This window comes from Kitasatospora sp. NPDC056446 (assembly GCF_042796115.1).
Taxonomy (GTDB): domain Bacteria; phylum Actinomycetota; class Actinomycetes; order Streptomycetales; family Streptomycetaceae; genus Kitasatospora.
Genome location: NZ_JBHTRF010000021.1, coordinates 56,007 through 111,377 on the forward strand (window position 1 = coordinate 56,007; position 55,371 = coordinate 111,377).

Below are 55,371 nucleotides of genomic sequence, written 5' to 3' on the forward strand. Positions count from 1 at the left end.
GGCCTGCTCGACCTCGGGTACGTCGCCTTCCTCGGCGTCGGCGCCTACGCCGCCGCCCTGGTCTCCGGCTCCCCCGCCTCGCCGATCCACGTCCAGTTCCCGTTCTGGGCCGCGATGCTCACCGGCGCCGCCGTCTCCATGGTCTTCGGCGTCCTGATCGGCGCCCCCACCCTGCGGCTGCGCGGCGACTACCTCGCCATCGTCACCCTGGGCTTCGGCGAGATCTTCCGCATCACCATGCTCAACCTCAACGGCACCACCGGCCCCAAGATCACCAACGGCTCCAACGGCATCCCCCGGATCCCCGACCTGGAGATCCTCGGCTTCGACCTCGGCAAGCCCCACACCGTCGCCGGCATCGAACTCGGCCGCTTCTCCAACTACTACCTGCTGATGCTCCTCGTCACCGCCCTGGTCGTGCTGATCTTCGCCCGGGTCGGCAACTCCCGCATCGGCCGCGCCTGGGTCGCCATCCGCGAGGACGAGACCGCCGCCGAGGCCATGGGCATCAACGGCTTCCGCCTCAAGCTCCTCGCCTTCGCCCTCGGCGCCTGCCTCGCCGGCCTCGCCGGCACCGTCCAGGCCCACGTCAGCTACACCGTCACCCCCGACCAGTACACCTTCGCCGAGGCCCTCCCGCCCAACTCCGCGTTCCTCCTGGCCGCCGTCATCCTCGGCGGCATGGGCACCATCAGCGGCCCACTGGCCGGCGCCACCCTGCTCTTCCTCATCCCGAAGAAGCTCGAGTTCCTCGCCGACTACCAGCTGCTCGCCTTCGGCGCCGCCCTCATCATCCTGATGCGCGTCCGCCCCGAAGGCCTCATCCCCAACCGCCGCCGGCAGCTGGAGTTCCACGAGGCCGCCATCCCGGCGCAGCCCACCGGCGGGCCGACCGCACTCACCAAGGCAGGGGCGTGACCGACCAGATGACCACCACCGCCGCACCCCTGCTCGAAGTCACCGGCGTCACCATGCGCTTCGGCGGCCTCGTCGCCGTCAACGACGTCTCCCTCACCGTCGGCGAGGGCGAGATCATCGGGCTCATCGGCCCCAACGGCGCCGGCAAGACCACCTTCTTCAACTGCCTCACCGGCCTGTACGTCCCCACCGAGGGCACCGTCCGCTTCCGTGACGTCCAACTGCCGCCGAAGCCGCACCTGGTCACCCAGGCCGGCATCGCCCGCACCTTCCAGAACATCCGGCTCTTCGCCAACATGACCGTCCTGGAGAACGTCCTCGTCGGCCGGCACACCCGCACCAAGGAAGGCATCTTCTCCGCCATCCTCCGCGGCCCCTCCTACCACCGCGCCGAAGCCGAGAGCCGGGCCAGGGCCATGGAACTCCTGGAGTTCACCGGCCTCGCCGACAAGGCCGACCACCTCGCCCGCAACCTCCCGTACGGCGAACAGCGCAAACTGGAGATCGCCCGCGCCCTCGCCTCCGACCCCGGCCTGCTCCTGCTCGACGAACCCACCGCCGGCATGAACCCCCAGGAGACCCGCGCCGCCGAGGAACTCGTCTTCGCCATCCGCGACCGGGGCGTCTCCATCCTCGTCATCGAGCACGACATGCGCTTCATCTTCAACCTCTGCGACCGCACCGCCGTGCTCGTCCAGGGCCAGAAGATCGTCGAAGGCGACCGCGAGACCGTCCAGAACGACGAACGCGTCATCACCGCCTACCTCGGCGCCCCGCTCGAGGACAGCACCCCGGCAGCGCCGGAGACCGTTACGGAGACCGACCAGTGACCGCACTCCTCGAGGTCGAGGACCTCCGCGTCGCCTACGGCAAGATCGAAGCCGTCAAGGGCATCAGCTTCACCGTCGAACAGGGCGAGGTCACCACCCTCATCGGCACCAACGGCGCCGGCAAGACCACCACCCTGCGCACCCTGTCCGGCCTGCTCAAGCCCACCTCCGGACGCGTCACCTTCGAAGGCCGGGACCTCTCCACCGTCCCCGCCCACAAGATCGTCGCACTCGGCCTCGCGCACTCCCCCGAAGGCCGGCACATCTTCCCCCGCATGACCATCGAGGAGAACCTCCTCCTCGGCGCCTTCCTGCGCAGCGACACGGCCGGCATCGCCGCGGACGTCGAGCGGGCCTACGGCCTGTTCCCGATCCTCGGCGAACGCCGCAAGCAGGCCGCCGGCACCCTCTCCGGCGGCGAACAGCAGATGCTCGCCATGGGCCGGGCCCTGATGTCGCAGCCCAAACTGCTCATGCTGGACGAGCCCTCGATGGGGCTCTCCCCCCTGATGATGCAGAAGATCATGTCGACCATCGTCGAGCTGAAGGCGTCCGGTACGACCATCCTCCTGGTCGAGCAGAACGCCCAGGCCGCGCTCTCCCTGTCCGACCGCGGCTACGTCATGGAAACCGGCCGCATCGTCCTCTCCGGCACCGGCGAACACCTCCTCCACGACGAGTCCGTCCGCAAGGCCTACCTCGGCGAGGACTGAACCCGCACACGCGAAGGGGCCCGGCAGAAACGATCTGCCGGGCCCCTCGCCATACGTCCGCTCCGCACGCGCCTACTCGGACGTGCCCTCTTCCGCCTTCTTGCGGTCCTGGGCCTCGCCCTCCTCGATGACCGCCTCGGCCACCGCCGCCATCGTCATCCGACGGTCCATCGACGTCTTCTGGATCCACCGGAAGGCGGCCGGCTCGTTCAGCCCGAACTTGGTCTGCAGCACGCCCTTCGCCCGGTCCACCAGCTTCCGGGTCTCCAGCCGCTGGCTGAGGTCCCCGATCTCCTTCTCCAGCGCCCGCATCTCGGCGTACCGGGAGACCGCCATCTCGATCGCCGGCACCAGGTCCGCCTTCGAGAACGGCTTGACGATGTACGCCATCGCCCCCGCGTCCCGCGCCCGGTCCACCAGCTCCCGCTGCGAGAACGCCGTCAGCATCAGCACCGGCGCCAGGTGCTTGTCATGGATCTGCTCGGCCGCGGAGAGCCCGTCCAGCACCGGCATCTTCACGTCGAAGATCGCCAGGTCCGGCTTCAGCTCCTCCACCAGCTTCACCGCCGTCGCCCCGTCCCCCGCCTCACCGACGACGGTGTACCCCTCCTCCTCCAGCATCTCCTTCAGGTCGAGACGGATCAGCGCCTCGTCCTCGGCGATCACGATCCGGGTGATCTGGGGCATATCGGTCTCAAGCGGCTGTGCCTGCTCGTCGGCGGTGCTCACGGGGCTCCTAGTTCCGGCGGGGTACTGCATGCACGAGGGTACCGAGACACGGTATGTTTGAGACACGACGCCAAGGCAGTCGCCTTCAAATCGTAGGCCCCGATAGCCCAATTGGCATGAGGCAATGGTCTCAAACACCATACAGTGTGGGTTCGAATCCCACTCGGGGCACTTTTCCTTCGAATCGAAGGAATTGAACAACCAGGCAACCGTTGGCGATCTTCACCGCTTCGAGTGAAGGTTCGACCGTTCGCCGGACTTCCCTCTGGAGTTCGCACACGCTCGACCACATGCACGAGCTCTCTGTACGTGAACGGGCGGTCGACCTCCTGCGCAACGGCACCGGCACCGCCGAGACTGCCCGCAGGCTCGGCCTTCCCCTCGGCACGGTCTCCTGGTGGAAGCACCGCGACCTTGCCAAGCGGGGCGAACTCCCCGGCCGCAAGCACTCCACCTGTATGCACTGCGACGGCGGCGACCTGAATCGCCCCGCCTACTCGTACCTGCTCGGCCTCTACCTGGGCGACGGCCACATCAGCCACCCGAAGCAGCACCGAGTCCCCAGCCTCTTCATAACGTGTGACGACAAGTGGCCAGGGATCATGGATGCCGTCGAAGCGACCATGAGGCAGGTCTTTCCCGTTCTCACGCCTTGCCGCGTGCGGCGCCCTGGCTCCCACAACGTCAAGGTGTACTCGAAGCATCTGCCGTGTTATTTCCCTCAGCACGGCCCCGGCAAGAAGCACGAGCGCGCCATCGCCCTGGAGCCCTGGCAGCAGGAGATCGTCGAACGCCCACCCGTGGGAGTTCCTGCGCGGCCTGATCCACTCCGACGGTTGCCGCATCACCAACTGGGCAACCAAGACCGTCAATGGCGAGGTCCGCCGCTACGAGTACCCGCGGTACTTCTTCACCAACACGTCCACCGACATCATCGGCCTCTTCACCGCCACCCTCGACGCCGTCGGCGTGGAGTGGAAGGCCTCGATCCCCCGCCCTACCGGCCAAGTCAACATCTCCGTCGCCCGCAAGGGCTCCGTCGCCCTCATGGACGCCCACATCGGCCCCAAGTCCTGACAGCGCCATGTACGACATGGCCACGCGGCGGCACGCACTCGACCTGCACGCGTCCGGCCTGAGCTTCAGCCAGGTCAGCCGTGCGACCGGAATATCCCGGTTCGCGATCCGCGCGTGGGCCTCCGGCGCGGTGCCCAGTCCGCGCATGACGGCCGAGTGCCCGGTCCGCGACGGCCGGCTCGATCCGTCCCGCCCGAGCGCCGACTACGCCTACCTGCTCGGGCTCTACCTCGGTGACGGCTGCATCAGCGAGGGCCGCCGCAAGGTCCACGCCCTCCGTATCGCCTGCTGTGACGACTGGCCCGGCCTCATCGAGGAATGCGTACGGGCCGTCGCCGCCGTGATGCCGCACAACAGGGTCAACCGCGTCCGCGCGCCCGGCTGCACGAGTGTCGTCAGCACCAGCAAGCACTGGCCCTGCCTGTTCCCCCAGCACGGCCCCGGCAAGAAGCACGAGCGCGCCATAGCCCTGGAGCCCTGGCAGCAGGAGATCGTCGACGCCCACCCGTGGCGGTTCCTGCGCGGTCTGGTCCACTCCGACGGCTGTCGCATCACCAACTGGACGACCCGCACGGTCGGTGGCGTCAAGAAGCGCTACGAGTACCCGCGTTACTTCTTCACCAACACGTCGGCCGACATCATCGGCCTCTTCACCGCCGCGCTCGACGCCGTCGGCGTCCGGTGGAGGCCCGCCTCCCGGTCAAACGACGCCATGAACATCTCGGTCGCCCGCAAGGACTCCGTCGCCCTCATGGACGCCCGCATCGGCCCCAAGTACTGACCGCGGCGCGACCCCCGGAGAGGTCACGCCGCCTGAGGTTCGTCAGTCGTCCAGGGTTCCCACGTGGTGGACGCGGACGAGGTTGGTGGAGCCGGCCAGGCCGGGGGGTGAGCCGGCGGTGATGACGACGATGTCGCCCTTCTGGCAGCGGCCGAGGGAGAGCAGGGCCGCGTCGACCTGTTCGACCATCTGGTCGGTGGTCGGGGCGAACGGGCCGAGGAAGGTCTCCACGCCCCAGGTGAGGGCGAGTTGGCTGCGGACGGCGGGTTCGTAGGTGAAGGCGAGGACGGGGATGGGCGAGCGGTAGCGGGTGAGCCGGCGGGCGGTGTCGCCGGACTGGGTGAAGGCGATCAGGTACTTGGCGTGCAGGAAGTCGCCGATCTCGGCGGCCGCGCGGGCGACGGCGCCGCCCTGGGTGCGCGGCTTGCTGCCCGCGGTGAGCGGGGGCAGTCCGGCGGCGAGGATGTCGTTCTCGGCGGCTTCGATGATCCGGGCCATGGTCTTGACGGTCTCGACCGGGTACTTGCCGACGGAGGTCTCGCCGGAGAGCATCACCGCGTCGGTGCCGTCCAGGACGGCGTTGGCGACGTCGGAGGCTTCGGCGCGGGTGGGCCGGGAGGCGTTGATCATCGAGTCGAGCATCTGGGTGGCGACGATGACCGGCTTGGCGTTGCGGCGGGCCAGTTTGATGGCGCGCTTCTGGACCAGCGGGACCTGTTCGAGGGGCATCTCCACGCCCAGGTCGCCGCGGGCCACCATGATGCCATCGAAGGCGTCGACGACGGATTCGAGGTCCTCGACCGCCTGCGGCTTCTCGATCTTGGCGATGACCGGGACGTAGCGTCCCTCCTCCGCCATGATCCGGTGGACGTCCTCGATGTCGCGCCCGCTGCGGACGAAGGAGAGCGCGATCAGGTCGGCCCCGGTGCGCAGCGCCCACCGCAGGTCGGCGACGTCCTTGTCGCTGAGTGCGGGGACGGAGACGGCGACGCCGGGGAGGTTGAGGCCCTTGTGGTCGGAGACGAGGCCGCCTTCGATGACGAGGCAGCGCACCCGGGGTCCGTCGACGGCGACGACCTCCAGGGTGACGCGGCCGTCGTCGACGAGGATGCGTTCGCCGCGGCTGACGTCGGCCGCGAGTCCGCCGTAGGTGGTTCCGCAGATGTCCTTGTCCCCCACGACGCCGTTGTCGGTGGAGATGGTGAACTCGTCGCCGCGTTCGAGAAGTACGGGTCCGTGGGCGAAGGTGTCGAGCCGGATCTTCGGGCCTTGAAGGTCGGCGAGGACGCCGACGCTTCGGCCGGTCTCGTCGGAGGCTTTGCGGACGCGGCGGTAGCGTTCCTCGTGTTCGGCGTGCGTGCCGTGGCTGAGGTTGAATCGGGCGATGTCCATTCCGGCGTCGACCAGGGATTTGATCTGGTCGTACGAGTCGGTGGCGGGCCCGAGAGTGCAGACGATTTTTGCTCGGCGCATAGTGCTGAGACTAGGCATTACCGGCGCGTAACCACGAGGCGGGTCCGGACTGCGGGATGACCGTTGCCGTAAGGAGAGTTGAACAATCCGACACGTCCTCGGACCGGTGTGCGAGGCCGTCCCGCGGGCCTCTCCCGTCCCGGTCGCCGCGCGCCCCGTCCACGCCCCGTCCGCACCCCTCCGCGCGCCCCGCGCGCCCGTCCCGGTCGCTCTTCGATGCGATTCCGTGAAGGGGTGTTCACCTCTGGTTCACCGTCACTTCCGTTGCCGCTCCACGCCCGGCGGGACGCTCGTCACCCCCGGGTGACGCCCCGTGGGTTCCGGGTGACCACCCGGATGACGTAGACGACGCGGACGAAGTCGCGTACGAGGGGGAGGCGTTCGGCATGAAACGCACTCTGGGGGTGGTGGTGACCCTGGTCCTGTTGGGCGGGGTGGCCTTTGCGCTGATCCCCGATGACAAGCCGGCCGCGGTGGAGACGGTGACCGGTGAGATCGGGTCCGAGAAGGACGCCTTCTTCCAGGACCCGGAGGTCGTGGCGGAGTTGAAGGCCAAGGGGCTGCAGGTGCAGTCCACCCCGATCGGTTCCTGGTCGATGAACGACGTGGACGTGTCCAAGTTCGACTTCGCCTTCCCGGCCAGCAAGTCGGCGGCGAACACCCTGCTCGACCGGCTGAAGATCAAGTCGACGGCGATCGCCCCGTTCACGTCCCCGCTGGTGGTGCTGGCGCACCGGCCGGTGGCCGAACTGCTGCAGAAGAACGACATGGCGGCGCAGGATCCGAACACCAACGTGTGGACGCTGAAGATGGCGCCCTACCTGGACGCCCTGGACAAGGGCCGCCGCTGGTCGGACCTGAAGGGGGCCGAGGACCACAAGGAGTTGGGCAACGGCGCCATCTTCGTACGGACCACCGACCCGACCCGGTCGTCCTCGGGTTCGCTGTACATCGCGCTGCTGTCCTACTTGCAGAACAACACCCAGGTCGTCTCCGACGAGGACGGCGTGCAGGCCACCAAGGGCCTGCTGCGCAAGGCCACGGTGCAGCAGGGCGACCAGCAGACCAGTACGGGCGCCCAGTTCACCGACTTCATCACCAACCGGGGCCCGCTGGCCTTCGTCTACGAGTCGCAGGCGGCGGACGTGGCGGTCCAGGGCACCGCGCCGGAGGACATGGTGGTCCTCTACCCCGACATCACCTACGTCTCGGACCACACAGTCGTCCCGATGAACCCCAAGGGCGAGAAGCTCGCCGCGCTGCTGCGGGACGACCCCAAGCTGGTCGAGTTGGAGACCAAGCACGGCTTCCGGGTGAACGGCCAGCCGGCCTTCCTCGACCGTCTGAAGGGCAAGAAGGGTCCCGTGTTCGCACAGAACATCCAGTCCCAGGTGCAGCTGATGCCGGCCGTGCCGGAGACCGACCTGCTGAAGCGGATGTCCGACCTCGCCAAGGGGGTGGTGACCAAGTGAGCACCACCCAGACCGGAAGGACCGGAAGGACTGGAATGGCCGGACGAGCCGGACGGACCGGACGGCGCACCTGGCTGACGGCGGTGCTGGCGGCCGCGCTGGCGACGGCCACGGCGTGCACGTCCACCGCCGACAAGGGCCCGAAGGTGTCCGACCCGCCGGCGGAGACGGCCCGTCCGGGGGTGCTGCGGGTCCTGGCGGGCAGCGAACTCCAGGACCTGGCGCCGATCCTGGAGGACGCCCGCAAGGAGACCCATGTGACCGTGCAGTTCTCCTGGACGGGCACGCTGGACGGCGCGGACGCGGTGACCTCGGGCCAGGCGGACGGCAAGTACGACGCGCTGTGGTTCCCGTCCAACCAGTACCTGCACCTGGACGAGAGCTCCCGGACGAAGGTCCTGTCGGAGTCGCCGGTGATGGTCTCGCCGGTGTCCGTCGGCGTGCGCTCCTCGGTGCTCGGCGACCTGGGCTGGGGCGACGGTTCGAAGGTCTCCTGGGCGCAGGTCGGCGAGGCGGCCGCGGCGGGGAAGCTCCAGTTCGGGATGGCGGACCCGTCGCGCTCCAACTCGGGCTTCTCCACCCTGGTCGCGGTGGCCTCGGCCTACTCGGGGGCGGGGGCGGCACTGACCGACGCGGACGTGCAGAAGGCGACGCCGCAGCTGAAGCAGTTCTTCACCGGGCAGAAGCTGACCTCGGGCTCCTCGGGCTGGCTGGCGCAGGCGTACACCCGGGCCGAGCCCGGCCAGGTCGGCGCGCTGGTGAACTACGAGTCGGTGCTGCTCTCGCTGAACCGGACGCTGCCGCCGCAGCAGCAGCTGACGGTGGTGCGCCCGGTGGACGGGGTGGTGTCGGCGACGTATCCGCTGTCGCTGCTGGCCTCGACCGCGCCGAGCGAGCGGGACTCCTACCAGCGGCTGATGGCCTACCTGTTGAAGCCGGAGGTGCAGAAGCGAATATCGGAGGTGACGCTGCGCCGCCCGGTGGCGGCGGGGGTGGCACCGGCGGCGGGGCTGCCGACGGACGCCCGCCGGGAGCTGCCGTTCCCGGGCACCCGGGCGGTGGCGGACGGCCTGCTGGCCGCGTACCAGAACGACCTGCGCCGGCCGTCCCGGACGGTGTACGTGCTGGACACCTCGGGTTCGATGGAGGGTTCGCGGATCGCCTCGCTGAAGGCGGCGCTGGGGCGGCTGACCGGGGCGGACGACACCCGGGGGGTGCGCCGGTTCCGCAACCGGGAGGAGGTCACCCTGCTCTCTTTCGCGTCGACGGTGAAGTGGGCGAGGACCCATGTGGTGCCGCCGACGGGCGGTCAGCCGGGCCCGCAGGCCGAGCTGGCCTCGATCAACGAGGACGTGCAGTCGCTGTCGGCGACGGGCGGGACGGCGCTGTACGACTCGCTGGAGGAGGCCTACCGGGTGATCGAGCGCCAGCAGGCGGCGGCGAAGGACGACCGGTTCACCTCGATCGTGCTGATGACGGACGGGGAGAGCAACGCGGGCGCGACGGACGCCGACTTCAAGCGGTTCCACGACTCCCTGCCGGCGTCGGAGAAGCGGATACCGGTGTTCCCGATCAAGTTCGGGGAGGCCGCGGTGTCCCAGCTCCAGGGGATCGCGGACGTGAGCGGCGGCAAGCTGTTCGACGGGACGGGTTCGCTGGACGGGGCGTTCGAGGAGATCCGTGGCTACCAGTGACGGGTTCGGCCGGGGGCTGCTGCGGTACCTGGAGTCGGCCAGGAACCTGGTCGGCTGCGTGGGCGGCGCGATCGGCCTGGGGCTGCACTTCGCCGGGCTGAACCAGCCCTGGTGGCCGGGCGTGGTGGCGGGCCTGTACGGGGTGGGCGCGCTGCTGACGCCCGCCCCGGACCCCGGCCCGCCGGTCCTGCCGCCGGGGCACGGGGAGCAGTCGGGGGCGGCCGCGATGCCGCCCCCGGCGGCGGGTCCGAACGGCGTGACCGGCGCGACCGGTGCGACCGGCGCGGGGGTCTCGGCGGGCGCGGCCGTGCCGACCCTGCCGACCGCACCCGAACCCGGGCCCGGACGGCAGCCGGGGCAACAGCCGGGGCAACAGCCCGGGCAGCAGACCGGGGCGCCGCCCCGGCCCGACCCCGAGCTGGAGGCCCTGACCGCCTACCTGGCCGCCGCGCCGCTGCCGCCCTCGGCCGGGGTGGACGGTCTGCTGACGGCGCTGCGCGGGGCCGGTCCCGGCCCGGTGGCGGAGGAGATCGTCCGGCACCGGCTGCCGGTCGCGGTGGCCGGCTACCTGCGGGCGCTGACCTGGCAGCCGTGGGCGGGCCCGGACGCGCCGGACCCTGCGGCCGAGCTGGGCCGGGAGGTGGGCCGGCTCGCCGCCGAGCTGGCCTGACCGCCCGTCGGGCGCCGGGACGGGGGCCGGGGCCAGGACGGGGGCCGGGGGTCAGGACGGGACAGGGCCGGGGCCAGGACCGCCCGTCCGGGCCGCAGCCGGCGCCCTACCACGCCGCCGCGGCTCGCCTTCGTCACGAACGAGTCGCCAAGATCTCACCTCTTGGACAGGTCCGGGGGCTGTTCAGCGGCCCGGCCGCACGGCACACTTCTACGCGCGTCCCTCTACGCGCGTCGACGCATCGGTACCCCGACCCGTCGGCGCGTCGTCACACCGGCGCACACCCACTCATGCAACCGAATTGACGGTCCATCTGCCGTCGTCCCCACCCGGGAGAGTCGTCCATGCCCCTGAACCGCCGTGACTTCGTCACCCGGTCCGCCGCCACCGCCGCCGGTGCCGCCCTGGCCGGCGGAGCCGCCGTGGCCGCCGCCCCCTCCGCCGCGGCCGCCGAGCCGGACACGGCGGCCGCCAAGGGCCCGCAGCGCAAGCCGCGCAAGCAGGCCTTCACCGTCATGGGCACCACCGACCTCCACGGCCGGGTGCTCAACTGGGACTACTTCACCGACGCCGAGTACGTCGACAAGGCGCACAACGCGGTCGGCCTCGCCAAGATCTCCACCCTGGCCAACCAGGTGCGCGAGGAGAAGGGCTGGGACCGCTGCCTGCTCATCGACTCCGGTGACATCATCCAGGGCACCCAGCTGACCTACTACTACGCCCGGATCGAGCCGATCGCCACCGACGGCGACACCGTGCCGGACCACCCGATGGCCGTCGCCATGAACCTCATGGAGTACGACGCCGCCGCGCTCGGCAACCACGAGTTCAACTACGGCATCCCGACCGTGAAGGCCTTCGAGGAGCAGCTGGAGTTCCCGCTGCTGGGCGCCAACGCGCTGCACGCGAAGAACGAGAAGCCGGCCTTCCCGCCCTTCGTGATCAAGGAACTGCACCTCGGCGAGGGCAAGTCGCTGAAGGTCGGCATCCTCGGCCTCACCAACCCGGGCATCGCGATCTGGGACAAGGCCAACGTCAGCGGCAAGATGGTCTTCCCGGGCATCGTGGAGACCGCCGCCAAGTACGTGCCGCGGATGAAGGCGGCCGGCGCCGACGTCATCGTGGTGTCGGCGCACTCCGGCATCGACGAGCCGACCACCTACGGCGACCAGCTGCCCTGGCCCGAGGACGCCTCCGGCGAGATGGCGGCCACCGTCCCGGACATCGACGCGGTGCTGGTGGGCCACACCCACAAGGAGGTCGCGCAGCGCCTCATCGTCAACAAGAAGACCGGAAAGACGGTCGTGCTCTCCGAGCCGCTCTGCTGGGGCCAGCGGCTGAGCTGCTTCGACTTCGAGGTCGAGTTCGCCAACGGCGCCTGGAAGGTCACCTCGGTCTCCTCGCGGGTGCTGAACTCCAACACCGTGCCGGAGAACCCGGAGATCACCAACGCGCTCACCGAGCAGCACAAGAAGGTCGTCGCGTACGTCAACCAGAACATCGGCACCAGCAAGATCGAGCTGTCGATCGCCGACGCGCGCTTCAAGGCCACCCCGATCATCGACCTGATCGGCAAGGTCCAGGCCGACGCCGTCAAGACGGCGCTTGCGGGCGGCCAGTACGCCAACCTGCCGGTCCTGGCCCAGGCCGCCCCGTTCAACCGCACCGCCCTGATCCCGTCCGGCCAGGTCAAGCTGCGCGACGCCGCGGGCCTGTACATCTACGAGAACACCCTGGAGGCCCGGATCCTGACGGGCGCCCAGCTCAAGGACTACCTGGAGTTCTCGGCGAAGTACTACAACCAGCTCGCCCCGGGGGCCCCGGTCGACAAGGACGCCCTGACCGGCGCCGAGACCACCCCGGACTACAACTACGACTCGCTCTACGGCCTGCGCTACGACATCGACATCTCCCAGCCGAAGGGGCAGCGGATCGTCAACCTGTCCTTCCAGGGCAAGCCGATCGACCCCGCCGCCCAGTTCGTCCTGGCGGTCAACAACTACCGTGCCAACGGCGGCGGCAACTTCCCGCACGTGGCCGGCGCCAAGCTGGTCTGGTCGAACTCCGACGAGATCCGCAACACCATGATCGCCTGGGTGAAGGCCAAGGGTGTCATCGACCCCGCCGACTTCTTCACCGACTCCTGGCGCCTGGTCCGCGCCGGCCAGCCGGTCTTCTGACCGCCTGCCCCACCACCGAGGCGCCGCCGGGCCCGTCCGCCCGGCGGCGCCTCGCCGCATCCGGGGCGGGTGACATCATGCCCTCATGATCGAGTCAGGCCACCGCGTTCTCGCGTACGCACGCACGCTGGCCCGGCCACCGGGCTGGAAGGTCGAGGCCTCCGGCGACACGATCGTGATCACGGCGAGCCCTTCCGTCCTCCAGTCGTACAACCTCCTGCTCGTCCGCCGCCAGTTCGACGCACACGAACCCGCCGACATGATGGCGAGCGAGAACACCGACCTCGCCTCACCGAACGTCGGGAAGCTGCGCAACCCCGACCTCACCTACATCCCCCTCTCCGCGGTCGAGACCGGCGGCAACGAGGTGCCCGCCGAACAGGCGGCGATCGCCGTGGAGATCGTCTCCCCGTCGAACCCGGAGAACGACCTGGTCGGCAAGGTCCGCGACTACCCGTTGATGGACATCCCGCTGTACCTGCTGATCGACCCGCGCAACGGCGACATCACGCTCTACTCCGAGCCCTCCCCGACCGGCTACCACCAGCGGTGGGTCGGTACCTTCGGCGACCGCGTGCCGATCCCGGCGCCCTTCGACTTCGGGCTCCGCACGGACGGCCTGGTCCGCTATCCCGACTGACCGGCTCGTCCGGCGAGACGATCGGACATCTGGTGGAGACTGAAGGATATTCATCCGCTCTCCCGCCCTCCCTATCGTTGAGGCATCACGAACGGCCCCACGGGGGCCGGTGTCGACCGGACTGGGAGTGAGTGCGATGCGTGCGGTGGTGCAGCGGGAGGTCGGCGGGCCGGAGGTCCTGGAGGTCGCCGAGGTGGAGCGCCCGGAGCTGCTGAGCGGCGAGGTGCTGGTGCGGGTCAGGGCCGCCGGGGTGAACCCGGTGGACGTGGCGGTGCGGGCGGGCTGGTTCCCGCTGCTGGGCGAGCCGCCGTTCACGGTCGGCTGGGACGTCTCCGGGGTGGTCGAGGAGGCCGCGCCCGGCGCCCGCTACCGGGTGGGCGAGGAGGTGTACGGGATGCCGTTCTTCCCGCGCGCCGCGAACGCCTACGCCGAGTACGTGGCCGCGCCCTCGCGCCAGCTGGCCCGCAAGCCCGCCTCGATCGACCACGCGCAGGCCGCCGCCCTGCCGCTGGCCGCGCTGACCGCCTGGCAGGGCCTGGTGGACCTGGCGGGGGTCTCCGAGGGGCAGCGGGTGCTGGTCCACCGGGCGGCGGGCGGTGTCGGCCACTTCGCCGTGCAGATCGCCAAGGCCCGCGGCGCGTACGTGATCGCGCTCGCGAGCGAGCCCAAGCACGCCTTCCTCCGGGAGATCGGCGCGGACGAGGTCGTCGACTACCGCACCACCGACTACACCACGGTGGTCGAGGACGTCGACATCGTCTTCGACTCCTCCTCGGAGAATGTCCGCGCGCTGGAGGTGCTGAAGCCCGGCGGCTTCCTGGTGAGCATCATGGAGCACCGCGACCGGGAGCTCGCCGCCGCGGTCGAGGCCGCCGGACGGCACTTCGCGGGCGTCTCTGTCGAGCCGGACTACGCGGGGTTGGAGGCGATCGCCGCCCTGGTGGACGAGGGCCGGATCCGCCCGCACGTCACGCGGGCCTTCCCGCTGGCCGAGGCCGGCCGGGCGCACGAGCTGGTGGCCTCGGGTACCGTCCAGGGCAAGGTCGTCCTGACCGTCGACTGAGGACCACCGGGAAAGCACCGAAGGAGGACGGGCGTTGGACATCCTGACCGAGGCACTGGGCTCGATGCGGACGGCGTACCCGTCCTCCGTCCGCACCGAGGGCCGCGCCCCCTGGGCCCTGCGGCTGCCTCCGGTGCTCGGCGCCGGCTTCCACGTGGTGCTGTACGGCACCTGCTGGCTGCTCCCCCTGAGCACCGGCACCGGCACCGGCACCGACGGCGACACCGGGAACGACCCCGCGAACGGGAACGGCCCCGGGCGGCCCGCGCCGGTGCCGCTGAGCCCCGGCGACGTCGTCTTCCTGCGCGACGGCGGCGGCCACGTGCTGGCCGACCACCCGGACTCCCCGCCGGTGGACGCCCACGCCTGCCGGGTGGACGGCGGCTCGCCGATCGGCACGCTCACCCTGGGCGGCGACGGCGCCCGCACCAGCCTGCTGTGCGGCAACTACCACCTGGACCAGGGCCGCCCGCACCCGATGGTCCGCCAGCTGCCGGCCCTGATCCACCTGCCGACCCGGCACGGCCGGCACCCCGAACTGGCCGCCGCGGTGCAGCTGTTGGGCACCGAGCTGGAGCGTCCGAGGATCGGTTCGGCCGGTATCGTCCCGGCCCTGATCGACTCCCTGCTGCTGTACATCCTGCGGGCCTGGTTCGAGGACCAGCCCGCCGCCACGGCGGCCGGCTGGGCGGCGGCGCTGCGGGACGCCGCCGTCGCCCCTGCCCTGGCGGCGATCCACGAGACGCCGGCCACCGCGTGGACGGTGGAGTCGCTGGCGGACCGGGCGGGCCTGTCCCGGGCGGCGTTCGCCCGCCGTTTCACCACGATGGTCGGCGAGCCGCCGATGGCCTACCTGACCCGCTGGCGGATGACCACGGCGGCCCGGCTGCTGCGCGAGTCGGAGGCGCCGCTGACCTCGGTCGCGGCGCAGACCGGCTACGGCTCGGAGTACGCCTTCGCGAAGGCGTTCAAGCGGGAGTTCGGCCAGGCCCCCGGCGGCTACCGCCGGGAGGCCCGCGCCGCCTGAAGCCGCACCGCGCGGAGCCCGGGCCCGCACCGCCCAGGCCCGCGCCGCCTAAAGCCCGGGCCCGCACCGCCCAGGCCCGCGCCGCCTAAAGCCCGGGCCCGCGCCGCCCGCCCCGCCCGGGCCCGCCCCAGGGCGCCACGGTCAGAACGGGAACGCCGCCCGCCCGTGCTGCACCGAGATCCACTTCAGCGTGGTGAAGGCGTCCACCGTGGATTCCCCGTTGAGCCGTCCGACGCCGGAGTTCTTCTCGCCGCCGAAGGGCACGCCCGGCTCGTCCGCGATGGTCCCGCCGTTGACGTGGATCATGCCGGTCTCGATGCGCTGGGCGACCCGCACCCCGCGCTCGACGTCCGCGGTGTGCACCGCGCCGCTGAGCCCGAACGGCGTGTCGTTGGCGATCCGTACGGCCTCGTCCTCGCCGTCGAAGGGCACCACGAGCACCACCGGGCCGAACAGCTCGCGCCGCAGGATCGGCGCGTCCTCGGCGAGGCCGGAGAGCACGGTCGGCGCCATCAGGGCGCCGGTGACGCTGCCGCGCAGCAGTGCGGTGGCTCCGGCGGCGACGGCCTGGTCGATCTGGGCGGAGAGCGCGTCGGCCTGGACGGGGTTGATCAGCGGGCCGATGTGGGTGCCCGGTTCCTTGGGGTCGCCGACGGTGAGCGTGGCGATCTTGGCGACGAACTTCTCGGTGAACTCGGCTTCGACGGCGCGGTCGACCAGGACGCGGTTGGCGGACATGCAGACCTGGCCCTGGTGGACGAAGCGGCTGAACACGGCCGCGTCCACGGCGTAGTCGAGGTCGGCGTCGTCCAGCACGATCAGCGCGCTGTTGCCGCCGAGTTCCAGGACGGTCCGCTTGAAGTGCGCGGCGGCGACGGTGCCGACGTGCCGGCCGACCTTGTCGGAGCCGGTGAAGGAGATCACCTTGGGCACGGGGTGCTCGATGAAGCTGTCGCCGATCTCGGCGATGTCGGTGACGACGACGTTCAGCAGGCCGGGCGGCAGGCCCGCGTCCTCGAAGATCTTCGCGATCAGGCCGCCGCCGACCACCGGGGTCTCCTGGTGCGGCTTGAGCACCACGCCGTTGCCGAGCGCGAGGGCCGGGGCGACGGCCTTGAGCGCCAGGTAGAGCGGGAAGTTGAACGGGCTGATCACGCCGACGACGCCGACCGGCAGCCGGTAGAGCCGGTTCTCCTTGCCCGGGGCGGGCGAGGGCAGCAGCCGGCCCTCGGCGGCGACGGACAGGTGCAGGCACTCCCGGAGCATGTCCTTGACGAGCGAGAGCTCGAAGCCGGCCTTGAGCGCGGTGCCGCCGAGCTCGACCATGATCGCCTGGACGATCTCCGGCTCGCGCTCCTCGAACAGGCGCAGCGCGCGTTCGAAGACCAGTCGCCGCTGGTACGGGTTGGTGGCGGCCCAGCCCTTCTGGGCGCGTTCGGCGGCGCGGTAGGCGCGGTCGACCTCGGCGACGGTGGCGACGGTGATGGTGGCGAGCTTGTCGCCGGTGTAGGGATCGACGTCGACGATGTCCCAGGAGCCGCTGCCGCTGCACCACTCGCCGTCGATGTACTGCAGCGCCAACTCGGAGAAGTACGACATCTGATCCCTCTCATGCACCGACCTGATGGGACATCATCGTACTGATGTATTACAGCTCCTGGCGTACCGCGTACAGCAAGTCGCGGGTCCGGGCCGGGTCCAGGCTGTCGGCGACCAGGTCGTCCATGGCCTGCCGGTACTCGGCGACCTCGGCGGGCTTGTCGAGGTAGAGCGCGGTGGTGAACTGCTCCAGGTAGACGACCTCGGAGAGTTCCCGCTCGGCGAAGCCCAGCACGGTGAACGCGCCGCTCTCGGCGGACAGTCCGGCGTTGCCGAGCGGCAGCACCTGGAGCCGGACGTTGGGCAGTTCGCCGAGCTCCAGCAGCCGGTCCAGCTGGCCGCGCATCTGCCCGGGCCCGCCCCAGGGGCGGCGCAGCGCCGCCTCGTCCAGTACGGCGACCAGCTGCGGCGCGTGTTCGCCGGTGAGGACCTCCTGCCGCCTGATCCGTACGTCGACGCGGCGTTCGATCTCCTCGGCGGCGTGGTCGTGGCAGCCGGCGGTGACGACGGCGCGGGCGTAGTCGGCGGTCTGGAGCAGCCCGTGGACGAACTGGACCTCGTAGCTGCGGATCCGGGCGGCGGCCTCCTCCAGCCCGAGGTAGTGCTGGAACCAGCCGGGCAGCACGTCGCCGTACTCGTGCCACCAGGAGTTGGCGTTGGCGTCCCGCACCAGGCCGAGGACGGTGGCGCGTTCCTGTTCGGCCTCGACGCCGTAGAGGGTGAGCAGGTCGGCGACGTCGCGTTCCTTGAAGCCGACCCGGCCGAGTTCCATCCGGCTGATCTTGGATTCGGAGGCGCGGATCGAGTACCCGGCCTCCTCCCGGCTGACGCCTCTGGCCTCGCGGAGTTTGCGCAGCTGGGTGCCGAGCAGCAGGCGCCGTACAGTCGCGCCCCCGCCTGCCTGAGTCGTGCCCATCGAAGTCACCCTCCGCACTCGCGCAGCCCCCCGGCCGTCGGCCGCAGTCTGCCACCTGGCACCGACGAACAACAGCCCGTCCCGGGGCACTTTCCGGACGCTGTGAGAAGCCTGTGGTTCCGCTGTGAAGGAGTGCTCGGCACACGAACCGGTACCCGGATCCGGTACCGGAACCGGGGCGCCCGGCTCCGCCCGGTTTCCGGGAACGCGACGGCGCCCGCCCTCCAACTGGTCGGGGAAGAGGGCAGGCGCCAGGAGACCGCGTTGGCCCGGCGACTCTGGCGGGGGCAGCGGGTTGAGCTCCCGGCGATGCGGCGCCGGGGGTTCGGGGTGCCGGTCGGACCGTCAGACCACCAGGGGGCGGTCGGTGGGTCGGATCGGGGCGGGAAGCGGGGTCTTGCCGCCCAGGTGCCGGTCCACCGCGGCAGCGGCCGAGCGGCCCTCCGCGATGGCCCAGACGATCAGCGACTGGCCTCGGCCGGCGTCTCCGCAGACGTACACGCCATCGACATTGGTGGCGAACCGGCCGTCGCGGGCAATGTTACCCCGCGCGTCGAGGTCGACTCCCAGCTGCTCCACCAGGCCGTTCCTGACGTCCGTGCCGGTGAAGCCCATGGCCAGGGTGACGAGCTGGGCCGGGATGGCCCGCTCGGTGCCGGGGACGGGCTCGAACCGGCCGTCCTTGAATTCCACCTCGACGAGGTGCAGTTCCTGGACGTCGCCGTTCTCGTCGCCGGTGAAGTGGGTGGTGTTGACGGAGTAGATCCGCTCGCCGCCCTCCTCGTGGGCGGAGGTGACCTTGTACGTCATCGGCATGGTCGGCCAGGGCTGGTGCCCGGGCCGCTCCTCGCCCGGCCGGGGCATGATCTCCAGCTGGGTGACCGAGGCGGCCCCCTGCCGGTGGGCGGTGCCGACGCAGTCGGCGCCGGTGTCGCCGCCGCCGATGACCACGACGTGCTTGCCCTTGGCGCTGACCGGCGACTCGACGTAGTCGCCCTCCTGCACCTTGTTGGCCAGCGGCAGGTACTCCATGGCCTGGTAGACGCCCTTGAGTTCGCGCCCGGGCACCGGCAGGTCGCGGGCCGTGGTGGCGCCGGCCGCGACGACGACGGCGTCGAAGCGCTCGCGCAGCTGCTGCCCGGTGATGTCCTCGCCGACGTGCACGCCGGTGCGGAACCGGGTGCCCTCCGCCCGCATCTGCTCGATGCGGCGGTTGATGTGGCGCTTCTCCATCTTGAACTCGGGGATGCCGTACCGCAGGAGTCCGCCGACCCGGTCGGCCCGCTCGTAGACGACGACGGTGTGCCCGGCGCGGGTGAGCTGCTGGGCGGCGGCCAGGCCGGCCGGGCCGGAGCCGACGACGGCGACGGTCTTGCCGGAGAGCCGCTCCGGGACCTGCGCGGCGACGCCGCCGCGGTCCCAGGCCTTGTCGATGATGGTGACCTCGACGTTCTTGATGGTCACCGCGTCCTGGTTGATGCCGAGCACGCAGGCCGACTCGCAGGGCGCCGGGCAGAGCCGCCCGGTGAACTCCGGGAAGTTGTTGGTGGCGTGCAGCCGCTCGATCGCGCCGCCCCAGTCGTCCCGGTAGGCGAGGTCGTTCCACTCGGGGATGAGGTTCCCGAGCGGGCAGCCGTTGTGGCAGAACGGGATGCCGCAGTCCATGCAGCGGCCGGCCTGCTTGGTGATGATCGGCAGGAGGCTGCGCTCGACGTAGACCTCGTTCCAGTCCCGCAGACGGACGTCCACGGGACGGCGCTCGGCCAACTGCTTGGGCGTGGTCAGGAAGCCCTTGGGGTCAGCCATGTGCCGCCTCCATCATCTTGCGAGTGGTCTCGGCCTCGGAGAGGCCATCGCGCTCAGCGGCGTCCTTGGCGGCGAGCACTGCCTTGTAGTCGGTCGGCATGATCTTGGAGAAGCGGGAGACGCCGCTGCCCCAGTCGGCCAGGAGTTCGGCGGCCACGGTGGAGCCGGTCTCCTCGTAGTGCTGCTGCACGGTCTCGCGCAGCCAGTCGCGGTCGGCGGCGGTCGGGGCCTCGATGCCCACCATGCCGTCGTTGACGTTGGCGGGGCGCAGGTCCAGGACGTACGCGACGCCGCCGGACATGCCGGCCGCGAGGTTGCGCCCGGTCTCGCCGAGGACGACGACGCGGCCGCCGGTCATGTACTCCAGGCCGTGGTCGCCGACGCCTTCGACGACCAGGGTGGCGCCGGAGTTGCGGACGGCGAAGCGTTCGCCGGCCTTGCCGCGCAGGTGGATCCGGCCGCTGGTGGCGCCGTAGCCGATGGTGTTGCCGGCGATGACGTGGTTCTGGGCGTCGTTGCCGATGGCCGCGGCCTCGCGGGCCGGGCGGACGATCACGACGCCGCCGGAGAGGCCCTTGCCGACGTAGTCGTTGGCGTCGCCCTCCAGGCGCAGGGTCACGCCGCGGGGCACGAACGCCCCGAAGGACTGCCCGGCGGAGCCGGTGAAGGTGACGTCGATGGTCCCCTCCGGCAGGCCCTCGCCGCGGTACCGCTTGGTCACCTCGTGGCCGAGCATGGTGCCGACGGTGCGGTTGACGTTGCGGATCGGCAGCTGGATGCGGACGGCGTCGCCGCGCTCCAGGGCGTCCTCGGCGAGCGTGATCAGCTGGTTGTCCAGGGCCTTGTCGAGCGCGTGGTCCTGGGCGGTGGTGCAGTGGCGGGCCGCGCCCTCGGGCAGCGCCGGCACGTGGAGCAGCGGGGCCAGGTCGAGCCCGGCGGCCTTCCAGTGGTCGATCGCGGCCCGGGCGTTGATGTGCTCGGCGTGGCCGACCGCCTCCTCGATCGAGCGGAAGCCCAGCGAGGCCAGGATCTCCCGGACCTCCTCGGCGATGAACTCGAAGAAGTTGACGACGAATTCGGGCTTGCCGGAGAAGCGCTCGCGCAGCACCGGGTTCTGGGTGGCGACGCCGACCGGGCAGGTGTCCAGGTGGCAGACGCGCATCATGATGCAGCCGGAGACGACGAGCGGGGCGGTGGCGAAGCCGAATTCCTCGGCGCCGAGGAGCGCGGCGATGACGACGTCGCGGCCGGTCTTCAGCTGGCCGTCGGTCTGGACGACGATGCGGTCGCGCAGCCCGTTCAGCAGCAGGGTCTGCTGGGTCTCGGCGAGGCCGAGCTCCCAGGGGCCGCCGGCGTGCTTGAGCGAGGTGAGCGGCGAGGCGCCGGTGCCGCCGTCGTGTCCGGAGACCAGCACCACGTCCGCGTGCGCCTTGGAGACGCCGGCGGCGACCGTCCCGACGCCGACCTCGGAGACCAGCTTCACGTGGATGCGGGCCGCCGGGTTGGCGTTCTTGAGGTCGTGGATCAGCTGCGCCAGGTCCTCGATCGAGTAGATGTCGTGGTGCGGCGGCGGCGAGATCAGGCCGACACCGGGGGTGGAGTGCCGGGTCTTGGCGACCCACGGGTACACCTTGTGGCCGGGCAGTTGGCCGCCCTCGCCGGGCTTGGCGCCCTGGGCCATCTTGATCTGGATGTCGTCCGCGTTGACCAGGTACTCGGAGGTGACGCCGAAGCGGCCGGAGGCGACCTGCTTGATCGCCGAGCGGCGCTCCGGGTCGTACAGGCGCTCCGGGTCCTCGCCGCCTTCGCCGGTGTTGGACTTGCCGCCGAGGCGGTTCATCGCGATGGCGAGGGTCTGGTGGGCTTCGAGGGAGATCGAGCCGTAGGACATGGCGCCGGTGGAGAAGCGCTTGACGATCTCGGAGACCGGCTCGACCTCCTCGACCGGGACGGGCTCGCGGTCGAGGCCGTCCAGCCGGAACAGGCCGCGCAGCGTCATCAGGCGGGTGGACTGCTCGTTCACCCGGTCGGTGTACTGCTTGAAGATGTCGTACCGGCGGTTGCGGGTGGAGTGCTGGAGCCGGAAGACGGTGTCCGGGTCGAACAGGTGCGGTTCGCCCTCGCGGCGCCACTGGTACTCGCCGCCGATGTCCAGCGCGCGGTGCGCGGCGGGGATGCCGGAGGCCGGGTAGGCCTTGGCGTGCCGGGCGGCGGTCTCCTTGGCGAGCTCGTCCAGGCCGATGCCGCCGAGCTTGGTGGTGGTGCCGGCGAAGTAGCCGTCCACCAGGTCCTGGGAGAGGCCGATGGCCTCGAAGACCTGGGCGCCGCGGTAGGAGGCGACGGTGGAGATGCCCATCTTGGACATGACCTTGAGCACGCCCTTGCCGAGCGCCTTGATCAGGTTCCTGATGGCCTTCTCGGGCTCGATGCCCTCGCTGCCGTGCCCGTCGAAGAACGTCCCCTGGGCGACCAGGTCCTCGACCGACTCCATCGCCAGGTACGGGTTGACGGCGCCGGCGCCGTAGCCGATCAGCAGGGCGACGTGGTGCACCTCGCGGACGTCGCCGGCCTCGACCAGCAGCGACACCTGGGTGCGCTGCTTGGTGCGGATGAGGTGGTGGTGGACGGCCGAGGTGAGCAGCAGCGAGGGGATCGGGGCGTGCTCGGCGTCCGAGTGGCGGTCGGAGAGCACGATGATCCGGGCGCCGTCGGCGATCGCGGCGTCCGCCTCGGCGGCGATCTCCGCCAGCCGCGAGGCCAGCCCCTCTCCCCCACTCGCGACCTTGTACAGGCCGGACAGCGTGACGGCCTTGAGCCCGGGCTGGTCGCCGTCGTGGTTGACGTGGACGAGCTTGGCCAGCTCGTCGTTGTCGATCACCGGGAAGGTGATGCCGACCGAGCGGCAGGCGGCGGCCTCGGCGGCCAGCAGGTTGCCCTCGGGGCCGAGGTTGGACAGCAGCGAGGTGACGAGCTCCTCGCGGATGGCGTCCAGCGGCGGGTTGGTGACCTGCGCGAAGAGCTGCACGAAGTAGTCGAACAGCAGGCGCGGCTTCTCGCTCAGTGCGGCGATCGGCGAGTCGGTGCCCATCGAGCCGAGGGCCTCGCCGCCGGTGCGGGCCATCGGCGCGAGGATGACGCGCAGTTCCTCCTCGGTGTAGCCGAAGGTCTGCTGGCGGCGGGTGACGGAGGCGTGGGTGTGCGCGATGTGCTCGCGCTCGGGCAGCTTGGCGAGCTGGATCTGTCCGGCGCCGATCCACTCCTGGTAGGGGTGCTCGGCGGCGAGGGCGGACTTGATCTCCTCGTCCTCGACGATGCGGCCCTCGGCGGTGTCGATCAGGAACATCCGGCCGGGCTGCAGGCGGCCCTTGCGGGTGATCTTCTCCTGGTCGAGGTCGAGCACGCCGACCTCGGAGGAGAGGACGACCAGGCCGTCCTCGGTGATCCAGTAGCGGGCGGGGCGCAGGCCGTTGCGGTCGAGCACGGCGCCGATCTGGGTGCCGTCGGTGAAGGTGACGCAGGCCGGGCCGTCCCAGGGCTCCATCAGGTTGGAGTGGTACTGGTAGAACGCGCGGCGGGCCGGGTCCATGGTGGCGTGGTTCTCCCAGGCCTCCGGGATCATCATCAGCACCGAGTGCGGCAGCGAGCGGCCGCCGAGGTGGAGCAGCTCCAGGACCTCGTCGAAGGACGCGGAGTCGGAGTGGTCGGGGGTGCAGACCGGGAAGATCCGGCTGAGGCCCTGCCCGTTCCTGTTGGCGGGGATCAGGTCGGTGGCGAGCTGCGATTCCCGGGCGCTCATCCAGTTGCGGTTGCCCTTGACCGTGTTGATCTCGCCGTTGTGGGCGACGAAGCGGTACGGGTGGGCGAGCGGCCAGCTCGGGAAGGTGTTGGTGGAGAACCGCGAGTGCACCAGGCCGATCGCGGACGCGTAGCTGCGGTCCGACAGGTCGGGGAAGAAGGGCTCCAGCTGTCCGGTGGTCAGCATGCCCTTGTAGACGATGGTGCGCGCGGACAGCGAGGGGAAGTAGACCCCGGCCTCGCGCTCGGCGCGCTTGCGGAGCACGAAGGCGATCCGGTCCAGCTCGATGCCGGCCCGCTCGGGGTGCGACACGAAGACCTGGCGGAAGCGGGGCATCACGCTGCGCGCGGTGGTGCCGAGCAGGTCGGGGGTGACCGGGACGTCGCGCCAGCCGAGGACGGTCAGGCCCTCCTCGGCGGCGATGCCCTCGATCCGGGTGACGGCGGCGGCGTCCTCGTCGTCGTTGTCGGGCAGGAAGGCGATGCCGACGGCGTAGGAGCCGGCCGCCGGGAGCTCGAAGTCGACCTTGCCGCGCAGGAAGGCGTCCGGGACCTGGGTGAGGATGCCCGCGCCGTCGCCGGAGTCCGGCTCGGCGCCGGTGGCGCCGCGGTGCTCCAGGTTGCGCAGGACGTTCAGCGCCTGGTCGACGATGGTGTGGTCGGCGATGCCGGTCAGCGTGGCGACGAAACCGACGCCACAGGCATCGTGCTCGTTTCGCGGGTCGTACAGGCCCTGAGCAGCAGGTCGCGCATCCGGCACGAGCGCGTACGGGCGGCGGGAGGCGCCGTCCTGGGGCTCGTTGGCGGAGTGCATGGATGCAGACAGCATCGGCTCTCCCGTCGTCGTCTTTCGGCAGGTTGGTGCAAGTAGGGACGACGTTGGCCCTGATGCGATGGTGCGGTGTCGTGCAAGTTACATGATGCCCAGGATCCCGAGAAGCGGAATATCCCGTCCACATGGCGGGACGAGTCGCGGGTCAGGGGATGGGGGGAGATGGACGCGCCACAGTGCGCGTCCCGACGATTGTGCCCAACGGTCGGCCGCCTGAAACAGGGGCGAAACCGGATCGCCACAGAAGCCGATCATGGCCGCCTGCGATTCCATTCCGGGAGTCCGTCCGCGGATGCGAATCCGCGGCCCGGGGGCCCGGATGGTGAGACTACGCCAGGCGCTACGCGACGCTCATGTGTGAAACGTCACGCACTGCCCAGCATAGTCATGCACCCGGTGGGGCCATCCGGGCACCGCCCCCGGTCATCCCACATGGCCGCCGATCAGCAGGCCGAGCAGGTAGGTCACCCCGGCCGCCGCCCCGCCCAGCACCAGCTGGCGCAGTCCGCTGAACCACCAGCTGCGCGCCGTCACCCGGGCCACCACCGCACCGCACAGGAACAGCCCGGCCGCCGCGAGCAGCAGGGCGGGCAGCAGCGAGGTGGCGCCCAGCAGGTACGGCAGCAGCGGCAGCAGCGCGCCGAGCGCGAAGCACAGGAACGACGACCCGGCCGCGACCAGCGGCGAGGGCAGGTCGGTCGGGTCGATCCCCAGCTCCTCCCGGGCGTGCACCTCCAGGGCCAGCTCCGGGTCCGCCGACAGCTGCCGGGCCACCTCGTGGGCGAGGTCCGGGTCCACCCCGCGCGAGACGTACAGCTGGGCCAGCTCGGCCAGCTCCCCGTGCGGGTTGCGGCTCAGCTCCAGCCGCTCGGCCTCGATCTCGGCCTGCACCAGCTCGCGCTGCGAGGCCACCGAGGTGTACTCCCCCGCCGCCATCGAGCAGGCGCCGGCCGCCAGGCCCGCCAGGCCGGTGAGGATCACCGTGCCGTTGGACACCGCGCCGCCCACCACACCGGTCATCAGCGCGAAGTTGGACACCAGCCCGTCCACCGCGCCGAACACGGCCGGCCGCAGCCAGCCGCCGTTGACGTCCCGGTGGTGGCCGGCCGCGGGTATCCGCGGCGGGTGTGCGGCCTCGGGCTCCAGGATGGTCGCGCTCACGGTCTCTTCCCCTCCGTCTACGTTCCTCGTCGTCCCTGAACGTAGCCCGTCTGACCTGCGCATTTCCAGCAAAGTAAGGCTGTCCGAACAGCACTGAGGCCACCCTTCGCACTGCTCGCGAAGGGTGGCCTCAGTCGGGGGAACCCCCAGGTCAGATCGGGTTCTCGACGTCCTTGCCGGTCTTCTCGGCCGCGACGACGGCCGGTTCCGGGGCCGGCTTCCCGTCCACGGACCGAGACGGCACGCCCGCCTTCCTGTCCGCCCCGGCGTCCTTGGCGTCCTTCTCCCCTGCCTTGGCACCGCCCTCGGCACCGCCCTCGGCGCCGTCCTCCGAAAGGTGCGCGGCCGGGTCGATGCTCGCCGGGTCCTCCCGGCCGGGCCGCTTGCGGCCGACGACCACCAGGTACGCCACCGCGCCCAGGAACACCACGATCGACGTCCAGTCGTTCAGGCGCAGGCCGAAGTAGACGTGCGCCTCGTCGATCCGCAGCCACTCGGTCCAGAACCGGCCGACCGTGTACGCGGCGACGTACAGCGCGAAGGCCCGGCCGTGGCCCAGCTTGAAGCGGCGGTCCGCCCAGATCACCAGCACGGCGACCAGCACGCACCACACCGACTCGTAGAGGAAGGTCGGGTGGTAGACGCCCTTCACGACCTCGCCGTCGGGCAGCGTCTTGTCGATCTCCAGGCCCCAGGGCAGCGTGGTCGCCCGCCCGTACAGCTCCTGGTTGAAGTAGTTGCCCCAGCGGCCCATCGCCTGCGCGAGCGCGATGCCCGGCGCGATGGCGTCGGCGTACGCGGGCAGCGGCACGCCCCGGCGGCGGGCGCCGATCCAGGCGCCGACCGCGCCCAGCGCGATCGCGCCCCAGATCCCGAGGCCGCCCTCCCAGATCTTGAAGGCGTTCCAGGGGTTCTTGCCGTCACCGAAGTACAGCTGGTGGTCGGTGATCACGTGGTACAGGCGGCCGCCGACCAGGCCGAACGGCACGGCCCACACGGCGATGTCACCGACCGTGTGCTTGGCACCGCCCCGGGCGACCCAGCGCTTGCTGCCGAGCCAGACGGCGACGACGACACCGAGAATGATGCAGAAGGCGTAGGCGCGCAGCGGGACCGGTCCCAGGTACAGGACGCCCCGCGACGGGCTGGGAATGTAGGCGATATCCATGGCGGTTCCGACGCTACAGGGTGAGTGGCCCCGGTCGGGAACCCCCGGGGTCACAGAAACCGAACAACAGCGGCCGCGGGCCGGTCGCCGCTCGCTCCGGACGGGGAGGGCGCGGCGGCCGGCCCGCGGCCGGGTACGGGGCTCAGCCGGCGTTCGGCGACGGGTTGTTGGCCTCCGAGGCGGCGCTGGTCGGCGCCGGGGTCTGGCCGTGCGAGCCCGCCGTGCCCAGCTGCTTGCCCTGGTTGGCGGCGTCCACCCACTTCACCAGGTTCTCCGGGGTGATCTCGTCGTTGCCGTTCTTCGGGTAGATCGGCTGGCCGTTGAGCAGCACGGTCGGGGTCGACTTGTAGCTGGACTTGTCGAAGTCCTGCTGCACGGAGGACACCCATCCGCCGTACTTGTTGTCGTTGACGCAGGCCTGGAACTCGGGCGTGTCCAGGCCGTTGACCTGCTTGGCCAGGTTGAGGAGGACCGCCTTGTTCCCGAAGGCGTCGTTGGTCTCCTCCGGCTGGTTGCGGTAGAGCACGTCGTGGAAGTCCCGGAAGTGCCCGGCGTCCTGGGCGCAGGCCAGCGCGTTGGCACCGGTCTTGGAGCCCTTGCCCGGTACGGCCCGGTCGATGAACGACACGATGTGGTAATTGGTGTAGATCTTCCCGGCGTCTTCCAACTGGTCGACGGTCGAGGAGAACTCCCGCTCGAAGATGCCGCAGGCGGGGCAGCGCGGGTCCTCGTAGACGGTGAGGACGGACGGCGCGTTGCCCGCGCCGACCGGGACGACCAGGTTCTTGTCGCCGATCGTCCCGGCCGGGACGGCGGCCGGGGTCTCCGGCTTGGAGCGCTGGTTCTGCACGACGACGCCGACGACCACGGCGGCGGCGATCACCGCGAGCACGGCGCCGCCCACGACCAGCTTCTTCCTGCGCCTGCCGGCGGACTCCTCGGCTTCCCGCTGCTCCAGCATCCGCTCGCGGGCGGTGCGCTTGCCTTCTCGGTTCTTCTCGCTCATTGCCTTGACATCCACGGTCGGGGGCCTTCGTCGGGTGCGGGGGTGGGGGTGCGGCGGGGCCGGGAGGGTCAGCTCGCCAACCAGCCGTCCGCCGAGAGCCGGGTCCGGGGCCGCCACAGCAGCCACCCGGCGAGCAGCAGGAACCCGGTGTCGCGCAGGATCTCCTGGAGGTACGTCGTCTGGGACTCGTCGACGTGCCCGCCGCCGCCGAAGCAGCCGCAGTCGATCGAGATGCCGCGCGCCCAGGCGGAGGCGATCCCGGCGATGAAGGCGAGCAGCAGCAGCGCGGAGACCCCGGCGACCAGCCGCACGCCCAGACCGATCACCAGCAGCAGCGCGAGCGCCAGCTCCAGGAAGGGCAGGCCGTAGCCGATCGGCTTGACCAGGCTCTCGGGCAGGATCTCGTAGGCGCGGACGGCCTGGGCGGCCTCCGCCGGGTCGGCGATCTTGGCCAGTCCGGCCCAGCCCCACACCACGGCGAGGCCGAGCCGCGCGGCGGTGCCGATCCACTCGCTCCAGGCGGGCGCCGGCCGCCGCGCCGACGGCGTGGGCGCCGGGGCACCGGGCTGCGCTGCCGGGCCGGCCATCAGGGAACCCCCCTCGGGAAACTCGTTCACTTCCTGATGAACCGTAAGGGACGGGGGGTGGTTCCTCCGTATTCAGGAATTAAGCCGGATGGGTGACGTTCTGTCCGAATCCGTCGAACACCCGTACCTCAGTGACAGCCCGGCATCCGGCCCGGGTCGAACAGCTCCGGACGCGCCTCGTGCTGTCCCCGCCCGGCCCGCTCGGCCGCGTCCCACCGGGCCGCCTCCGCACAGGCCACCGCCTCCCGCTCGGCCCGCTCAGCTCCCCGCCTGGCCAGCGCGTGCCCCACCTCCGCGTGCGCCCCGACCGCGGCGCCCAGGGCCAAGGCGGCGGCCGCCGCCCGCAGCAGAACGGCTCGATGGAGACCACGCACCGGCTCACCCCTTCGCTCGCCCCGCTACCCCGACGCACCTCGTCCGTGCAGTCGTCCCTCCACTCAACGCCCGTCAACCCCGCCTGATGCGTGTCCCCACCACTGTTCACCCGTTCGGGGCCACCCCCGGGTCGACGCCCCGTCACCCGCGCCGGGAAAGCCGACGGCCCGCCGCTCCCCGGGGGGAACGGCGGGCCGTCGGACACACCTTCAGGACCGCGCGTCAGCGCCTGCGCACGCCCGCCGCCAGCTCGCCGGCGACGGCCCGCACGGCGTCCAGCGCCGCCGCCTCGTCGTCGCCCGCTTCCAGGATCCGCTTCACGAAGGCGGAGCCGACGATCACGCCGTCGGCGAACCGGGCGACCTCGGCCGCCTGCTCGGCGTTGGAGACGCCGAGCCCGACGCAGACCGGCAGGTCGGTGGTGGCACGGGTGCGCGCGACCAGGTCCTCGGCCATGGACCCGACGGCCGACCGGGTGCCGGTGACGCCCATCACGGCGGCCGCGTACACGAATCCGCTGCCTGCCGCCGTGACCTCGGCGAGCCTCGCGTCCTTGCTGCTGGGGGCGACCACGAACACGGTGTCCAGACCGTGCGCCTCCGCCGCCTTGCGCCACTCCTCGGACTCCTCGACCGGCAGGTCGGGCAGGATGCAGCCGGCTCCGCCCGCCGCGGCGAGGTCGGCCGCGAAGCGGGCCACCCCGTAGCGGTCGACCGGGTTCCAGTAGGTCATCACCAGCACGGCCGCGCCGGGGTGCGCGGCGGCGGCCTCCTGGACGGTCCGCAGCACGTCCTTGATCCGTACCCCGCCGCGCAGCGCGATGTCGTCGGCGGTCTGGATGACGGCGCCGTCGAGGACCGGGTCGGAGTGCGGCAGGCCGACCTCGACGATGTCGCAGCCGCCTTCGAGGAGCGCGTTGACCGCCCGGATGCCGCCGTCGACGGTGGGGAAGCCGGCCGGCAGGTAGCCGATCAGCGCGGCCCGGTCCTCCGCCTTGGCGGCGGCCAGGATGTCACTGAGCTTCGATGCCATGGTCACTTACCCCCCTGGGCGGAACCCGCGGAACCCGCGGTGCCCGCGCCCGGCTCGTCGTACAGCCCGAAGTACTCGGCGGCCGTGTGCATGTCCTTGTCCCCGCGCCCCGACAGCGAGACCAGGATGGTGGCCTCCGGGCCGAGTTCGCGGCCGAGGTCGAGGGCCCCGGCGAGCGCGTGGGCGCTCTCGATGGCCGGGATGATGCCCTCGGTGCGGGACAGCAGCCGCAGCGCCTGCATGGCGGCGTCGTCGGTGACCGGGCGGTACTCGGCCCGGCCGGTGTCCTTGAGCCAGGCGTGCTCGGGGCCGACGCCGGGGTAGTCGAGCCCGGCCGAGATCGAGTGCGACTCGATGGTCTGGCCGTCCTCGTCCTGCAGCACGTAGGTGCGGGAGCCGTGCAGCACGCCGGGGTCGCCCTTGGTGAGGGTGGCGGCGTGCCGGGGGGTCTCGGCGCCCTCGCCGGCCGCCTCGCAGCCGATCAGGCGCACACCGGCGTCGGGGATGAACTCGTGGAAGATCCCCATCGCGTTGGAGCCGCCGCCGACGCAGGCGACGACCGCGTCGGGCAGCCGCCCGGTCCGGTCGAGCACCTGCTGCCGGGCCTCGACACCGATGATCCGGTGGAAGTCGCGGACCATCATCGGGAAGGGGTGGGGCCCGGCGACGGTGCCGAACAGGTAGTGGGTGGAATCCACGTTGGCGACCCAGTCGCGGAACGCCTCGTTGATGGCGTCCTTCAGGGTGCGGCTGCCGGAGGTGACGGCCACGACCTCGGCGCCGAGCATCCGCATCCGGGCGACGTTGAGGGCCTGGCGCTGGGTGTCGACCTCGCCCATGTAGATGGTGCAGTCGAAGCCGAACAGCGCGCAGGCGGTGGCGGTGGCCACGCCGTGCTGGCCGGCGCCGGTCTCGGCGATGATCCGGGTCTTGCCCATCCGCCTGGTGAGCAGGGCCTGGCCCAGCACGTTGTTGATCTTGTGCGAGCCGGTGTGGTTGAGGTCCTCGCGCTTGAGCAGGACGCGCGCGCCGCCCGCCTCGGCGGAGAAGCGGTGGACGTCGGTCAGCGGGCTGGGGCGCCCGGTGTAGTCCTTGAGCAGCCCGTCGAGTTCGGCGGCGAAGGCCGGGTCGGCCTTGGCCTTCTCGTACTCCTCGGCGACCTGCTCGACCGCGGCGACCAGCGCCTCGGGGATGAAGCGGCCGCCGTACGCGCCGAAGTATCCGCGCGCGTCCGGCACCTGGGCACCGGGCAGGTAGTCCTTCTCGGACATGTGGTTTCCCTTGGGGAGTGGGACGACAGTGACGTCTGGTCGGCTGGGGCTCAGCCGTGCGTCACGCGCCATCGCCGTCCCGGCACCTGCCCGGGTTCACAGCCGATCACGTACCGCACCCGACGCCCCAGCACCCGGCGCGCGGGTGCGCGGCAGCCGCGCGGGCGGCAGCCGGGGGCGAGTCGGGCGGCGATCTTCATCGGGCGGTGTCAGTCCTTGTGCCGGACGGCGGGGTGGGCCCCGGCGGCGACCAGGTCGGCGACCGCGGCGCGCGGGTCCTTGCCGGTCACCAGGGACTCGCCGACCAGCACCGCGTCGGCGCCGAGGTTGGCGTAGTTGATCACGTCCAGCGGGCCGCGCACCCCGGACTCGGCGATCTTGACGATGCCGTCCGGAATGGCGTGGACCACGTTCCCGAAGGTGTTGCGGTCCACTTCGAGGGTCTTGAGGTTGCGGGCGTTGACGCCGATGATCCGCGCCCCGGCGTCCGCCGCGCGCTTGATCTCCTCCTCGTCGTGCACCTCGACCAGCGGGGTGAGGCCGATCGACTCGGCGCGCTCGATCAGCGACACCAGGGCCGACTGGTCGAGGGCCGCGACGATCAGCAGCGCGAGGTCGGCGCCGTGCGCGCGGGCCTCCCACAGCTGGTACGCGGTGACGATGAAGTCCTTGCGCAGCAGCGGGGTGTCCACCGCGGCGCGGACGGAGTCCAGGTCGGCCAGCGACCCGCCGAAGCGGCGCTGTTCGGTCAGCACGCTGATCGCGGCGGCGCCGCCGGCCGCGTAGTCGCGTGCCAGGGCGGCCGGATCGGCGATCGAGGCCAGGGCGCCCTTGGAGGGGCTGGAGCGCTTCACCTCGCAGATCACCCGGACCCCGTCGCCCTTGAGCGCGGCGACGCCGTCCTTGGCCTCCGGGGCCTTGGCGGCGCGCTCCTTGAGCTCGTCCAGGGAGACCCGGGCCTGCCGCTCGGCGAGGTCCTCGCGGACCCCTTCGATGATCGAGTCGAGCACACTCACTCGGGAGCCCCCATCTTTTTCTGCCAGTCGGCCAGCGGGTGCCGGACGGGCAGGAGCCCGCCGACTCTTCGATGGTATCGGCACCCGGGGGCGCGGGGCGCATCAGTCCGGCGCGCGTCTCGCGGGCCGGACGCCCCTCCGGCGGCCCTCAGCTGGGACTTCACCGGTTCTCCGGCGGGATCCGGCCGGATCCCGCCGCTCAGACCAGCGGGGGCGCCAGACCCGCTCCGACCGGCGAATTTCGCACCACGGTGAAGACGACGACCAGCAGCACGATCAGCGCCCAGCGGCGGCTGCCGACGGCGATCCGGGGCGGCGGCCCGCCGGTCAGCGCGGCCCAGCCCCAGCGCAGCCAGAGCACCGCCAGCACGCCGAGCAGCAGGACGGCGGCGGCGTTGTCGTGCAGGGCGCCGGTGAGGTCCGCGTGGGACAGCGCGTGGACGCAGCGCAGCCCCCCGCAGCCGGGGCACCACCAGCCGGTGGCGGTCAGGAACGGGCAGTCCGGGTAGTGCCCGGGACTGTTGGGGTCCACCACGGCGACGTACGCGGCGGGGACGGCGACCGCCGCCAGCGCGGCCAGCGGCGGGCCCAGCCGGCGCAGCACGGGTGGCGGGGCGGAGGCGGTGGGGACGGCGTTCACGCCCCGATTGTGCCCGGGCCGGACCCCGGGGACGACGAAACGGCGGGCGCGACGCGCCCGCCGTTCGGTAGTGCGAAAGTCAGGCGGTGACGGCGGCGACGCCGCGGGCCTCGCGGGCCGCGGCCTGCTCCTCGACCGACTTGTAGACGTTGGTGCTCGGCTGCTGGCCCATGCCGGCCATCGACATGGCCTTGCCGACCACGCCGCCGGCCAGGATGACCGCCAGCCCCGCCCAGACGAGCAGCACCGACGGCAGGATCATCGCGACGCCCGCGATGCCGAAGCCGACGAAGGAGATGACGACGCCGGTCCAGGCGGCGGTGGTGTGGCCGTGTGCTGCTGCTGCCATCTGAGTGGTGCTCCTTGGCTCTCGGGGCCCGGCCGGGCCTGCGGGGCCGCCGGCGGGTTGACGGTTCCATTGTGCCGGGCCACACACCGGCCCCCCAAAGCGGGTGGCGGGTCTATCGCGTCACATCACGGCGCGGGGCCCTCGGGCGGGGCCGCACGGGGCTGCACGGGCCTCCTCGGGTCCGGCCGGGTGCAGCCGGTTACGGGCGCCGGGTGTCAGCCGGCGGTGGGGTCCTCGCCCCGGTCCAGCGCCTTCCACAGGTCGCCGGGCGTGTCCGTCTTGGCCGGGGCCTTGCGGGTCGGCGCCTCGTAGCGGCTGCCCATGGCCGGCCAGCCCCGGCCGTAGCGCAGGGTGAGCAGCCCGGCGAGGGCCAGCAGCACGCCGCCGACCAGCGCGATCCAGGGCCAGCCGGTGTGCGACACCTCGGTCGCGGCGGAGCCGCTCAGCGCGAGCTTGCGGGCGGCCTCGGCGTCCAGCGCGGCGGTGTCGCCCGCTCCGGCGACCGAGGCGGCGGCCGCACCGAGTCCGGCCAGCAGGGTCAGCGCGCCGACCGCGAGCCGGCCGGCGCCGCGTACGGCGAACACCGCGACGGCCGCGGCGAGGCCCACCAGGGCCAGCCCGCCGGGCAGTTCGGAGATGTTGCCGCCGGTGACGGACACGTCCAGGGTGCCCGCCCGGCCCTCGGCCCAGGTCCGCCCGGCCGCGGTCAGCACCAGGACGGCGCTCAGCACGGTCAGCAGCAGCATCACGCCGAGGGTGCGGCGGCCGGGGGCGGCGGGGGCGGGGGTCTGGTCAGCGCTCACCGGTCCACTATCCCCCGGCCGACACCTCAGCCCGTACCCGGGGTGGGGAACGGGGTGGGGAACACGTCGGTCCGCAGCACCACGGTGCGCCCGCCCAGCGGCAGGAACAGGTCGTTGCCGAACGGCACCCGCTCGGCCTCCCGGTACACCCCCTCGGGGGACGGCGCGGTGTGCACGGTGCAGACCGCCGCCGCCGGGTCGACCACCACGTACAGCGGCACGCCGCCGCGGGCGTACCCCCGCGCGGCCTCCGCCAGGCCCGGCCGGGCCACCTCCAGCACCGCCTCGACCCCGGCCGCGGCGAACCTGCCCCGCTCCCCCCGCACCGCGTCCGGGGCGAGCACCGCGAGGTCCGGGGCGGGGTCGGCGGCCGGGTCCGGTCCACCGCCGCCGGGCGCCGCCGGGACCTCGATGGCCACCCCGGACAGCACCCGGCCGTGGCCCGCCGGCTGCTCGCCGAACTGCCCGGCCGCGCCGAGCACGACCTCCCAGCGCAGTTCGTCGTACGGCACCTCGGGCATCCCGGCCGCCTCCCTCACGCCTCAGGACAGTTCCGGCCTCCGCAGCGTATTGGCGGTGGCGACGGCCCGCAGCACGGCGGCGGCCTTGTTGCGGCACTCGGTGTCCTCGCCGTGCGGGTCCGAGTCGGCGACCACGCCCGCGCCGGCCTGCACGTACGCGGTGCCGTCGCGCAGCACCGCCGTGCGGATCGCGATCGCGGTGTCGGAGTCCCCGGCGAAGTCCAGGTAGCCGACGCAGCCGCCGTACAGGCCGCGGCGGGTCGGTTCCAGCTCCTCGATGATCCGCATCGCCCGCGGCTTGGGCGCGCCGGACAGGGTGCCGGCCGGGAAGCAGGCGGTCAGCACGTCGAAGGCGGTCCGCCCGGGGGCGACCGTGCCGGTGACGGTGGAGACGATGTGCATCACGTGGCTGTAGCGCTCGATCTGCATGAAGTCGACCACCTCGACGCTGCCCGGCTCGCAGACCCGTCCGAGGTCGTTGCGGCCGAGGTCCACCAGCATCAGGTGCTCGGCCCGCTCCTTGGGGTCGGCGAGCAGCTCGGCGGCCAGGGCCGCGTCCTCGTGCGGGGTGGCGCCGCGGTGCCGGGTGCCGGCGATCGGGTGCAGCATCGCCGCGCCGTCGGTGACCTTGACCAGCGCCTCCGGGCTGGAGCCGACCACGTCGAAGCCGCCCTCGGCGGTGCCGTCCGGCCCGGGGAAGCGGAACAGGTACATGTACGGGCTGGGGTTGGTGGTGCGCAGCACGCGGTAGACGTCCAGCGCGGAGGCCGGGCAGGGCGCCTCGAAGCGCTGCGAGGGCACCACCTGGAAGGCCTCGCCGGCCCGGATCCGCTCCTTGACCTCCTCCACCGCCGCCCGGTACGGGGCGCCGCCGAACGGCGAGCGCGCCTCGGCGGGGGCGGTGGGGGTGAAGCTCGCCAAGCCCGGGTCGACCGGCTTGAGCAGGTCGGCCTCCATCGCGTCCAGGCGGCCCACGGCGTCCGCGTAGGCCTCGTCCACGCCGCTGGCGAGGTCGTTGTGGTTGACCGCGTTGGCGATCAGCAGCACGGTGCCGTCGGCGTGGTCGAGCACGGCGAGGTCGGTGGCCAGCATCATGGTCAGCTCGGGGAGCCCGAGGTCGTCCGGGTTGAGGTCGGGCAGCTTCTCCAGCCGGCGGACGATGTCGTAGCCGAGGTAGCCGACCAGGCCGCCGGTGAGCGGGGGCAGGCCGTCGTCGGGGCGCCGCGGGGTGTGCAGCGCCTCCAGGGCGGCGCGCAGCACCTCCAGGGGGTCGCCGCCGGCCGGGACGCCGACCGGCGGGGTGCCGAGCCAGCGGGCCCCGCCGTCCGGGCCGACGGTGAGCGTGGCGGCGCTGCGCACGCCGACGAAGGAGTAGCGCGACCAGCTGCGGCCCTGCTCGGCGGACTCCAGCAGGAAGGTGCCGGGCCGCTCCTCGGCGAGGCTGCGGTAGAGGCCGATCGGGGTGAGGCCGTCCGCGAGGAGCCTGCGGGTGACCGGGATGACCCGGGTGTCGACGGCGAGCTTGCGGAAGGCTTCGAGGTCCATGCGGGGCGGCACCTTCTGGGTTCTGGGGTTGACTGGGGTCAGGAGAGCGGGAGCACGTCGGCGTCGAAGCAGGTGCGGTCGCCGGTGTGGCAGGCCGCGCCGCTCTGGTCGACCTTGACCAGCAGGGTGTCGCCGTCGCAGTCCAGTGCCACCGACTTGACCGCCTGGGCGTGGCCGGAGGTGTCCCCCTTGACCCAGTACTCGCGGCGGCTGCGGCTCCAGTAGGTGCAGCGGCCGGTGGTCAGCGTGCGGTGCAGCGCCTCGTCGTCCATCCAGCCGAGCATCAGCACCTCGCCGGTGTCGTACTGCTGCGCGATGGCCGGGAGCAGGCCGTCCTCGGTGCGCTTGAGGCGGGCGGCGATCGCGGGGGCCAGGGCGGTGGTGCCGGGAGTGGCGGGTGTGGTGGACATGGGGTCATTGTGTCAGCCCGGCCGGCCGCGCCCGAGGGGGTCCGGCGGACCGGTGCTCCCGGGCGGCCGCCCGTCCGGGGCGAGTTCGGCCAACCGCCTGCCGGGCGGGGTCCGCGTGGGCCATCCTCATGGCCATGACCTCCGAGCAGCCGCCCGCAGCCGCCGCCTCCCGCCCGTCCCGCGGCCTGGTCCTCACCGTCGCCGCCGTGCTGGTCGTCCTGCTCGCGGTGGTGGCCACCGCGGTGCTGTGGCCGGACGACCGGAAGCCGGCCGCCGCGCCGCCCCCGCCCACCCCCTCGGCCACCCCGACGCCGACCCCCACGCCCACGCCGACCCCGACCAAGCCGGCGCCGCCGTACGCCTTCTTCCCGGTCGGCACCTGCTTCGACCACCCGCAGCTGAGCCCGGTGATCACCAAGGCGGAGGAGCGCCCCTGCGCCGGCGACCACGACGGCGAGGTGATCGCGAACCTCACCCTCGCCGACAACCTCACCGGCGAGATCCCCGTCGCCCTGGCCATGCGGGACGGCTGCAAGGAGGCCGAGGCCGCCGCCAAGGCCCGGCAGACCGACGGGAAGGCCTACTACGGGCGGCAGTTCGGCCCCGCCCTGGTCAACTACCAGCAGGGCTGGCGGGACTACACCTGCACCCTGACCGGCAGCAACAAGCAGGGCGGCGCCAAGCTCACCGGCCACCTCCACCCGTAGGGCCGGTCCTCGCCCCGGCCATAGGTCCTCGCCCCGGCCCTAGGCTGACGCCATGTCGAACCACGCCCTCGCCGAACGCCACCGCCTCACCGAGCTCCTGGCCGCCGCCGGTCCGGACGCCCCCACCCTCTGCGCCGGATGGACCACCCGGGACCTCGCCGCCCACCTGGTGATCCGCGAGCACCGTCCGGACGCGGCGGCCGGGATCCGGATCGGCGCGCTGGCCGCCCGCACGCGCCGGGTGCAGGACGAGTACGCCGGGCGCCCGTACGAGGAACTGCTCCGGCTGTTCCGCTCCGGTCCGCCCGTGTACTCCCCGTTCGCCCTGCCCGGCGCGGACGAGGCGGCGAACACCGTCGAGTACTTCGTCCACGCCGAGGACGTCCTGCGGGCCGTCGAGGACTCGGCCGCGCGGCCCCTCCCGCCGGGCCGCGCCGAGGCCCTCTGGCGCCGGCTGCCGATGATCGCCCGTCTGGAGGCCGGCCGCCGCTCCCCCGTGCGCCTGACCCTCGCCCACCCCGACGGCCGCTCCCTCACCGTCGGCCCGGCCGGTGCCGCCACCGTCCGCCTCACCGGCGAGCCGGGCGAGCTGGTCCTGTTCGCCTACGGCCGGGGCGCCCGCACCGTCCTGGACGTGGACGGCGCCCCGGACGCCCTCGAAGCCCTCCGCCACGTCCTGCCGCTGCCGTAGGCAAAAGAGAGAAGAGGCACCGCGCGCCCGGGGTCGGCCGGTCAGCCTGTGGGGCGGCCCTTGGAGACGAACAGTTGGACGGTCGTGTTCGCCGCCGCGGGTCGCCCGGCCCGCGGTTCGGAGTTGATGACCGACCCGGCGGACACCTTCCAGTCGGTGAACTCGTGGACCTCGTAGCGCAGCCCGGCCGTGTCCAGCAGCCGGGTGGCGGCGTCCCGGGACAGGCCGACGACCGAGGGCACAGTCACCGTCGCGGCGCCGGAGGCGGGCGGGGCGGCGGGGGAAGGGGTGCCCTCGGTCGCCGCTGTCCCGGGAACGGGCGGCGGCGACACCGGAGCCGAGGTGGAAGCGGACGGGAGGGGCGAAGGGCCCGAAGGGGCGGGCGCGGACTGGACGGCCGGGGCCGGCCCGGTCCCCGCCGGGCGGTCGCCGCCGCCCGTCGGTCCGGGCACGAGCAGGGCCGCGCCCGTCACGATGGCGGCCACCGCCGCCACCGCCGCGGCCCCGGTGAGCAGGGTGCGCCGGCGCACCGTGCTCCGGATCCCGGCGGCGTCGATCACGGGGGCGGGGGCGTCGTCGGCGAAAGCGGTCATGGCGGCGAGGAACTCCTTGTCGAAGGCCGGGTCGAAAGCGGGATCGGAGGTGGGGCCGAAGGCGGAGGCGGGGTCGGGGTCGTGCGGCGGGAAACGGGTCATCACGCACCTTCACGCGAGGTCGACGACGCGGACGGGACGTCCTGCCGGGGCAGCGCAGCCCGCAGTTTCGCGAGCCCGCGGGCGAGTTGCGAGCGCACGGCGCCGGGGGAGATGTCGAGGGTCTGCGCGATCTCCCGGTCTCCCAGGTCGTGGAGGTAGTACAGGACGACGACGGTGCGCATCCCCATCGGCAGCGTGTGCAGCGCCGCGACGAGCTCCGCGCGCAGGTCCACCGACCGGTAGGCGTCGCGGGGATCGGGGTGCTCGACGCCGGGCTCCGGCGCGGTGCGCTCGCCCGGGCGGTTGAGGCGCCGCCAGCGGTCGTTGGCCAGGTTCACCAGGATCCGGCGCACGTACGCCTCGGGCACCTCGGCGCGCGCGACCCGTCGCCAGTGGCGGCAGGCCCGCTCCAGCGCCTCCTGGACGAGATCCTCCGCGGTGTGTGCGTCCCCGGTGAGCACGTACGCCGTGCGGAACAGCGCGCCCGAACGCTGTTCCACGAACTCGACGAAGTCGATCTTGGGACTGGCCCTGCGCAGCCTCACCCGCTGCCTCACTCTCTCCCGCCGTCACATCCACCCCCATGACGGCGTCCGGCCGCACCCTGCTGCACCGGCGCCGGGGAAGTGACGCGCCTCACATTCGCCGCCGCGGGACGGCGCCTCCCTCCCTGCCGCCGGCCACCCCCGGCGGCCGTCCCGGCTGCGGATGTCAGTGCCCGGGTGCAGACTCGCAGGTGGCCGGGGCGGGGGCGTGCGCGCGCCCGACGGAAGCGCCCCGGTCACTCTCCGTCGAAGGGGCGCCCCGCCATGATCACCACCGACTTCCCCATCGGCTCGCCCTGCTGGATCGACCTGGGCAGCCCGGACATCCCCGCCAGTGCCGCGTTCTACGGGAAGGTCTTCGGCTGGACGTTCCAGGAGCTGCCGGACGCCATGGGCTACGGCTTCCTCCAGTCGGACGGGAAGACGGTCGGCGCGATCGGCCCGCTCGACGAGGGCGCCCCGTCGACGTGGACGACGTACTTCCGCGGCGCCGACGCGGACGCCACCGCCAACGCGGTCCGGCAGGCCGGCGGCACGGTCTCGGTCGAGCCGATGGACGTCATGGGGGAGGGCCGGCTGGCGCAGTTCGCCGACCCGCAGGGCGCCCGGTTCGCGGTCTGGGAGGCCGGGCGCACCAAGGGGCTGGACGCGGTGTCCCAGGAGGGCGCACTGGTCTGGGCGGAGCTGCACACCTCGGACCAGGACGGCGCCTACGCCTTCTACCGGCAGCTGTTCGGCTGGCGGGTGGAGGACTTCGAGCCCTCCCCCGGGATGAACTACCGGGTGCTCTCGACTGTCGAGGGCGACCCCAGGTCGAACGCCTTCGGCGGGATCGCCCCGACGATGTCCCCGGAGCAGCCCTCCGCCTGGACGCCGTACTTCGCCGCCGAGGACGTGGACGCGGTGGTCGCCCGGGCGACGGCGGCCGGCGGATCGGTGCTGATGCCGGCCTCGGACGTGGAGAAGGTGGGCCGGCTGGCCTGGCTGGCGGACCCGAACGGCGCGCCGTTCGCGCTGATCCACGGCGAGCCGCAGGAGTCCTGAACGCGCGGGCGGGCCCGCGGTCGCGAGGACCGCGGGCCCGCCCGGACGGGAGGATCAGCGCACCGGGTGCCCGGCGTCCCGCAGCGCGCCCTTGACCTCGCCGATCCGCAGGTCCCCGAAGTGGAAGACGCTGGCGGCCAGGACGGCGTCCGCGCCCGCCTCGACGGCCGGGGCGAAGTCGGCGAGCTTGCCGGCCCCGCCGGAGGCGATCACCGGCACCGAGACGGTCTTGCGGACGGCCCGGATCATCTCCAGGTCGTAGCCGTCCTTGGTGCCGTCCGCGTCCATCGAGTTGAGCAGGATCTCGCCGGCGCCGAGTTCGGCCGCGCGGCCCGCCCACTCGACGGCGTCGAGGCCGGTGCCCTGGCGTCCGCCGTGGGTGGTGACCTCGTAGCCGGACGCCGTCTCGGTGCCCTCCGGGCAGCGCCGGGCGTCCACCGAGAGCACCAGCACCTGCCGGCCGAACCGCCGGGCGATCTCGCGGACCAGTTCCGGCCGGGCGATGGCGGCGGTGTTGACGCCGACCTTGTCGGCACCGGCCCGCAGCAGCTTGTCCACGTCGTCGACGGCGCGGATGCCGCCGCCGACGGTGAGCGGGATGAAGACCTGCTCGGCGGTGCGGCGGACCACGTCGTAGGTGGTCTCCCGGTCGCCGGAGGAGGCGGTGATGTCGAGGAAGGTCAGCTCGTCGGCGCCTTCGGCGTCGTAGAGCCTGGCCATCTCGACCGGGTCGCCGGCGTCGCGCAGGTTCTGGAAGTTGACGCCCTTGACCACCCGCCCGGCGTCCACGTCCAGGCAGGGGATGACACGTACTGCGAGGGTCACGGCTGTTTGCCTTCCAGGGTCTTTGCCAGCCCGGACCGGTACGCGTCGAGCTCGATCTCGACCATCATCCGGGAGTCGATCAGGCCCTCGACCACCACCATGGTGGCCGCCGGGCGTGCGGCGTCGAAGAGTTCGTGGTGGGCGCGGCCCACTTCCTCGGCGTCGCGGACGTGGGTGATGAACATCCGGGTGCGGACCACGTCGTCCGCGGTCAGACCGTACGCGGCCAGGGCCGTGAGGCCGACGCCGAACGCGGCGAGGGTCTGCCGGTACGGGTCCCCCTCGTGCTCGATCCGGCCGTCGACCCAGGCGGTCGTGCCGGCCACGTGCACGTGGTCGCCCGCGGCGACCGCCCGGGAGTAGCCGAACTCGTCCTCCCAGGGCGAGAATCCGCTGACCCGACCGTTGTCGACCTGCCCGCGCACGATCCGACCGTCCGTCATCCTGAAACCGCCTCCAGGGCCTCTTCGAGGGTGAACTTCTGCTCGTAGAGTGCCTTGCCCACGATGGCGCCCTCGACACCCTCGCCGACGAGCGTGGCGATGGCGCGCAGGTCGTCGAGCGAGGAGACGCCGCCGGAGGCGACCACCGGGCGGTCGGTGGCGGCGCAGACGTCGCGCAGCAGCTGGAGGTTGGGGCCGGTCAGGGTGCCGTCGCGGTTGACGTCGGTGACGACGTAGCGGGCGCAGCCCTCCTGGTCGAGGCGCTCCAGCACCTCGAAGAGCTGGCCGCCGTCGCGGGTCCAGCCGCGGCCGCGCAGGGTGGTGCCGACGACGTCGAGGCCGACGGCGATCTTGTCGCCGTGCTCGGCGATGGCCTTGGCGACCCACTCGGGGGCCTCCAGGGCGGCGGTGCCGAGGTTGACCCGGGTGCAGCCGGTGGCGAGGGCGCGGGCCAGCGACTCGTCGTCGCGGATGCCGCCGGACAGCTCGACCTTGATGTCCAGCCGGCCGGTGACGTCGCGCAGCAGCTCGTAGTTCGAGCCGGTGCCGAAGGCGGCGTCCAGGTCGACCAGGTGCAGCCATTCGGCGCCGGCGTTCTGCCAGGCGAGGGCGGCGGCCAGCGGTTCGCCGAAGGAGGTCTCGGTGCCGGAGGCGCCCTTGACCAGGCGGACGGCCTGGCCGTCGCGGACGTCGACGGCGGGAAGCAGTTCGAGGCGGCTCATCAGAAACAACTCTCAGACGCTCAGAGGGTGTTGACCCAGTTGGTCAGCAGGGCGGCGCCGGCGTCGCCGGACTTCTCGGGGTGGAACTGGGTGGCCCACAGCGGGCCGTTCTCGACGGCCGCGACGAACGGCTGCCCGTGCGTGGCCCAGGTGACCAGCGGCGGGTTGATCCGCGCGCTGTGGCTCTCCAGCTCCCAGTGCCGCACCCCGTAGGAGTGCACGAAGTAGAAGCGGGTCTCGGGGTCGAGGCCGGCGAACATCCGGCTGCCCTCGGGCACGTCCACGGTGTTCCAGCCCATGTGCGGGACGACGGGGGCCTCCAGCGGCTCGACGGTGCCCGGCCACTCGTCGCAGCCGGCCGTCTCCACGCCGTGCTCGACGCCCTTCTCGAACAGGATCTGCATGCCGACGCAGATGCCCATGACCGGGCGGCCCCCGGCGAGGCGGCGGTCGACGATCCAGTCGCCGCGGACCGACTTGAGTCCGCGCATGCAGGCCTCGAAGGCGCCCACGCCGGGGACGAGCAGGCCGTCCGCGGCCATCGCGGTGTCGTAGTCGGAGCTGACCGTGACGTTCGCCCCGGTCCGCTCCAGGGCGCGCTGCGCGGAGCGCAGGTTGCCGGAGCCGTAGTCGAGGACGACGACGTTCTTGCCCATGTTCAGGTGTCCAGTCTCTCTACGGCGGGGTCTACAGGCGCATGAGGCCGGAGCCCAGGCACATCACGGCACCGAAGGCCAGCACCAGGATGACGCCCTTCGAGTGCTTCTGCTTCCAGAAGGAGATCACCCCGCCGGCCAGGAAGAGGCCGAAGAAGATGAGGATCATCGCGGTGTTGTTCACAGCGCACCCTTGGTCGAGGGGAGGATGCCGGCCGCGCGCTGGTCGCGCTCGGAGGCGTAGCGCAGCGCCCGGGCCAGCGCCTTGAACTGGCACTCCACGATGTGGTGGGCGTTGCGGCCGTACGGCACGTGGACGTGCAGCGCGATCTGCGCCTGGGCCACGAACGACTCCAGGATGTGCCGGGTCATCGTGGTGTCGTAGCTGCCGATCATCGGCGCCATCGTCTCGGGCTCGGTGTGCACCAGGTAGGGCCGGCCGGAGAGGTCGACGGTGACCTGGGCGAGCGACTCGTCCAGCGGCACCGTGCAGTTGCCGAAGCGGTAGATGCCCACCTTGTCGCCGAGCGCCTGCTTGAAGGCGGCGCCGAGCGCGAGGGCGGTGTCCTCGATGGTGTGGTGGGTGTCGATGTGCAGGTCGCCGTCGGTCTTGACGGTGAGGTCGAACAGACCGTGCCGGCCGAGCTGGTCGAGCATGTGGTCGTAGAAGCCGACGCCGGTGGAGATGTCGGTCTTCCCGGTGCCGTCGAGGTCGATCTCGACCAGGACGGAGGTCTCCTTGGTGGTGCGCTCGACGCGTCCGATGCGGGACATGAGGGGTTACAGCTCCTTGATCACGGTACGGACGGCGTCCAGGAAGGCGTCGTTCTCGGCGGGCGTGCCGGCGGTCACGCGCAGCCACCCGGGGACGCCGTTGTCCCGGACCAGGACGCCCTGGTCGAGGACGGCCTGCCAGACGGCGTGGGTGTCGGCGAAGCGGCCGAACTGGACGAAGTTGGCGTCCGAGTCGGTGACCTCCAGCCCGAGGGCGCGCAGCGCCTCGACGAGCCGGTCGCGTTCCGCCTTGAGCCGGCCGACGTACCCGAGCAGGGTGTCGGTGTGCTCCAGGCAGGCCAGCGCGGTGGCCTGGGTGACGGCGGACAGGTGGTACGGCAGGCGCACCAGCTGGACGGCGTCCACCACGGCCGGGTCGGCGGCCAGGTAGCCCAGGCGCAGCCCGGCGGCGCCGAAGGCCTTGGACATGGTGCGGCTGACCACCAGGTTGGGGCGGCCCTCGATCAGCGGCAGCAGCGAGGCGCGGTGCGAGAACTCGACGTAGGCCTCGTCGACGACGACCAGGCTGGGCCGGGCGGCCTGCGCGGCCTCGTACAGCCGCAGCACGGTGTCGGCGTCGACGGCGGTGCCGGTCGGGTTGTTCGGCGAGCAGACGAAGACCACGTTGGGCTTGTGCTCGGCGATCGCGAGGAGGGCGGCGTCGACGTCGATGGTGAAGTCGTCGTTGCGCGGGCCGGAGATCCACTCGGTGCCGGTGCCCCGGGAGATCAGCGCGTGCATCGAGTAGGAGGGTTCGAAGCCGAGCGCGCTGCGGCCGGGGCCGCCGAAGGTCTGGAGCAGCTGCTGGAGGACCTCGTTGGAGCCGTTGGCGGCCCACACCTGTTCGCGGACGACGGGGTGGCCGGTGGTCTTCGCGAGGTACCCGGCGAGGCCTTCGCGCAGCTCGACCGCGTCCCGGTCGGGGTAGCGGTTGAGTCCGCGGGCGGCCTCGGCGACGCGCTCGGCGATCCGGGCGACCAGTTCCTCGGGCAGCGGGTACGGGTTCTCGTTGGTGTTCAGCTGGACGGGCACGTCCAGCTGCGGCGCGCCGTACGGGGACTGGCCGCGCAGTTCGTCGCGGATCGGAAGGTCGTCGATAGCGGTCACGAGCCCTGCACCGTCCAGTCGCTGTGCCAGTTCTGTTCGTCTCCGACGAAACGTGCCTTGATCGCGTCGCCGTGCCCGGGCAGGTCCTCGGCGTTCGCCAGGGTGACGACGTGCGCGGCGACGTCGGCGAGCGCCTCCCGGTCGTACTCGACGACCTGGACGCCGCGCAGGAAGGTCTGCACGGACAGCCCGGCGGAGTGGCAGGCGCAGCCGCCGGTGGGCAGCACGTGGTTGGAGCCGGCCGCGTAGTCGCCCAGCGAGACCGGGGTCCAGCGGCCGATGAAGATCGCGCCGGCGTTGACGACTCGGTCGGCGACGGCGTGCGGGTCGCGGGTCTGGATCTCCAGGTGCTCGGCCGCGTACGCGTTGACGACGGCGAGGCCCTGGGTCAGGTCGTCGACCAGGATGATGCCGGACTGCTTGCCGCCGAGGGCCTCGGCGACCCGCTCGGAGTGCTTGGTCCGGGCGACCTGGAGGGCCAGTTCGGCCTCGACCGCGTCGGCCAGCGCCGGGGAGTCGGTGACCAGCACCGAGCCGGAGGTGGGGCCGTGCTCGGCCTGGCTGATCAGGTCGGCGGCGACGTCGGACGCCAGCGCGCTGTCGTCGGCGAGGACGGCGATCTCGGTCGGGCCGGCCTCGGAGTCGATGCCGATCCGGCCGGCGAAGTAGCGCTTGGCGGCGGCCACGTAGATGTTGCCGGGGCCGGTGACCATGTTCACCGGCTCGCACTCCTCGGTGCCGAGGGCGAACATCGCGACGGCCTGGGCGCCGCCGACCGAGTAGACCTCGTCGACGCCGAGCAGCGCGCAGGCCGCCAGGATCGTCGGGTGGACGCGGCCGCCGAACGCCTTCTGCGGCGGGGAGGTGACCGCGATGCCCCGCACGCCCGCCTCCTGGGCCGGCACCACGTTCATCACCACGGAGGACGGGTAGACCGCGAGGCCGCCCGGCACGTAGAGGCCGACCCGCTCGACCGGCACCCAGCGCTGGGTGACGGTGCCGCCCGGCACGACCTGGGTGGTGTGCCCGGTGCGGCGCTGGTCGGCGTGCACGGCGCGGGCCCGGCGGATGGACTCCTCCAGCGCGGCGCGCACCTTCGGGTCGAGCGTCTCCAGGGCCTCGGCGAACTGCTCGGCGGGCACCCGGGTGGTCTCCAGCCGGACGCCGTCGAAGCGCTCGGTGATCTCGATCAGCGCCGCGACCCCGCGATGGTGGACGTCCTCGGCGATCGGCCGCACCTTCTCCAGGGCGGCCGCGACGTCGAACTCGGCACGGGGCAGCAGGTCACGCGGGTCGTCCAGCGAGCCGCGGAGGTCGATTCGAGAGATCACGCCACCCAGTGTAAGGAGTGCCCGGAACCGCTGGTCCCGGATTTCAGTCCGTGATACGAAAGGCGAGACGACCGGGGGACGGGGGAAACCATGGCGCAGCAGGCTCCGGAGGGCTGGACCGGCACGGAACGGGAGCTCTGGGAGGCGTACCGCCAGGGTGAGGTGCTGGACTTCCGCAGTGGCGAAGCGAACACCGACGACCCCTTCGGCGACGCCGTCTGGGGCCCGTCACGCACCGTGCGCGCCGAGGTCCTCGCCCAGCTGCTGCTGGCCGGCCCCGAGCCCGCCCCGGGCCGGGTCACCTCGTTACGCCTGAGCGGCGTGACGGTCACCGGCGCGCTCAACCTGGCCGGCGGCGCCATCGGGGACTACGTCGAGTTCCAGGACTGCCGCTTCGAGCACAAGATCCTGATCTCCGAGGCGGCGGCCTCGACGCTGCGCTTCGTCCGCTGCCTGGTCCCCCGGCTGGAGGCCTCCCGGCTCTCCACCACCGGCGACCTGCACCTCGCCCGCTGCCGCCTCCCCGACGGCGTCCGGCTGACCGACGCCCGGATCGGCACCGACCTGCTGCTGAACCAGGCCGTCATCGGCGGCGACCGCTACGGCCGTGCCGTGTCCGCGGACGGGATCACCGTCAACCAGGACTTCGAGGCCGAACGGCTGGAGACCACGGGCGAGTTGAGCATACGCACGGCCCGGATAGGCGGCCGGCTCTCGCTGCGCGGCGCCCAGCTGCGCGCCGACCGGCAGCACAACCACACCTGCTTCAACGCCGTCCGGGTCACCGTCGGCCACACCCTCTACCTGACCGGCTCGGCCGACCGCGGCTGGGCCGGCTCCCGCGGCTACTACGGCTCCGGCTACGGCGAGAACCCGCCGCCCGATGGCCCGATCACCCCGTTCCGCGCGTTCGGCCGGGTGCGGCTGTCCGACAGCCGCTTCGACGGGGCCTGCCTGATCTCCGGCGAGTTCCACCTGGAGGGCGACGACGAGCTGTCGCTGCGCCGCATCCACACCCCCGAGCTGCGCTTCACCTGCAAGGTCCGCCCCACCGGCACGGTCGCGCTGTCCCGCGCCCGGGTCGGCAACCTGGTGGACGCGCCGGAGTCCTGGCCGCGCGGCAAGCACCTGGCGCTCACCGGCTTCGTCTACGAGAACCTGCGCCCGCACCGGCCCTTCACCATCCAGGAGCGGATCGCCTGGCTGGAGGGCTCCTCGGTGGACTTCCAGCCCGAGTCCTACGAGCAGCTGGCCGCCGCCCTGCGCCGCGACGGCGCCGACGACGACGCCCGCGAGGTGCTGTACGCCAAGCAGCGCCGGCGCCGCCGGACCCTGCCGCCGCCCACCCGGCTGTGGGGCGCCGTCCAGGACGCCACCGTCGGCTACGGCTACCGCCCCGGCCGGGCGGGCCTGTGGCTGCTGCTCGCCTGGGCGCTGGGCAGCCTCTGGTTCGCCACCCACCCGCTGGAGCCGCTCAAGGCCGACGAGCGGCCGCACTGGAACCCGGTGCTGTTCACCCTCAACCAGCTGCTGCCGATCGTCGACCTCGGCCAGGGCGGCTGGAACCCGGGCGGCGCCTCCCAGTGGATCTCCGCCGGGCTGGTGGTCATCGGCTGGCTGCTCGCGTCCACCGTCGTCGCCGGCGCCTCGCGGATGCTCCAGCGCGGGTGAGCGCCGGCTCCGGCGCGGGTGAGCGCTCGCTCCGGCGCGGGTGAGCACTCGCTCCGGCGCGGGTGAGCGCGCAAACCGCGCGACAAGGCCCCCGTCCGGGGAACTACGCTGTCCGCCGTGACAGAACGGCTTCCGCTCTTCCCGTTGAACACCGTGCTCTACCCGGGCCTGGTGCTACCCCTGAACGTCTTCGAGGAGCGCTACCGCCGTCTCGTCGCCGACCTGCTCGAACAGCCCGAGGACAGTCCCCGGCGGTTCGGCGTGCTCGCGATCAAGGACGGCCGTGAGGTCGCGCCGGTCCGGGCCGAGGAGGGCCCGGCCGGGCCGCTCGACGGCCTGGGCACCGCCACCGGGGACCCGCTGGAGGCGGTCTTCCACATCGGCTGCGTCGCCGACGTGGCCTCCGTCCAGCACCAGCCGGACGGCCGCTACGAGCTGCTGGTGACCGGCACCACCCGGTTCCGGCTCCGCTCGGCGGACACCTCGGGCCCGTACCTGACCGGCGAGGTCGAGCCGATCGAGGAGCGCCCCGGCGAGGGCTCCGGCGCCCTGGCCTCGGAGGTCGAGCGGGCGTTCCGGGTGTACCAGAAGCGGCTGGCCGGCGCCCGCGAGGCCAGCACCGTCGGCCGTCAGGACCTCCCCGACGACCCGCAGGTGCTCTCCTACCTGGTCGCCGCCGCCTCGGTGTTCGAGACCCCGGTCAAGCAGCAGCTGCTCGCCTGCCCCGACACCGCCCAGCGGCTGCGCGCCGAGCTCGACCTGCTGCGCCGCGAGACCGCCGTCCTGACCTGGCTGCCCTCGCTGCCCGCCGTCGACCTGACCCGCCAGTCCTTCAGCCCCAACTGACCGAGGAGCCCGGGCCCCGCATGGCCAAGAAGAGCAAGAAGGGCGGGCAGGGCACCCCCGCGACCGTCGCCCTGGAGAGCGCCGCCGTCCCCTTCACGGTGCACGCCTACGACCACGACCCGGCCGCCGCGTCCTACGGCGGCGAGGCGGCCGAGGTCCTCGGGGTGGCCGCCGAGCGCGTCTTCAAGACCCTGGTGGCCGACGTGGACGGCACCCTCACGGTCGGTGTCGTCCCGGTCGCCGGCAAGCTCGACCTCAAGGCCCTGGCGGCGGCGGTCGGCGGCAAGCGCGCCGTGATGGCCGACCCGGCCGCCGCCGAGCGCAGCAGCGGCTACGTCCTCGGCGGCATCTCCCCGCTGGGCCAGCGCCGCCCGCTGAGCACGGTCGTCGACGAGAGCGCCCTCGGCCACGCCACGGTCTACGTCTCGGCGGGCCGCCGGGGCCTGGAGGTGGAGCTCTCCCCCGCCGACCTGATCGCCCTCACCCGGGCCCGGACCGCCGCCATCGCCCGCTGATCCGCGCCCGCCTTCGGCCCCGGGCCCGGGCCCACCCGCAGCCCCGGGCACGGGCACGGGCACGGGCACCCCGGGAAACGCCGCAGGGCGAGGGGCCCCGGCCCGTACCGGACCACCGACCCTCCGCCCTGCTGCCCTGCTGCCCTGCTGCCCTGCTGCCCTGCTGCCCTGCTGCCCGAGCCTCAGCCCCGGCTGTCCTCCGGCCCGGTCGGCCCCACAGGCCCCACAGGCCCTGCCGGACCCACAGGCCCCACCGACCCCGCCGGGGCGGCGGGCGGAGCCACCGGAGCCCCCCAGTACGGCGGCGGGTCCTCCTCGCGCTTGCCGAACGCCGCCGACAGCGCGAGCAGCACCACCATCGCCGCCATCGGCCACACCAGCAGCGCGCCCAGGGCGCCCAGGTCGATGCTCGCGTCGAAGTGCCCGCCGTTCCCGACCCGTCGGGCCTCGCCGATCAGGTCGTTGCTCGGCCCGAGCCACCGCCCGATCCGCCAGGCCCCCAGCGAGCCGAGCAGGCCGCCGACGGCCAGCCCGAGGGCGACCGCGATGCCGCCGCCGCGCCGGCGGGTCACCAGGAAGGCGCCGAGCGCGGTGACGATGCCCGCGCCCAGCGCGATGATCACGAAGACGGCGTCGGCCCCGGCCCGCTGCTCGCCCTCGGGGTCCACGTAGAGGATGCGGTCCCCGTCGACGACGAGCGGCACCTTCGGCGCCAGCCACGCCCACAGCGCGGCCATGACCAGTCCGGCCACCAGGCAGGCGAGGACGACCCCGGCGCCGAGCCGTACCTCCGGCCGCAGCCGCTGCCCCGGCGAGGGCGCCTGCCCGTCGGACGCGACGGGCGCGACGGGCCCGGCGACCGGCGGAGGCGCGAACGGGTCGGTCGCGGCGTCGGGCGCGGCATCGTCCGGCACCGCCTGCACATCGGCGTGGGCGGGATCCGGAGGTGTGTTCGGTACGGTCACAGGCCCCATCGTTTCACGACGGCCCCCGGCGCGGCCCGGACACCCACCCCGGTGTGCGGCCGAGGCCTCCCCGAAAGAGACGGCCCAACGGGAGACGGCCTAACGGGAGACGGCCCGGCGGTACGCCCAGGTGGCCACGGCCAGCGACACCACGCCCACCCCCGCGCACACCCCCAGGTCCACGAGCACCATCGCCCAGTCCGGGTCCGGCGTGAAGGTACGGGCGAAGGCCTCGACCCCGTACGTGGACGGCAGCAGGTCCCGCAGCCACACCACCGGCTGCGGCAGGTGGTCGACCGGCAGGACGCCGAGCAGCAGGGCGGCGGACATCCCGAGCTGCCCGAGCATCGTGGCGAGCTCCTGGCGCGGCGCGAGCAGCCCGCAGGCCGCCCCCAGCCCGGACAGCGCGGCCCCGGCGAGCGGGACGACGGCGAGCAGCACCCACAGCTGGCCGAGCGGCAGCCCGAACATGACGGCGCCGACCGCGGCCGTGAAGACGGTGCCGGGCAGGGTGAAGGAGGCGTACGCGGCGGCCGTCCCGAGCACCACCGAGGCGGCCGGCACCGGCAGCGTCGCGTAGTGGTCGAGGCCCCCGGTGGCCCGCAGCTTCCCGAAGTACTGGGCGAGCAGGTTGAGCGCGACGAACGCCACCACCAGCACGCTCGACCCGGCGACCACCGACCGCGCCGCCGAGGACTGCCCGCCCTCCACGACGCCGCGCATCATCACCAGGATGCCGACCGACTGGAAGGTGGCGACGAACAGCAGCGGGATCCGGGCGACCTTCGCCCGGGCGAGCTGGGCACGGTACACCGCGGCGAGGGCCGGCAGCAGCCGGGCCGCGGGGGCGAGCGGGGCGGGTCCGGCCGGGGTCCGGTCGGTCCGGGGCGGCGCCGAGAGCAGGGTCACTTGGCCAGTCCTCCGTGGCGGCCGCCCAGCTTGAGGTACGCGTCCTCAAGGCTCGGGGTGGCGAGGGTGAAGTCGTCGAGGGCGGCGAAGGCGGGGCCGGTGGTGACGGCGGCGACCAGTTCGCGGGCCTGCTCGGGGGTGGTGCGGACGGTCCAGCGGCGGCCGGTGCACTCGGCCCGTTCGCGGAGCGCGGCGACGGCGGGCACCCCGAGCGGTGCCTCGTCGCGCCACACCAGGTCGAGCCGGACGTCGCCGTCCACGAGCGCCTTGAGTCCGCCGGGCGTGTCGCAGGCGATGAGCCGGCCGTCGTCCACCACGGCGACCCGGTCGAGGACGGTCTCCGCCTCGATCACGTTGTGGGTGACCAGCAGGACGGTCGTCCCGTGGTCGGCGCGCCGCCGGTCGACGGCGCTCCACACCGCCCGCCGGGCGACGGGGTCCATGCCGGTGGTCGGTTCGTCGAGGACGAGCAGCGGGCGCTCCCCCACCAGGGCGGCGGCGAAGCAGGCGAGCCGCCGCTGGCCGCCGGACAGTTTGGCGAGCGGCCGCTGCGCGATGGCGGTCAGCCCCAGCTCGTCCAGGACGTCCGCCGTCGCCGCCCGGGCGCGGGCCCGGCCGAGTCCGCGCAGCCGTCCGGTGGTCTCGGCGGCGAGCGCGACGGTCAGCTCGTCGAGGGCGGTGGACTCCTGTCCGAGGTAGCCGAGGAGGCGGGCGGCCCGCTCGGGGTGCCGCACGATGTCGTGGCCGAGCAGTTCGACGCTTCCGGCGTCGGGGCGCAGCAGGCCGGTGAGCTGGCGGACCAGCGTCGACTTCCCGGCGCCGTTCGGCCCGAGCAGGCCGAAGACCTCGCCCTGGCGGACGGTGAGGCTGATCCCGTCGTTGGCCCGGATCTCGGTGGCGGTCGCGCCGCGACCGCTGCGGTAGGTCCTGACCAGGTCGCGCACCACGATGCACGGCGGGGTTTCCTCGGGTGCTCGCCCGGCCGTCTCACTCACGACCGACGACTCTACGCGCTCGTACGGGCGAACCGGACAAGGGGGCCTGGTCGCCGGGGCCTCGGGGGCCGGACTCCGGCTCCGGGCCCTCGTTCCGGGCGCCCGCCGCGGGCACCGCTCCGGGCCGCCGCCTCAGTCGTCGACGACCATCGACCCGCCCGGCACCCGCGCGGCCAATTCCTTCCAGAACCCGGCCCGGATGGCGTACCGGTCGTGCTCGTCGATCTGGTCGTCCTTGTGCGCGAGCAGTCCGAAGCGGGCGGCGTAGCGGAGCAGCTCGCCGTCGACGCGGTGCGGGATGCGCGGGTAGTCGGGCCACAGCACGGTGAGCCGTTCGGAGTCGCTGATCCGGTCGGTCCAGCGGCGGGCGAAGACCTGCCCGACCTCGTGGGCGTCGCCGCCGATGGTGGTGATGTCCTCCTCGCGGTCGGCCCAGCGCTGTTCGGCGGTGGTGAGCTGGGCGAGCGTGGGCAGGTTGTCGCCGGCGGTGACGGCGGGCTCCGGGGCGGGCCGGTCGACCCAGCCCCGGTCGGATGACCAGCGCAGGACCGGCCCGGCCTGCGCGACGGCGGCGTGGCCGTTGGCGGAGTATCCGTTCGCGCTGTGGCCGTTCGCGGTGTGGCCGTTGGTGCCGTGGCCGTTGGCCACCGGGGTGATCGGGGTGACGGAGGAGGCCCGCCCGGCGAGGTCCTTCGGGGTGGGGACGACCTTGAGCGCGGCCGCCGGCTGCGGCCGCCCGTCGGCGGCGGGGACGGCGCTCGCGGGGGCCGCAGCGGCCGGGCCGACGGCTGCCGGCACCCCGGGCACCACGCCCGGCAGTGCGGCGGGCGGCGCGGCGAGGATCTTGGCGATCTCCTGCCGGGCTCCGGGGGCGGGGAACAGGTTGGACGTGTCCCGCAGCGAGAACGAGCCCTCGATCCACTCCCGGTCCAGCACCCGCCGCTCGTCGGCCTCGCCGACCAGGTCCTCGGACTGGTTGAAGTCCCCGTCGGCGGCCTGGAGCGCCCACAGGTGGACGGCGACGCCGTGTTCCTTGGCGGTCATCATGCCGGGCAGCAGGTCGCCGTCCCCGGTGATCAGTACGACGTCGGCGCAGGCCCGGTTGCGGGCGAGTTCGGAGAGTTCGGCGTGCATCGCCGCGTCGACGCCCTTCTGCACCCATCGCCCCTCGGCCCGGGTGAGCGCGCCGAGCCGCACGGTGACCCGGGGCAGCACGCGCAGCCGCCGGTGCTCGGGCATCGGGCGCCGGTCGGGCGCGGCGTCGAACCAGTAGATGCGCAGCAGCGGCAGCCCGGTCTCGGCCTCGGCGCGTTCGCGCAGTGCGGTGATCAGGGCGGTGTGGTTCACGGTGATCCTGGACCGGGACGGGTCCCCCGCGAGCAGGCTGGCGGCGGCGCCCAGCAGGTATCCGGCGTCCACCAGGACGACACAGCGGTCCATCGCGCACCTCTTCTCGCTTGCCCTCGGAATCAGTCGGGTGGGTCAAGTGGGGGTGGGCGGTCCGCCCCGCCGTCCGGGCGTGCCGAGGTGAGGGGCCCCCGTCGTCGCCCGATCGTTGGGTCACCTTTTACCCGGGGTTCGTCTGCCGAACCTTGCCGGATGTCCCGGTACCGCAACAGCCGCCCCAACGGAACGCAAAGAACGTGAAGGCGGGCCCCGTTCAACGACGGAGCCCGCCCGAGGTCACGCGGCGGCGTTTCGGCTCGTGAGCCGGGGTTTCACCCCTTGGCCGGCGGTCAGCCCTTCAGCTCGGCGGCGACCAGCTCGGCCAGCTGGACGGCGTTGAGGGCGGCGCCCTTGCGCAGGTTGTCGTTCGACACGAACAGCGACAGGCCGTTCTCGACGGTCTCGTCCACCCGGATGCGGCCGACGTAGCTCGGGTCCCGGCCGGCGGCCTGGAGCGGGGTCGGGATGTCGGACAGCTCGACGCCGGGGGCGGCGGCGAGCAGCTCGACGGCGCGCTCGGTGCTGATCGGGCGCTCGAAGCGGGCGTTGATCTGCAGCGAGTGGCCGGAGAAGACCGGGACGCGCACGCAGGTGCCGGAGACCTTCAGGTCGGGGATGCCGAGGATCTTGCGGCTCTCGTGGCGGAGCTTCTGCTCCTCGTCGGTCTCGTTGGAGCCGTCCTCGACGATGGAGCCGGCCAGCGGCAGCACGTTGAAGGCGATCGGGCGCTTGTAGACCTTGGGCTCGGGGAACTCGACGGCGGAGCCGTCGTGGGCGAGCGCGGCGGCACCGTCGATGACCTTGGCGGCCTGGTCCCGGAGCTCGGCGACACCGGCGACGCCGCTGCCGGACACGGCCTGGTAGGTGGAGACGACCAGCGCGGCCAGGCCGGCTTCCTCGTGCAGCGGGCGCAGCACGGGCATGGCGGCCATGGTGGTGCAGTTCGGGTTGGCGATGATGCCCTTGGGGCGGTCCGCGATGGCCTCGGGGTTGACCTCGGAGACGACCAGCGGGACCTCGGGGTCGCGGCGCCAGGCGGACGAGTTGTCGATGACGACGGCGCCGGCCGCGGCGGCCTTGGGGGCGAGGGCCTTGGAGGTGGAGCCGCCGGCCGAGAAGATCACGATGTCCAGGCCCGTGTAGTCGGCCGTGGACGCGTCCTCGACGGTGACCTCGGTGCCCTGCCAGGGCAGGGTGCGCCCGGCCGAGCGGGCCGAGGCGAACAGCCGCAGCTGCTCCACCGGGACGTTGCGCTCCGCCAGGATCTCGCGGACCACGCCGCCGACCTGGCCGGTGGCACCGACAATGCCGATCTTCATTCCGACTACTCCTCTGAATGGTGCTGTTCACAGCCGCACTCTGCCCATCATGCCTTGTCACGCGGGCTGGGCGACCTGGTATTCCACGGTGTGAGAGGGCCCCCGGACGAGTGCCCGTGTCGACCTAGTGGTCCAGACCATTTGCCAGGGCCAGCGCGGCCGCCACCTCGCCCGGGCCGGCCGGCAGCAGCGGCAGCCGCACGTCCGGGGTCGGGATCCGCCCCTGGGCGTGCAGCACGCCCTTGGTGACGGCCGGGTTCGGCGCCGTGAAGGCGGACAGCGCCAGGGCGGTCAGCCGGTGCCCGAGCGCCCGGGCCCGCTCGACGTCCCCGGCCTCCCAGGCCTGCGCCAGCTCGACGAAGCGGGCGGTGGCCAGGTGGGCGGAGGCGAGGATGCCGCCGGCCGCGCCGAGCGCCAGCATCGGCGCGAGGAAGGCGTCCTCCCCGGTGAGGAACGCGAACCCGTCGGGGGTGTCGGCGAGCAGTTCGGCGGCCGTCCGGTCCAGCCCGCCGGTCGCGTACTTGACGCCCACCACGCCCTCGATCGCGGCGAGTTCGCGCAGCGCGGCGGTGGAGAGCTCCTGCCCGGTGCGGTACGGGATGTGGTAGACGACCAGCGGCAGCGGGCTGCTCGCGGCCAGGGCCCGGAAGTGCGCGACCGTGCCCGCCTCGCCCGGCCGGACGAAGGCCGGGACGGTGACCAGCGCGGCCGAGGCGCTCGGCACCCGCGCGGCGAGGGCCGCCAGGGAGGCGGCGGTCGTCCGGGTGTCCCCGCCCTGCACGCCGACGGTCAGCAGCGCCCCGCGGCTCGCGCAGGCGGCCGCGGCGACGTCGACCACCGCGTCCCGCTCCTCGGCGGTCAGCGCGGCCGGCTCGCCGGTGGTGCCGAGGGCGACGAGCCCGGCCGCGCCGGCGTCGAGGACCTCGTGCGCGAGCTTCTCCAGCGCGTCGAGCGCGAGCGAGCCGTCGGCGGCGAAGGGGGTGACGAGGGGGACGTGGATGCCCTTGAGTTCCATGCCACCGATCCTGCGGCCGCCGTCACCGCAGGTCCAGTTCACAGATCCGAC

54 protein-coding genes, 1 tRNA gene and 1 pseudogene (1 of these 56 cut by a window edge) are annotated in these 55,371 nt (G+C 72.7%); 19 read left to right on the forward strand and 37 right to left on the reverse strand.

From position 1 onward, the window contains the following. The 3 genes in view from ACFQ6N_RS15725 to ACFQ6N_RS15735 are tightly spaced (at most 8 nt apart) and all read left to right on the forward strand, a layout consistent with a single transcriptional unit that may run on beyond the window. Positions 1-918, forward strand: the 3' portion of a protein-coding gene (locus ACFQ6N_RS15725) for a branched-chain amino acid ABC transporter permease (protein ID WP_380649581.1). Its footprint begins 1,014 nt before the window's first position; 918 of the gene's 1,932 nt are visible here — the last part of the coding sequence; its start codon lies beyond the left edge, outside the window; the stop codon is at positions 916-918. Between the two features lie 8 nt (positions 919-926). Continuing rightward, the gene (locus ACFQ6N_RS15730) at positions 927-1,748 is read left to right on the forward strand and encodes an ABC transporter ATP-binding protein (RefSeq protein WP_380649582.1); all 822 of its coding nucleotides are present in this window, start codon (positions 927-929) and stop codon (positions 1,746-1,748) included. Beyond that, on the forward strand, positions 1,745-2,461 hold the full coding sequence (locus ACFQ6N_RS15735) for an ABC transporter ATP-binding protein (RefSeq protein ID WP_380649507.1): 717 nt from the start codon (positions 1,745-1,747) through the stop codon (positions 2,459-2,461). The genes ACFQ6N_RS15730 and ACFQ6N_RS15735 overlap by 4 nt, the downstream gene beginning before the upstream one ends. Positions 2,462-2,533: 72 nt before the next feature. Here the strand turns inward: ACFQ6N_RS15735 and ACFQ6N_RS15740 are convergent, their stop codons facing one another. Then, the gene (locus tag ACFQ6N_RS15740) at positions 2,534-3,148 is read right to left on the reverse strand and encodes an ANTAR domain-containing response regulator (RefSeq protein WP_380649583.1); all 615 of its coding nucleotides are present in this window, start codon (positions 3,146-3,148) and stop codon (positions 2,534-2,536) included. Between the two features lie 138 nt (positions 3,149-3,286). Here ACFQ6N_RS15740 and ACFQ6N_RS15745 point away from each other — a divergent pair. The 3 genes and pseudogenes from ACFQ6N_RS15745 (at position 3,287) to ACFQ6N_RS15755 (ending at position 5,048) form a co-directional block, all read left to right on the forward strand. Beyond that, positions 3,287-3,361: transfer RNA gene (locus ACFQ6N_RS15745), tRNA-Leu, on the forward strand. Between the two features lie 119 nt (positions 3,362-3,480). Continuing rightward, positions 3,481-4,267, forward strand: a pseudogene (locus ACFQ6N_RS15750) (helix-turn-helix domain-containing protein). Positions 4,268-4,274: 7 nt separating this feature from the next. Continuing rightward, complete coding sequence (locus ACFQ6N_RS15755; protein ID WP_380649508.1) at positions 4,275-5,048, forward strand: transcriptional regulator; 774 nt, start codon at positions 4,275-4,277, stop codon at positions 5,046-5,048. A gap of 42 nt (positions 5,049-5,090) precedes the next feature. Here ACFQ6N_RS15755 and pyk read toward each other — a convergent pair whose 3' ends face one another. Further along, positions 5,091-6,521 carry a pyruvate kinase gene (gene pyk / locus ACFQ6N_RS15760; protein ID WP_380649509.1) on the reverse strand — a complete coding sequence of 477 codons (1,431 nt, stop codon included), beginning with the start codon at positions 6,519-6,521 and terminating at the stop codon, positions 5,091-5,093. Between the two features lie 386 nt (positions 6,522-6,907). Here pyk and ACFQ6N_RS15765 point away from each other — a divergent pair, with 386 nt between their 5' ends. The 7 genes from ACFQ6N_RS15765 (at position 6,908) to ACFQ6N_RS15795 (ending at position 15,267) form a co-directional block, all read left to right on the forward strand. Beyond that, complete coding sequence (locus tag ACFQ6N_RS15765) at positions 6,908-7,993, forward strand: hypothetical protein (RefSeq protein ID WP_380649510.1); 1,086 nt, start codon at positions 6,908-6,910, stop codon at positions 7,991-7,993. A gap of 35 nt (positions 7,994-8,028) precedes the next feature. Further along, entirely contained in the window at positions 8,029-9,687 is a 1,659-nt protein-coding gene (locus ACFQ6N_RS15770; RefSeq protein WP_380649511.1) for an extracellular solute-binding protein, read from the forward strand. After that, on the forward strand, positions 9,674-10,357 hold the full coding sequence (locus ACFQ6N_RS15775) for a hypothetical protein (RefSeq protein ID WP_380649512.1): 684 nt from the start codon (positions 9,674-9,676) through the stop codon (positions 10,355-10,357). Before ACFQ6N_RS15770 ends, ACFQ6N_RS15775 begins: the two co-directional genes overlap by 14 nt. A 344-nt stretch (positions 10,358-10,701) precedes the next feature. After that, positions 10,702-12,537, forward strand: a complete 1,836-nt coding sequence (locus ACFQ6N_RS15780) for a bifunctional metallophosphatase/5'-nucleotidase (RefSeq protein ID WP_380649513.1) — start codon at positions 10,702-10,704, stop codon at positions 12,535-12,537. Between the two features lie 85 nt (positions 12,538-12,622). Continuing rightward, a complete protein-coding gene (locus tag ACFQ6N_RS15785) occupies positions 12,623-13,177 on the forward strand; it encodes a Uma2 family endonuclease (protein ID WP_380649514.1) in 555 nt (184 codons plus the stop codon). 136 nt (positions 13,178-13,313) lie between these two features. Next, the gene (locus tag ACFQ6N_RS15790; RefSeq protein ID WP_380649516.1) at positions 13,314-14,240 is read left to right on the forward strand and encodes an NADP-dependent oxidoreductase; all 927 of its coding nucleotides are present in this window, start codon (positions 13,314-13,316) and stop codon (positions 14,238-14,240) included. Between the two features lie 34 nt (positions 14,241-14,274). Further along, complete coding sequence (locus ACFQ6N_RS15795; RefSeq protein WP_380649518.1) at positions 14,275-15,267, forward strand: AraC family transcriptional regulator; 993 nt, start codon at positions 14,275-14,277, stop codon at positions 15,265-15,267. Positions 15,268-15,408: 141 nt separating this feature from the next. Here the strand turns inward: ACFQ6N_RS15795 and ACFQ6N_RS15800 are convergent, their stop codons facing one another. The 19 genes from ACFQ6N_RS15800 to hisI all read right to left on the reverse strand — a co-directional run bounded on the left by ACFQ6N_RS15800 (position 15,409) and on the right by hisI (position 36,099). Then, positions 15,409-16,866 carry an aldehyde dehydrogenase family protein gene (locus ACFQ6N_RS15800; RefSeq protein WP_380649584.1) on the reverse strand — a complete coding sequence of 486 codons (1,458 nt, stop codon included), beginning with the start codon at positions 16,864-16,866 and terminating at the stop codon, positions 15,409-15,411. Between the two features lie 49 nt (positions 16,867-16,915). Beyond that, positions 16,916-17,782, reverse strand: coding sequence for a helix-turn-helix domain-containing protein (locus ACFQ6N_RS15805; RefSeq protein ID WP_380649519.1), 867 nt, complete (start codon positions 17,780-17,782; stop codon positions 16,916-16,918). A gap of 345 nt (positions 17,783-18,127) precedes the next feature. After that, positions 18,128-19,588 carry a glutamate synthase subunit beta gene (locus tag ACFQ6N_RS15810; RefSeq protein WP_380649520.1) on the reverse strand — a complete coding sequence of 487 codons (1,461 nt, stop codon included), beginning with the start codon at positions 19,586-19,588 and terminating at the stop codon, positions 18,128-18,130. Beyond that, a complete protein-coding gene (gene gltB / locus ACFQ6N_RS15815) occupies positions 19,581-24,197 on the reverse strand; it encodes a glutamate synthase large subunit (protein ID WP_380649586.1) in 4,617 nt (1,538 codons plus the stop codon). The genes ACFQ6N_RS15810 and gltB overlap by 8 nt, the downstream gene beginning before the upstream one ends. A gap of 441 nt (positions 24,198-24,638) precedes the next feature. Further along, the gene (locus ACFQ6N_RS15820) at positions 24,639-25,364 is read right to left on the reverse strand and encodes a VIT1/CCC1 transporter family protein (protein WP_380649587.1); all 726 of its coding nucleotides are present in this window, start codon (positions 25,362-25,364) and stop codon (positions 24,639-24,641) included. 163 nt (positions 25,365-25,527) lie between these two features. Then, complete coding sequence (lgt, locus tag ACFQ6N_RS15825) at positions 25,528-26,544, reverse strand: prolipoprotein diacylglyceryl transferase (protein ID WP_380649521.1); 1,017 nt, start codon at positions 26,542-26,544, stop codon at positions 25,528-25,530. A gap of 142 nt (positions 26,545-26,686) precedes the next feature. Continuing rightward, on the reverse strand, positions 26,687-27,550 hold the full coding sequence (locus ACFQ6N_RS15830; RefSeq protein ID WP_380649522.1) for a DsbA family protein: 864 nt from the start codon (positions 27,548-27,550) through the stop codon (positions 26,687-26,689). 68 nt (positions 27,551-27,618) lie between these two features. After that, positions 27,619-28,137, reverse strand: a complete 519-nt coding sequence (locus tag ACFQ6N_RS15835) for a MauE/DoxX family redox-associated membrane protein (protein WP_380649523.1) — start codon at positions 28,135-28,137, stop codon at positions 27,619-27,621. Between the two features lie 128 nt (positions 28,138-28,265). Continuing rightward, a complete protein-coding gene (locus tag ACFQ6N_RS15840; protein ID WP_380649525.1) occupies positions 28,266-28,511 on the reverse strand; it encodes a hypothetical protein in 246 nt (81 codons plus the stop codon). A 223-nt stretch (positions 28,512-28,734) separates the two neighbouring features. Further along, positions 28,735-29,544, reverse strand: a complete 810-nt coding sequence (gene trpA / locus ACFQ6N_RS15845) for a tryptophan synthase subunit alpha (RefSeq protein WP_380649527.1) — start codon at positions 29,542-29,544, stop codon at positions 28,735-28,737. Positions 29,545-29,546: 2 nt separating this feature from the next. Continuing rightward, positions 29,547-30,815, reverse strand: a complete 1,269-nt coding sequence (gene trpB, locus ACFQ6N_RS15850) for a tryptophan synthase subunit beta (RefSeq protein WP_380649528.1) — start codon at positions 30,813-30,815, stop codon at positions 29,547-29,549. Positions 30,816-30,865: 50 nt separating this feature from the next. Further along, positions 30,866-31,015, reverse strand: coding sequence for a tryptophan biosynthesis modulator TrpM (gene trpM, locus ACFQ6N_RS15855; RefSeq protein ID WP_380649530.1), 150 nt, complete (start codon positions 31,013-31,015; stop codon positions 30,866-30,868). A 9-nt stretch (positions 31,016-31,024) separates the two neighbouring features. Beyond that, positions 31,025-31,831 (reverse strand): indole-3-glycerol phosphate synthase TrpC, encoded by an 807-nt coding sequence (gene trpC / locus ACFQ6N_RS15860; protein WP_380649531.1) that lies wholly within the window; start codon positions 31,829-31,831, stop codon positions 31,025-31,027. A 199-nt stretch (positions 31,832-32,030) separates the two neighbouring features. Further along, positions 32,031-32,471, reverse strand: coding sequence for a DUF2752 domain-containing protein (locus ACFQ6N_RS15865; RefSeq protein WP_380649532.1), 441 nt, complete (start codon positions 32,469-32,471; stop codon positions 32,031-32,033). A 79-nt stretch (positions 32,472-32,550) separates the two neighbouring features. Then, the gene (locus tag ACFQ6N_RS15870; RefSeq protein WP_380649533.1) at positions 32,551-32,820 is read right to left on the reverse strand and encodes an HGxxPAAW family protein; all 270 of its coding nucleotides are present in this window, start codon (positions 32,818-32,820) and stop codon (positions 32,551-32,553) included. 215 nt (positions 32,821-33,035) lie between these two features. Continuing rightward, positions 33,036-33,623: a TIGR02234 family membrane protein gene (locus ACFQ6N_RS15875; RefSeq protein ID WP_380649535.1), complete on the reverse strand. Its 588-nt coding sequence runs from the start codon at positions 33,621-33,623 to the stop codon at positions 33,036-33,038. A gap of 26 nt (positions 33,624-33,649) precedes the next feature. Continuing rightward, positions 33,650-34,144 (reverse strand): Uma2 family endonuclease, encoded by a 495-nt coding sequence (locus ACFQ6N_RS15880; protein WP_380649536.1) that lies wholly within the window; start codon positions 34,142-34,144, stop codon positions 33,650-33,652. A 21-nt stretch (positions 34,145-34,165) separates the two neighbouring features. After that, the gene (locus tag ACFQ6N_RS15885; RefSeq protein WP_380649538.1) at positions 34,166-35,689 is read right to left on the reverse strand and encodes an anthranilate synthase component I; all 1,524 of its coding nucleotides are present in this window, start codon (positions 35,687-35,689) and stop codon (positions 34,166-34,168) included. A gap of 38 nt (positions 35,690-35,727) precedes the next feature. Further along, the gene (gene hisI, locus ACFQ6N_RS15890) at positions 35,728-36,099 is read right to left on the reverse strand and encodes a phosphoribosyl-AMP cyclohydrolase (RefSeq protein WP_380649540.1); all 372 of its coding nucleotides are present in this window, start codon (positions 36,097-36,099) and stop codon (positions 35,728-35,730) included. Positions 36,100-36,233: 134 nt separating this feature from the next. On the opposite strand from hisI, the gene ACFQ6N_RS15895 reads away from it, so the two are divergent. Together ACFQ6N_RS15895 and ACFQ6N_RS15900 are read left to right on the forward strand one after the other, a co-directional pair. Continuing rightward, complete coding sequence (locus tag ACFQ6N_RS15895) at positions 36,234-36,806, forward strand: hypothetical protein (protein WP_380649541.1); 573 nt, start codon at positions 36,234-36,236, stop codon at positions 36,804-36,806. 52 nt (positions 36,807-36,858) lie between these two features. Beyond that, positions 36,859-37,497 carry a TIGR03085 family metal-binding protein gene (locus ACFQ6N_RS15900; protein WP_380649542.1) on the forward strand — a complete coding sequence of 213 codons (639 nt, stop codon included), beginning with the start codon at positions 36,859-36,861 and terminating at the stop codon, positions 37,495-37,497. Positions 37,498-37,538: 41 nt separating this feature from the next. On the opposite strand, the gene ACFQ6N_RS15905 is transcribed toward ACFQ6N_RS15900, so the two are convergent. Continuing rightward, positions 37,539-38,192, reverse strand: a complete 654-nt coding sequence (locus ACFQ6N_RS15905) for a PASTA domain-containing protein (RefSeq protein WP_380649543.1) — start codon at positions 38,190-38,192, stop codon at positions 37,539-37,541. Beyond that, entirely contained in the window at positions 38,192-38,671 is a 480-nt protein-coding gene (locus ACFQ6N_RS15910; RefSeq protein ID WP_380649589.1) for a SigE family RNA polymerase sigma factor, read from the reverse strand. The genes ACFQ6N_RS15905 and ACFQ6N_RS15910 overlap by 1 nt, the downstream gene beginning before the upstream one ends. Positions 38,672-39,001: 330 nt before the next feature. Here ACFQ6N_RS15910 and ACFQ6N_RS15915 point away from each other — a divergent pair, with 330 nt between their 5' ends. Further along, a complete protein-coding gene (locus ACFQ6N_RS15915) occupies positions 39,002-39,781 on the forward strand; it encodes a VOC family protein (RefSeq protein ID WP_380649544.1) in 780 nt (259 codons plus the stop codon). A 54-nt stretch (positions 39,782-39,835) separates the two neighbouring features. Here ACFQ6N_RS15915 and hisF read toward each other — a convergent pair whose 3' ends face one another. From hisF to hisD, 8 genes are read right to left on the reverse strand one after another with little or no spacing between them, the layout of a single operon-like run. Continuing rightward, complete coding sequence (hisF, locus tag ACFQ6N_RS15920) at positions 39,836-40,606, reverse strand: imidazole glycerol phosphate synthase subunit HisF (RefSeq protein ID WP_380649545.1); 771 nt, start codon at positions 40,604-40,606, stop codon at positions 39,836-39,838. Then, positions 40,603-41,049 (reverse strand): RidA family protein, encoded by a 447-nt coding sequence (locus ACFQ6N_RS15925; protein WP_380649546.1) that lies wholly within the window; start codon positions 41,047-41,049, stop codon positions 40,603-40,605. The genes hisF and ACFQ6N_RS15925 overlap by 4 nt, the downstream gene beginning before the upstream one ends. Further along, a complete protein-coding gene (priA, locus tag ACFQ6N_RS15930; RefSeq protein WP_380649547.1) occupies positions 41,046-41,771 on the reverse strand; it encodes a bifunctional 1-(5-phosphoribosyl)-5-((5-phosphoribosylamino)methylideneamino)imidazole-4-carboxamide isomerase/phosphoribosylanthranilate isomerase PriA in 726 nt (241 codons plus the stop codon). Before priA ends, ACFQ6N_RS15925 begins: the two co-directional genes overlap by 4 nt. Positions 41,772-41,791: 20 nt before the next feature. Then, a complete protein-coding gene (gene hisH / locus ACFQ6N_RS15935) occupies positions 41,792-42,427 on the reverse strand; it encodes an imidazole glycerol phosphate synthase subunit HisH (protein WP_380649548.1) in 636 nt (211 codons plus the stop codon). Between the two features lie 31 nt (positions 42,428-42,458). Next, on the reverse strand, positions 42,459-42,611 hold the full coding sequence (locus ACFQ6N_RS15940; protein ID WP_380649550.1) for a hypothetical protein: 153 nt from the start codon (positions 42,609-42,611) through the stop codon (positions 42,459-42,461). Continuing rightward, the gene (gene hisB, locus ACFQ6N_RS15945; RefSeq protein WP_380649551.1) at positions 42,608-43,201 is read right to left on the reverse strand and encodes an imidazoleglycerol-phosphate dehydratase HisB; all 594 of its coding nucleotides are present in this window, start codon (positions 43,199-43,201) and stop codon (positions 42,608-42,610) included. The genes ACFQ6N_RS15940 and hisB overlap by 4 nt, the downstream gene beginning before the upstream one ends. Before the next feature lie 6 nt (positions 43,202-43,207). Beyond that, positions 43,208-44,308 carry a histidinol-phosphate transaminase gene (locus tag ACFQ6N_RS15950; RefSeq protein ID WP_380649552.1) on the reverse strand — a complete coding sequence of 367 codons (1,101 nt, stop codon included), beginning with the start codon at positions 44,306-44,308 and terminating at the stop codon, positions 43,208-43,210. Beyond that, positions 44,305-45,639: a histidinol dehydrogenase gene (gene hisD, locus ACFQ6N_RS15955; RefSeq protein WP_380649553.1), complete on the reverse strand. Its 1,335-nt coding sequence runs from the start codon at positions 45,637-45,639 to the stop codon at positions 44,305-44,307. Before hisD ends, ACFQ6N_RS15950 begins: the two co-directional genes overlap by 4 nt. Before the next feature lie 90 nt (positions 45,640-45,729). On the opposite strand from hisD, the gene ACFQ6N_RS15960 reads away from it, so the two are divergent. From ACFQ6N_RS15960 to ybaK, 3 genes are all read left to right on the forward strand, one after another. Beyond that, positions 45,730-47,310 (forward strand): oxidoreductase, encoded by a 1,581-nt coding sequence (locus ACFQ6N_RS15960; RefSeq protein WP_380649554.1) that lies wholly within the window; start codon positions 45,730-45,732, stop codon positions 47,308-47,310. A 117-nt stretch (positions 47,311-47,427) separates the two neighbouring features. Continuing rightward, complete coding sequence (locus ACFQ6N_RS15965; RefSeq protein WP_380649555.1) at positions 47,428-48,156, forward strand: LON peptidase substrate-binding domain-containing protein; 729 nt, start codon at positions 47,428-47,430, stop codon at positions 48,154-48,156. Between the two features lie 20 nt (positions 48,157-48,176). Beyond that, the gene (gene ybaK / locus ACFQ6N_RS15970; protein WP_380649556.1) at positions 48,177-48,671 is read left to right on the forward strand and encodes a Cys-tRNA(Pro) deacylase; all 495 of its coding nucleotides are present in this window, start codon (positions 48,177-48,179) and stop codon (positions 48,669-48,671) included. A gap of 182 nt (positions 48,672-48,853) precedes the next feature. On the opposite strand, the gene ACFQ6N_RS15975 is transcribed toward ybaK, so the two are convergent. From ACFQ6N_RS15975 to ACFQ6N_RS16000, 6 genes are all read right to left on the reverse strand, one after another. Beyond that, on the reverse strand, positions 48,854-49,636 hold the full coding sequence (locus ACFQ6N_RS15975; protein ID WP_380649557.1) for a hypothetical protein: 783 nt from the start codon (positions 49,634-49,636) through the stop codon (positions 48,854-48,856). A gap of 99 nt (positions 49,637-49,735) precedes the next feature. Next, positions 49,736-50,545, reverse strand: a complete 810-nt coding sequence (locus tag ACFQ6N_RS15980; protein WP_380649559.1) for an ABC transporter permease — start codon at positions 50,543-50,545, stop codon at positions 49,736-49,738. After that, entirely contained in the window at positions 50,542-51,492 is a 951-nt protein-coding gene (locus ACFQ6N_RS15985; protein WP_380649590.1) for an ABC transporter ATP-binding protein, read from the reverse strand. Before ACFQ6N_RS15985 ends, ACFQ6N_RS15980 begins: the two co-directional genes overlap by 4 nt. A 180-nt stretch (positions 51,493-51,672) precedes the next feature. Then, positions 51,673-52,980 carry an NYN domain-containing protein gene (locus tag ACFQ6N_RS15990; protein WP_380649560.1) on the reverse strand — a complete coding sequence of 436 codons (1,308 nt, stop codon included), beginning with the start codon at positions 52,978-52,980 and terminating at the stop codon, positions 51,673-51,675. A gap of 296 nt (positions 52,981-53,276) precedes the next feature. Beyond that, positions 53,277-54,305, reverse strand: coding sequence for an aspartate-semialdehyde dehydrogenase (locus tag ACFQ6N_RS15995; RefSeq protein WP_380649561.1), 1,029 nt, complete (start codon positions 54,303-54,305; stop codon positions 53,277-53,279). A gap of 124 nt (positions 54,306-54,429) precedes the next feature. Continuing rightward, a complete protein-coding gene (locus ACFQ6N_RS16000) occupies positions 54,430-55,320 on the reverse strand; it encodes a dihydrodipicolinate synthase family protein (RefSeq protein ID WP_380649562.1) in 891 nt (296 codons plus the stop codon). Positions 55,321-55,371 lie beyond the last annotated feature (51 nt).

What these genes read in the sequence shown, in the direction of transcription:
- trpB (WP_380649528.1), bottom strand. Translation starts at nt 30,815, where the DNA reads ATGTCCGAGAAGGACTACCTGCCCGGTGCCCAGGTGCCGGACGCGCGC.
- ACFQ6N_RS15960 (WP_380649554.1), top strand. Translation starts at nt 45,730, where the DNA reads ATGGCGCAGCAGGCTCCGGAGGGCTGGACCGGCACGGAACGGGAGCTC.
- ACFQ6N_RS15830 (WP_380649522.1), bottom strand. Translation starts at nt 27,550, where the DNA reads ATGAGCGAGAAGAACCGAGAAGGCAAGCGCACCGCCCGCGAGCGGATG.
- ACFQ6N_RS15885 (WP_380649538.1), bottom strand. Translation starts at nt 35,689, where the DNA reads ATGGACCTCGAAGCCTTCCGCAAGCTCGCCGTCGACACCCGGGTCATC.
- ACFQ6N_RS15905 (WP_380649543.1), bottom strand. Translation starts at nt 38,192, where the DNA reads ATGACCCGTTTCCCGCCGCACGACCCCGACCCCGCCTCCGCCTTCGGC.
- ACFQ6N_RS15800 (WP_380649584.1), bottom strand. Translation starts at nt 16,866, where the DNA reads ATGTCGTACTTCTCCGAGTTGGCGCTGCAGTACATCGACGGCGAGTGG.
- ACFQ6N_RS15810 (WP_380649520.1), bottom strand. Translation starts at nt 19,588, where the DNA reads ATGGCTGACCCCAAGGGCTTCCTGACCACGCCCAAGCAGTTGGCCGAG.
- ACFQ6N_RS15995 (WP_380649561.1), bottom strand. Translation starts at nt 54,305, where the DNA reads ATGAAGATCGGCATTGTCGGTGCCACCGGCCAGGTCGGCGGCGTGGTC.
- ACFQ6N_RS15915 (WP_380649544.1), top strand. Translation starts at nt 39,002, where the DNA reads ATGATCACCACCGACTTCCCCATCGGCTCGCCCTGCTGGATCGACCTG.
- lgt (WP_380649521.1), bottom strand. Translation starts at nt 26,544, where the DNA reads ATGGATATCGCCTACATTCCCAGCCCGTCGCGGGGCGTCCTGTACCTG.
- ACFQ6N_RS15765 (WP_380649510.1), top strand. Translation starts at nt 6,908, where the DNA reads ATGAAACGCACTCTGGGGGTGGTGGTGACCCTGGTCCTGTTGGGCGGG.
- ACFQ6N_RS15740 (WP_380649583.1), bottom strand. Translation starts at nt 3,148, where the DNA reads ATGCCCCAGATCACCCGGATCGTGATCGCCGAGGACGAGGCGCTGATC.
- ACFQ6N_RS16000 (WP_380649562.1), bottom strand. Translation starts at nt 55,320, where the DNA reads ATGGAACTCAAGGGCATCCACGTCCCCCTCGTCACCCCCTTCGCCGCC.
- ACFQ6N_RS15805 (WP_380649519.1), bottom strand. Translation starts at nt 17,782, where the DNA reads ATGGGCACGACTCAGGCAGGCGGGGGCGCGACTGTACGGCGCCTGCTG.
- trpM (WP_380649530.1), bottom strand. Translation starts at nt 31,015, where the DNA reads ATGAAGATCGCCGCCCGACTCGCCCCCGGCTGCCGCCCGCGCGGCTGC.
- priA (WP_380649547.1), bottom strand. Translation starts at nt 41,771, where the DNA reads ATGAGCCGCCTCGAACTGCTTCCCGCCGTCGACGTCCGCGACGGCCAG.
- ybaK (WP_380649556.1), top strand. Translation starts at nt 48,177, where the DNA reads ATGGCCAAGAAGAGCAAGAAGGGCGGGCAGGGCACCCCCGCGACCGTC.
- pyk (WP_380649509.1), bottom strand. Translation starts at nt 6,521, where the DNA reads ATGCGCCGAGCAAAAATCGTCTGCACTCTCGGGCCCGCCACCGACTCG.
- ACFQ6N_RS15870 (WP_380649533.1), bottom strand. Translation starts at nt 32,820, where the DNA reads ATGGCAGCAGCAGCACACGGCCACACCACCGCCGCCTGGACCGGCGTC.
- ACFQ6N_RS15925 (WP_380649546.1), bottom strand. Translation starts at nt 41,049, where the DNA reads ATGACGGACGGTCGGATCGTGCGCGGGCAGGTCGACAACGGTCGGGTC.
- hisH (WP_380649548.1), bottom strand. Translation starts at nt 42,427, where the DNA reads ATGGGCAAGAACGTCGTCGTCCTCGACTACGGCTCCGGCAACCTGCGC.
- ACFQ6N_RS15900 (WP_380649542.1), top strand. Translation starts at nt 36,859, where the DNA reads ATGTCGAACCACGCCCTCGCCGAACGCCACCGCCTCACCGAGCTCCTG.
- ACFQ6N_RS15755 (WP_380649508.1), top strand. Translation starts at nt 4,275, where the DNA reads ATGTACGACATGGCCACGCGGCGGCACGCACTCGACCTGCACGCGTCC.
- ACFQ6N_RS15895 (WP_380649541.1), top strand. Translation starts at nt 36,234, where the DNA reads ATGACCTCCGAGCAGCCGCCCGCAGCCGCCGCCTCCCGCCCGTCCCGC.
- ACFQ6N_RS15835 (WP_380649523.1), bottom strand. Translation starts at nt 28,137, where the DNA reads ATGGCCGGCCCGGCAGCGCAGCCCGGTGCCCCGGCGCCCACGCCGTCG.
- ACFQ6N_RS15790 (WP_380649516.1), top strand. Translation starts at nt 13,314, where the DNA reads ATGCGTGCGGTGGTGCAGCGGGAGGTCGGCGGGCCGGAGGTCCTGGAG.
- gltB (WP_380649586.1), bottom strand. Translation starts at nt 24,197, where the DNA reads ATGCACTCCGCCAACGAGCCCCAGGACGGCGCCTCCCGCCGCCCGTAC.
- ACFQ6N_RS15880 (WP_380649536.1), bottom strand. Translation starts at nt 34,144, where the DNA reads ATGCCCGAGGTGCCGTACGACGAACTGCGCTGGGAGGTCGTGCTCGGC.
- hisI (WP_380649540.1), bottom strand. Translation starts at nt 36,099, where the DNA reads ATGTCCACCACACCCGCCACTCCCGGCACCACCGCCCTGGCCCCCGCG.
- hisB (WP_380649551.1), bottom strand. Translation starts at nt 43,201, where the DNA reads ATGTCCCGCATCGGACGCGTCGAGCGCACCACCAAGGAGACCTCCGTC.
- ACFQ6N_RS15785 (WP_380649514.1), top strand. Translation starts at nt 12,623, where the DNA reads ATGATCGAGTCAGGCCACCGCGTTCTCGCGTACGCACGCACGCTGGCC.
- ACFQ6N_RS15730 (WP_380649582.1), top strand. Translation starts at nt 927, where the DNA reads ATGACCACCACCGCCGCACCCCTGCTCGAAGTCACCGGCGTCACCATG.
- ACFQ6N_RS15770 (WP_380649511.1), top strand. Translation starts at nt 8,029, where the DNA reads ATGGCCGGACGAGCCGGACGGACCGGACGGCGCACCTGGCTGACGGCG.
- trpA (WP_380649527.1), bottom strand. Translation starts at nt 29,544, where the DNA reads ATGGCATCGAAGCTCAGTGACATCCTGGCCGCCGCCAAGGCGGAGGAC.
- ACFQ6N_RS15990 (WP_380649560.1), bottom strand. Translation starts at nt 52,980, where the DNA reads ATGGACCGCTGTGTCGTCCTGGTGGACGCCGGATACCTGCTGGGCGCC.
- ACFQ6N_RS15780 (WP_380649513.1), top strand. Translation starts at nt 10,702, where the DNA reads ATGCCCCTGAACCGCCGTGACTTCGTCACCCGGTCCGCCGCCACCGCC.